This window comes from Pseudomonas sp. Pso3 (assembly GCF_055393275.1).
Window position 1 is genome coordinate 4,425,001 of sequence record NZ_AP043687.1, and the last position, 56,515, is coordinate 4,481,515.

General features: G+C 66.6%; 49 protein-coding genes and 1 pseudogene (2 of these 50 running past the window's edge). 23 read left to right on the forward strand and 27 right to left on the reverse strand.

All coding sequences use genetic code 11. The annotated features are described in order from the left end of the window. The 3 genes in view from ilvC to ACZ5R1_RS20785 are tightly spaced (at most 26 nt apart) and all read right to left on the reverse strand, a layout consistent with a single transcriptional unit that may run on beyond the window. Window positions 1–282, reverse strand: the 5' portion of a protein-coding gene (gene ilvC, locus ACZ5R1_RS20775; protein ID WP_007159689.1) for a ketol-acid reductoisomerase. 735 nt of this gene lie to the left of the window's left edge; only the first 282 of its 1,017 coding nucleotides appear in the window; the start codon lies at window positions 280–282; its stop codon lies beyond the left edge, outside the window. Between the two features lie 26 nt (window positions 283–308). After that, window positions 309–800, reverse strand: coding sequence for an acetolactate synthase small subunit (gene ilvN / locus ACZ5R1_RS20780; protein WP_007159690.1), 492 nt, complete (start codon window positions 798–800; stop codon window positions 309–311). A 2-nt stretch (window positions 801–802) separates the two neighbouring features. Continuing rightward, entirely contained in the window at window positions 803–2,527 is a 1,725-nt protein-coding gene (locus ACZ5R1_RS20785) for an acetolactate synthase 3 large subunit (RefSeq protein ID WP_027597553.1), read from the reverse strand. Window positions 2,528–2,925: 398 nt separating this feature from the next. On the opposite strand from ACZ5R1_RS20785, the gene ACZ5R1_RS20790 reads away from it, so the two are divergent. Then, on the forward strand, window positions 2,926–3,390 hold the full coding sequence (locus tag ACZ5R1_RS20790) for a DUF4124 domain-containing protein (RefSeq protein ID WP_007159692.1): 465 nt from the start codon (window positions 2,926–2,928) through the stop codon (window positions 3,388–3,390). 1 nt (window position 3,391) lies between these two features. On the opposite strand, the gene ACZ5R1_RS20795 is transcribed toward ACZ5R1_RS20790, so the two are convergent. The 3 genes from ACZ5R1_RS20795 to mrcB are packed head-to-tail and all read right to left on the reverse strand — an operon-like array spanning window position 3,392 to window position 6,848. Continuing rightward, window positions 3,392–3,718 carry a YqcC family protein gene (locus tag ACZ5R1_RS20795; protein ID WP_007159693.1) on the reverse strand — a complete coding sequence of 109 codons (327 nt, stop codon included), beginning with the start codon at window positions 3,716–3,718 and terminating at the stop codon, window positions 3,392–3,394. After that, complete coding sequence (locus ACZ5R1_RS20800) at window positions 3,718–4,470, reverse strand: hypothetical protein (RefSeq protein ID WP_044342214.1); 753 nt, start codon at window positions 4,468–4,470, stop codon at window positions 3,718–3,720. Before ACZ5R1_RS20800 ends, ACZ5R1_RS20795 begins: the two co-directional genes overlap by 1 nt. 35 nt (window positions 4,471–4,505) lie before the next feature. Beyond that, window positions 4,506–6,848, reverse strand: coding sequence for a penicillin-binding protein 1B (mrcB, locus tag ACZ5R1_RS20805; RefSeq protein ID WP_027600755.1), 2,343 nt, complete (start codon window positions 6,846–6,848; stop codon window positions 4,506–4,508). 153 nt (window positions 6,849–7,001) lie between these two features. Between mrcB and ACZ5R1_RS20810 the strand changes: the two genes are divergently transcribed. Both ACZ5R1_RS20810 and ACZ5R1_RS20815 read left to right on the forward strand, forming a co-directional pair. Further along, window positions 7,002–8,549, forward strand: a complete 1,548-nt coding sequence (locus ACZ5R1_RS20810) for a bifunctional aminoglycoside phosphotransferase/ATP-binding protein (RefSeq protein ID WP_027600754.1) — start codon at window positions 7,002–7,004, stop codon at window positions 8,547–8,549. Between the two features lie 130 nt (window positions 8,550–8,679). Further along, complete coding sequence (locus tag ACZ5R1_RS20815) at window positions 8,680–9,492, forward strand: cyclic nucleotide-binding domain-containing protein (RefSeq protein WP_278896830.1); 813 nt, start codon at window positions 8,680–8,682, stop codon at window positions 9,490–9,492. 179 nt (window positions 9,493–9,671) lie between these two features. Here ACZ5R1_RS20815 and deoA read toward each other — a convergent pair whose 3' ends face one another. From deoA to ACZ5R1_RS20845, 6 genes are all read right to left on the reverse strand, one after another. Beyond that, window positions 9,672–10,982: a thymidine phosphorylase gene (deoA, locus tag ACZ5R1_RS20820; RefSeq protein WP_464712657.1), complete on the reverse strand. Its 1,311-nt coding sequence runs from the start codon at window positions 10,980–10,982 to the stop codon at window positions 9,672–9,674. 11 nt (window positions 10,983–10,993) lie between these two features. Then, window positions 10,994–11,407 (reverse strand): cytidine deaminase, encoded by a 414-nt coding sequence (locus ACZ5R1_RS20825; protein ID WP_007159699.1) that lies wholly within the window; start codon window positions 11,405–11,407, stop codon window positions 10,994–10,996. Window positions 11,408–11,420: 13 nt separating this feature from the next. Further along, the gene (locus tag ACZ5R1_RS20830; RefSeq protein ID WP_042138292.1) at window positions 11,421–12,356 is read right to left on the reverse strand and encodes a nucleoside-specific channel-forming protein Tsx; all 936 of its coding nucleotides are present in this window, start codon (window positions 12,354–12,356) and stop codon (window positions 11,421–11,423) included. 151 nt (window positions 12,357–12,507) lie between these two features. Continuing rightward, a complete protein-coding gene (locus tag ACZ5R1_RS20835) occupies window positions 12,508–13,770 on the reverse strand; it encodes a NupC/NupG family nucleoside CNT transporter (protein WP_007159701.1) in 1,263 nt (420 codons plus the stop codon). Window positions 13,771–13,857: 87 nt separating this feature from the next. Then, window positions 13,858–14,583 carry a DNA/RNA nuclease SfsA gene (sfsA, locus tag ACZ5R1_RS20840; RefSeq protein WP_042138294.1) on the reverse strand — a complete coding sequence of 242 codons (726 nt, stop codon included), beginning with the start codon at window positions 14,581–14,583 and terminating at the stop codon, window positions 13,858–13,860. Then, the gene (locus ACZ5R1_RS20845; protein ID WP_042138296.1) at window positions 14,580–15,755 is read right to left on the reverse strand and encodes a pyridoxal phosphate-dependent aminotransferase; all 1,176 of its coding nucleotides are present in this window, start codon (window positions 15,753–15,755) and stop codon (window positions 14,580–14,582) included. Before ACZ5R1_RS20845 ends, sfsA begins: the two co-directional genes overlap by 4 nt. Window positions 15,756–16,046: 291 nt before the next feature. Here ACZ5R1_RS20845 and dksA point away from each other — a divergent pair, with 291 nt between their 5' ends. Together dksA and gluQRS are read left to right on the forward strand one after the other, a co-directional pair. Beyond that, complete coding sequence (gene dksA / locus ACZ5R1_RS20850) at window positions 16,047–16,490, forward strand: RNA polymerase-binding protein DksA (RefSeq protein WP_007159704.1); 444 nt, start codon at window positions 16,047–16,049, stop codon at window positions 16,488–16,490. A gap of 84 nt (window positions 16,491–16,574) precedes the next feature. After that, window positions 16,575–17,465 carry a tRNA glutamyl-Q(34) synthetase GluQRS gene (gene gluQRS / locus ACZ5R1_RS20855; protein WP_115946397.1) on the forward strand — a complete coding sequence of 297 codons (891 nt, stop codon included), beginning with the start codon at window positions 16,575–16,577 and terminating at the stop codon, window positions 17,463–17,465. Here gluQRS and ACZ5R1_RS20860 read toward each other — a convergent pair. Next, window positions 17,462–17,878 carry a VOC family protein gene (locus tag ACZ5R1_RS20860; protein ID WP_058792016.1) on the reverse strand — a complete coding sequence of 139 codons (417 nt, stop codon included), beginning with the start codon at window positions 17,876–17,878 and terminating at the stop codon, window positions 17,462–17,464. The genes gluQRS and ACZ5R1_RS20860 overlap by 4 nt on opposite strands. A gap of 104 nt (window positions 17,879–17,982) precedes the next feature. On the opposite strand from ACZ5R1_RS20860, the gene ACZ5R1_RS20865 reads away from it, so the two are divergent. From ACZ5R1_RS20865 to acs, 9 genes are all read left to right on the forward strand, one after another. Continuing rightward, window positions 17,983–18,159, forward strand: coding sequence for a hypothetical protein (locus ACZ5R1_RS20865; protein WP_007159707.1), 177 nt, complete (start codon window positions 17,983–17,985; stop codon window positions 18,157–18,159). Next, entirely contained in the window at window positions 18,143–21,091 is a 2,949-nt protein-coding gene (locus tag ACZ5R1_RS20870) for a sensor histidine kinase (RefSeq protein ID WP_464712658.1), read from the forward strand. Before ACZ5R1_RS20865 ends, ACZ5R1_RS20870 begins: the two co-directional genes overlap by 17 nt. A 115-nt stretch (window positions 21,092–21,206) precedes the next feature. Then, the gene (locus tag ACZ5R1_RS20875; protein WP_007159709.1) at window positions 21,207–22,625 is read left to right on the forward strand and encodes a sigma-54-dependent transcriptional regulator; all 1,419 of its coding nucleotides are present in this window, start codon (window positions 21,207–21,209) and stop codon (window positions 22,623–22,625) included. A gap of 698 nt (window positions 22,626–23,323) precedes the next feature. Continuing rightward, a complete protein-coding gene (locus ACZ5R1_RS20880) occupies window positions 23,324–24,715 on the forward strand; it encodes a polynucleotide adenylyltransferase PcnB (RefSeq protein ID WP_027597539.1) in 1,392 nt (463 codons plus the stop codon). After that, entirely contained in the window at window positions 24,712–25,215 is a 504-nt protein-coding gene (gene folK / locus ACZ5R1_RS20885; protein WP_371100301.1) for a 2-amino-4-hydroxy-6-hydroxymethyldihydropteridine diphosphokinase, read from the forward strand. The genes ACZ5R1_RS20880 and folK overlap by 4 nt, the downstream gene beginning before the upstream one ends. A gap of 129 nt (window positions 25,216–25,344) precedes the next feature. Then, window positions 25,345–26,145, forward strand: a complete 801-nt coding sequence (gene panB / locus ACZ5R1_RS20890; protein ID WP_007159712.1) for a 3-methyl-2-oxobutanoate hydroxymethyltransferase — start codon at window positions 25,345–25,347, stop codon at window positions 26,143–26,145. Next, complete coding sequence (panC, locus tag ACZ5R1_RS20895; protein ID WP_042138306.1) at window positions 26,142–26,999, forward strand: pantoate--beta-alanine ligase; 858 nt, start codon at window positions 26,142–26,144, stop codon at window positions 26,997–26,999. Before panB ends, panC begins: the two co-directional genes overlap by 4 nt. A 181-nt stretch (window positions 27,000–27,180) precedes the next feature. Then, a complete protein-coding gene (gene pgi, locus ACZ5R1_RS20900; RefSeq protein WP_042138308.1) occupies window positions 27,181–28,845 on the forward strand; it encodes a glucose-6-phosphate isomerase in 1,665 nt (554 codons plus the stop codon). A gap of 125 nt (window positions 28,846–28,970) precedes the next feature. After that, on the forward strand, window positions 28,971–30,914 hold the full coding sequence (acs, locus tag ACZ5R1_RS20905) for an acetate--CoA ligase (RefSeq protein WP_027600742.1): 1,944 nt from the start codon (window positions 28,971–28,973) through the stop codon (window positions 30,912–30,914). 54 nt (window positions 30,915–30,968) lie between these two features. Here acs and ACZ5R1_RS20910 read toward each other — a convergent pair whose 3' ends face one another. Further along, on the reverse strand, window positions 30,969–31,421 hold the full coding sequence (locus ACZ5R1_RS20910; RefSeq protein WP_464712659.1) for a PA2169 family four-helix-bundle protein: 453 nt from the start codon (window positions 31,419–31,421) through the stop codon (window positions 30,969–30,971). A gap of 78 nt (window positions 31,422–31,499) precedes the next feature. Then, window positions 31,500–31,859, reverse strand: a complete 360-nt coding sequence (locus ACZ5R1_RS20915; RefSeq protein ID WP_007159717.1) for a BON domain-containing protein — start codon at window positions 31,857–31,859, stop codon at window positions 31,500–31,502. 368 nt (window positions 31,860–32,227) lie between these two features. On the opposite strand from ACZ5R1_RS20915, the gene ACZ5R1_RS20920 reads away from it, so the two are divergent. From ACZ5R1_RS20920 to ACZ5R1_RS20930, 3 genes are all read left to right on the forward strand, one after another. Beyond that, window positions 32,228–35,734, forward strand: coding sequence for a bifunctional diguanylate cyclase/phosphodiesterase (locus ACZ5R1_RS20920; RefSeq protein WP_464712660.1), 3,507 nt, complete (start codon window positions 32,228–32,230; stop codon window positions 35,732–35,734). An 88-nt stretch (window positions 35,735–35,822) separates the two neighbouring features. Continuing rightward, entirely contained in the window at window positions 35,823–36,014 is a 192-nt protein-coding gene (locus ACZ5R1_RS20925; RefSeq protein ID WP_027597532.1) for a hypothetical protein, read from the forward strand. 202 nt (window positions 36,015–36,216) lie between these two features. Beyond that, entirely contained in the window at window positions 36,217–37,476 is a 1,260-nt protein-coding gene (locus ACZ5R1_RS20930; RefSeq protein ID WP_042138313.1) for a cation:proton antiporter, read from the forward strand. A gap of 55 nt (window positions 37,477–37,531) precedes the next feature. On the opposite strand, the gene speD is transcribed toward ACZ5R1_RS20930, so the two are convergent. Both speD and ACZ5R1_RS20940 read right to left on the reverse strand, forming a co-directional pair. Further along, window positions 37,532–38,326, reverse strand: a complete 795-nt coding sequence (gene speD, locus ACZ5R1_RS20935; protein WP_007159721.1) for an adenosylmethionine decarboxylase — start codon at window positions 38,324–38,326, stop codon at window positions 37,532–37,534. Window positions 38,327–38,590: 264 nt separating this feature from the next. Beyond that, window positions 38,591–39,013 carry an OsmC family protein gene (locus ACZ5R1_RS20940; RefSeq protein ID WP_007159722.1) on the reverse strand — a complete coding sequence of 141 codons (423 nt, stop codon included), beginning with the start codon at window positions 39,011–39,013 and terminating at the stop codon, window positions 38,591–38,593. A 209-nt stretch (window positions 39,014–39,222) separates the two neighbouring features. Between ACZ5R1_RS20940 and crp the strand changes: the two genes are divergently transcribed. Continuing rightward, window positions 39,223–39,867, forward strand: coding sequence for a cAMP-activated global transcriptional regulator CRP (crp, locus tag ACZ5R1_RS20945; protein WP_027597530.1), 645 nt, complete (start codon window positions 39,223–39,225; stop codon window positions 39,865–39,867). 58 nt (window positions 39,868–39,925) lie between these two features. Here crp and ACZ5R1_RS20950 read toward each other — a convergent pair whose 3' ends face one another. The 7 genes and pseudogenes from ACZ5R1_RS20950 to rpe all read right to left on the reverse strand — a co-directional run bounded on the left by ACZ5R1_RS20950 (window position 39,926) and on the right by rpe (window position 47,529). After that, window positions 39,926–41,707: a BCCT family transporter gene (locus tag ACZ5R1_RS20950; RefSeq protein ID WP_464712661.1), complete on the reverse strand. Its 1,782-nt coding sequence runs from the start codon at window positions 41,705–41,707 to the stop codon at window positions 39,926–39,928. Between the two features lie 269 nt (window positions 41,708–41,976). Continuing rightward, window positions 41,977–42,804, reverse strand: a complete 828-nt coding sequence (gene trpC / locus ACZ5R1_RS20955) for an indole-3-glycerol phosphate synthase TrpC (RefSeq protein WP_007159725.1) — start codon at window positions 42,802–42,804, stop codon at window positions 41,977–41,979. After that, window positions 42,801–43,850 carry an anthranilate phosphoribosyltransferase gene (gene trpD / locus ACZ5R1_RS20960; protein ID WP_027600737.1) on the reverse strand — a complete coding sequence of 350 codons (1,050 nt, stop codon included), beginning with the start codon at window positions 43,848–43,850 and terminating at the stop codon, window positions 42,801–42,803. Before trpD ends, trpC begins: the two co-directional genes overlap by 4 nt. Then, complete coding sequence (locus ACZ5R1_RS20965; RefSeq protein WP_027597527.1) at window positions 43,851–44,444, reverse strand: anthranilate synthase component II; 594 nt, start codon at window positions 44,442–44,444, stop codon at window positions 43,851–43,853. Window positions 44,445–44,454: 10 nt separating this feature from the next. Further along, window positions 44,455–45,933 carry an anthranilate synthase component I gene (gene trpE, locus ACZ5R1_RS20970; RefSeq protein WP_464712662.1) on the reverse strand — a complete coding sequence of 493 codons (1,479 nt, stop codon included), beginning with the start codon at window positions 45,931–45,933 and terminating at the stop codon, window positions 44,455–44,457. A 72-nt stretch (window positions 45,934–46,005) separates the two neighbouring features. Next, window positions 46,006–46,855: pseudogene (locus tag ACZ5R1_RS20975) on the reverse strand (phosphoglycolate phosphatase). Continuing rightward, window positions 46,852–47,529 carry a ribulose-phosphate 3-epimerase gene (gene rpe, locus ACZ5R1_RS20980; RefSeq protein ID WP_027600735.1) on the reverse strand — a complete coding sequence of 226 codons (678 nt, stop codon included), beginning with the start codon at window positions 47,527–47,529 and terminating at the stop codon, window positions 46,852–46,854. Before rpe ends, ACZ5R1_RS20975 begins: the two are co-directional and overlap by 4 nt. Window positions 47,530–47,667: 138 nt before the next feature. On the opposite strand from rpe, the gene ACZ5R1_RS20985 reads away from it, so the two are divergent. After that, complete coding sequence (locus ACZ5R1_RS20985; protein WP_042138317.1) at window positions 47,668–48,678, forward strand: DUF3530 family protein; 1,011 nt, start codon at window positions 47,668–47,670, stop codon at window positions 48,676–48,678. On the opposite strand, the gene ACZ5R1_RS20990 is transcribed toward ACZ5R1_RS20985, so the two are convergent. The 3 genes from ACZ5R1_RS20990 to ACZ5R1_RS21000 are packed head-to-tail and all read right to left on the reverse strand — an operon-like array spanning window position 48,653 to window position 51,098. Beyond that, a complete protein-coding gene (locus tag ACZ5R1_RS20990) occupies window positions 48,653–49,417 on the reverse strand; it encodes a DnaJ domain-containing protein (protein WP_027600733.1) in 765 nt (254 codons plus the stop codon). The genes ACZ5R1_RS20985 and ACZ5R1_RS20990 overlap by 26 nt on opposite strands. Continuing rightward, window positions 49,414–50,079: an N-acetylmuramate alpha-1-phosphate uridylyltransferase MurU gene (gene murU, locus ACZ5R1_RS20995; RefSeq protein WP_027600732.1), complete on the reverse strand. Its 666-nt coding sequence runs from the start codon at window positions 50,077–50,079 to the stop codon at window positions 49,414–49,416. Before murU ends, ACZ5R1_RS20990 begins: the two co-directional genes overlap by 4 nt. After that, window positions 50,076–51,098 (reverse strand): aminoglycoside phosphotransferase family protein, encoded by a 1,023-nt coding sequence (locus ACZ5R1_RS21000; RefSeq protein WP_042138318.1) that lies wholly within the window; start codon window positions 51,096–51,098, stop codon window positions 50,076–50,078. Before ACZ5R1_RS21000 ends, murU begins: the two co-directional genes overlap by 4 nt. Before the next feature lie 119 nt (window positions 51,099–51,217). Between ACZ5R1_RS21000 and ACZ5R1_RS21005 the strand changes: the two genes are divergently transcribed. The 4 genes from ACZ5R1_RS21005 to rsmA all read left to right on the forward strand — a co-directional run. After that, entirely contained in the window at window positions 51,218–54,022 is a 2,805-nt protein-coding gene (locus ACZ5R1_RS21005; protein ID WP_027597519.1) for an LPS-assembly protein LptD, read from the forward strand. Beyond that, a complete protein-coding gene (locus ACZ5R1_RS21010) occupies window positions 54,003–55,298 on the forward strand; it encodes a peptidylprolyl isomerase (protein WP_027597518.1) in 1,296 nt (431 codons plus the stop codon). The genes ACZ5R1_RS21005 and ACZ5R1_RS21010 overlap by 20 nt, the downstream gene beginning before the upstream one ends. A gap of 50 nt (window positions 55,299–55,348) precedes the next feature. Further along, window positions 55,349–56,344: a 4-hydroxythreonine-4-phosphate dehydrogenase PdxA gene (gene pdxA / locus ACZ5R1_RS21015; protein ID WP_027597517.1), complete on the forward strand. Its 996-nt coding sequence runs from the start codon at window positions 55,349–55,351 to the stop codon at window positions 56,342–56,344. Window positions 56,345–56,432: 88 nt separating this feature from the next. Next, window positions 56,433–56,515, forward strand: partial view of a 16S rRNA (adenine(1518)-N(6)/adenine(1519)-N(6))-dimethyltransferase RsmA gene (gene rsmA, locus ACZ5R1_RS21020; RefSeq protein WP_042138321.1) — the 5' portion only. The gene runs 709 nt beyond the window's last position; the window shows 83 of its 792 coding nt (coding positions 1–83); it begins with the start codon at window positions 56,433–56,435; its stop codon lies beyond the right edge, outside the window.

Below are 56,515 nucleotides of genomic sequence, written 5' to 3' on the forward strand. Positions count from 1 at the left end.
CTCGATCTCGTCCTTGTACAGCTTGGACTGGAATTCGTCGGGGGTCAGGATCATGACCACGTCGGCGGAGGCGACGGCGTCCTTGACCGGCTTGACGGTCAGGCCATGGGCTTCGGCCTTGGCCACGGTGGCCGAGCCACTGCGCAGACCGACGACGACGTCGACGCCGGAGTCCTTCAGGTTGCAGGCGTGGGCGTGGCCCTGGGAGCCGTAGCCGATGATGGCGACCTTCTTGCCCTGGATGATGGAAAGGTCACAGTCTTTGTCGTAGTAAACGCGCATTGCAGGTTCTCCTGGAAAAGGGGGTATCAGATGCTCAGGGCTTTGTCGCCACGGGAAATTCCGGTCACGCCGCTACGCACCACCTCGAGGATGGACGCGGCGCCGATCGCCTGGATGAAGCTGTCGATCTTCTCGCTGGTGCCCGCCAGCTGAATGGTATACACGCTGCTGCCGACATCGACGATCTGGCCGCGAAAGATATCGGTGGTGCGCTTGACCTCGGCGCGCTGGGCGCCGGTGGCCTTGACCTTGATCAGCAGGAGTTCGCGCTCGATGTGGGCACTCTCGGACAGGTTGACCAGTTTCACCACCTCGATGAGCTTGTTGAGGTTCTTGGTGATCTGCTCGACCGTCTCTTCCTGGCCGATGGTGGTCAGGGTCAGGCGCGACAGGGTCGGGTCCTCGGTCGCGGCGACCGTGAGGCTTTCGATGTTGTAGTTGCGCTGGGAAAACAGGCCGACCACGCGGGACAGGGCGCCGGGCTCGTTTTCCAGCAGCAGGGAGATGATGTGTCTCATGTTCAGGTCCGCTCCGTCTTGCTCAGCCACATGTCGCGCATCGCGCCATCCTTGATCTGCATCGGGTAGACGTGTTCGGTGTTGTCCACGGCGATGTCGAGGAAGACCAGGCGATTCTTCATGGCGAAGGCCTCGGCCATCATCGGCTTGAGGTCTTCCAGACGCTCGATGCGCATGCCGACGTGGCCATAGGCCTCGGCCAGCTTGACGAAGTCCGGCAGGGATTCCATGTAGGAGTGGGAGTAGCGGCTGCTGTACTGCATGTCCTGCCACTGGCGGACCATGCCCAGGGCACCATTGTTGAGGCAGACGATCTTCACCGGCAGGTCGTACTGCATGCAGGTGGAGAGCTCCTGGATGTTCATCTGCACGCTGCCTTCACCGGTGACGCAGGCGACGTCGGCGTCCGGGAAGTTGAGCTTGACGCCCATGGCCGCCGGGAAGCCGAAGCCCATGGTGCCGAGGCCGCCGGAGTTGATCCAGCGATTGGGCTTGTCGTAGCGGTAGTACTGGGCAGCGAACATCTGGTGCTGACCCACGTCGGAGGTGATGTAGGCATCGCCCGCGGTGACGTCGTACAGGGTCTCGATGACGGTCTGCGGCTTGATGATGCTGCCGTCGCCCTTGTCGTAGGGGAACATCTCGCGACCGCCGCGCCACTCCTCGATCTGCTTCCACCAGGCGGCCTGGTTTTCGGCACGGGGCTTCTCGCTCAGTTCGCGGACCACGGCGACCATCTCGGCGAGGACGCTGTCGACCGGACCGACGATGGGCACGTCGGCCTTGATGGTCTTGGAGATCGAGGCCGGGTCGATGTCGACGTGAATGATCTTGGCGTTCGGGCAGAAGCGCGTGGCACCGTTGATGACGCGGTCATCGAAGCGCGCACCCACGGCGAGGATGACGTCGCTGTGGTGCATGGCCAGGTTGGCCTGGTAGCTGCCGTGCATGCCGAGCATGCCGAGGAACTGGCGATCGCTGCCCGGGTAGGCGCCCAGACCCATCAGGGTATTGGTGACCGGCAGGTTGAGCAGGCGCGCCAGCTCGGTGAGGGCCGCGGAGGCACCGCCGAGGATGACGCCACCACCGGCATAGAGGATGGGGCGCTTGGCCGCCACCAGCATCTCGACGGCCTTGCGGATCTGCCCGGAATGACCGCGCTGCGCCGGATTGTAGGAGCGCAGCTTGATCTTCTTCGGATAGACGTATTCGTATTTCTTGGTCGGATCGCCCATGTCCTTGGGGATGTCGACCACCACCGGACCAGGACGCCCGGACTCGGCGAGGTAGAAGGCCTTCTTGAGGACTTCGGGGATCTCGGAGGGGTGCTTGATGATGAAGCTGTGCTTCACGATCGGCCGGGAGATGCCGACCATGTCGGTTTCCTGGAAGGCGTCGGTGCCCACCATGTTGCTCGGCACCTGGCCGGACAGGACCACCATGGGGATGGAGTCCATGTAGGCGGTGGCGATGCCGGTGATGGCATTGGTCGCGCCGGGGCCGGAGGTCACCAGGACCACGCCGGCCTTGCCGGTGGCGCGCGCATAGCCGTCGGCCATGTGGGTGGCGGCCTGCTCGTGACGAACCAGGATGTGGTTGAGCGCCGGTTCCTTGAACAGGGCGTCGTAGATGTGCAGCAGGGCACCGCCCGGGTACCCGTAGATGTGTTTCACGCCCTCGTCGCGCAAGAAGCGGACGACCATCTCAGCGCCAGTTAATAGCTCCACGTATCACCTCATTCCACGCATGGCGAGCGCCCATCGGTGGACGCTCAAGGTTCGGTTGACTGCAAGGCAGAGCATGGGCGACGGTGGTCACCGACGATTCAGCTGCCTAGAAAGCCTTGTTGGAAGATTCCGATGAATGCTGGAGCTTCCACCCGACGCGAGGTAACGCGGTGCAGGGTATTTGACTGTGGCGGCGCGGGTAGGCACCTCATGGTCTGCCGAGCAGTCAGCTTTGGGCCGACTCGCTACAGCGAACTTTGGATTGTTCGCATTCGACCCGTGCAAGTCAAGCCGAAAGGTGCAACCGGGCGCAATCGGTCGTCGGCGATCAGTCGTGATGAAAAGGTCGACGTCTCCTCTTATAGTGAAGTCCTGTCCTCTCCCCTTCCAGGATTCCCATGCGCTCGATCTTCTGGCTTTCCGCCCTGGCTTTCGCCTGCAGCCTGTCCGCCCAGGCCGCGCAGGTCTACAAGTGGACCGATGACAAGGGTGTCACCCACTTCAGTGCCCAGCCGCCCGAGGGCCAGAAGGCCAACGAGGTGGACGTGAAGACGGCGCCGCAGATCAATGGCAGTGGCACTGCACCCACCTACAAGATGCCCAACGGTGCCCAGCAGCCATCGGTGTCCAACGATGCCCAGCAGCAGGAACTGGATCGCCGGGTGAAGGCGCAGGTGCGCGAGGAGCAGAACAAGCTCAAGGAGCAGTGCGATCAGGCGCGCCAGAATCTGGCGCAGCTGCGCAACAATCCGCGCATCCTGGTGCAGTCCGGGCGGGGCGAGACGCGGCGGCTGAGCGAAGAGGAGCGTCAGCAGCGGCTGGCCGAGACCCAGCTGTCCATCGAGCAGAACTGCGGCAAGTAACTCAGGCGCTTTCGATGATGCGGTCGAATTCGGCCAGGGACGCGAGCAGGGGCAGGACCGGGTCGAGATTGCCTTGGTAGACCATCTCGGCCATCGGCCGGATGCCCGAGCGCGCCGGCAGGACCGCATCGCTCTCGATGATCAGCTTCATCCGCGGCACGAAGATCCATTGCAGCCACTGGGCGAAGCTCAGGGTATCGACGCAGAAGGGCTCCTGGCTGGCCAGGGCTTCGGCGCTGGGCGCCTGCGCCGACCACCAGCCGAGCAGGCGCAATTCACGCTCGATCTGCAGCAGCTGATCGGCCAGGGCGGGCAGGCGCTCGTCCATCAGGTACCCACCTGCGCCTTCTGCCGGGCCAGGGCGGCGCCGGAGGCATCGCCCTGGGCCTCGCGGGCCTGGGCGATCAGTTGCCAGAGACTGGCCTGCAGGGCCGGACGGCCATTGGCGTAGGTCAGGGCGCGCCGGGCCAGTTGCTCGCCCTGGGCCGGATCGTTCTGCGCCAGGCGCACCTGGGCCAGGCGATAGAGCACCTGGGGCTCGCGCGGGGCGATGCGCTGGGCGCGTTCCAGGCTCGAGGAGGCGCCGTTGAGATCGCCACCACTCTGTTGCTGCTGGGCGGTGGTCAACAGGGCCAGCACCGGACCGTCGAGTTGTTCGTCGGCAGCCAGGCCGCCACCACTGGAATTGCCGGTGGAGGGAATGCCGGTCGGCGCCGTACTGGCGGCCGCGGAGCCACTCGGGGTGGCGGGCGGATAGACCGGCTGCGAATAGCTCGGCTGCACCGGCGCCTGGGCAGGCGGTGCGCTGGGGCTGGACGAGGTGATCAGCGGCGCCGAGGCCGCCGGTGCGGCATAGGTTTCCAGGGGCGCGGAGCTACCGCCCGGCACCATGACGGTCACCCCGGAATCGGCCGGCGCGCTGGGCGCGGCGGACACGGGGGCCTGACGTTGCGCCGGAAGAGGCCTGTTGTTGCCCTGGCGATAGAGCTCGCCGTTGGACACCGGACCGCCGGAATCGACCACGGGGATGGCGCCACGCTGCGGCGCGGCGCAACCGGCGAGGAGAACACCGGCGATCATCACCGGCCAGACTGCTTTCGTCACCTTGGGACCTCTCAATTCAACCAACCCTTGACCCAATCCATGACCGGATTGCCGCCGTTGCCGTTGCCGCCGGCAGCGGGTGCGGCCGGCGCGCCACAGGAGGCGCCCGGTGGCGGCTCACTGCCGCGAATATAAGGCATCTGCACGGCGTTGGGACACGAGGGATCCGTGCCGCGCCCGGTGGTGGCATCGACCCAGGCCTGGGTGATGTTGTCCGGCACCGGCATGTCCAGGGAGACCGGATCGGCGCGACGCATGAAGTTGCTCCAGACCTGCAGGGCGCCGGTGGCACCGGTCAGGGGCGTCTTGCCGTTGTCGTCGCGACCCAGCCAGACCACCGCCAGCAGATCCTGGCTGAAGCCGGAGAACCAGCTGTCGCGGGAATCGTTGGTGGTGCCGGTCTTGCCCGCCAGGTTCACGCTGGTGGGGATCTGGTTGTAGACCGAGCGCCCGGTGCCTTCGCGCATGACGCGCTGCATGGCGTACTGCACCAGGTAGATGGCGCCGGTATCGAAGCGCTGCTCGATCTGGAAGGGATAGCGCTTGAGCGGCTCGCCATTGGCGTCGAGCACGCTGCGGATGCTGCGCAGCGGCGTGTTGAAGCCACCGTTGGCCAGCGTCTGGTACATGGTCGCCACTTCCATGGGCGTCAGGGCACCGGCGCCGAGCAGGGTCGCCGGATAGGGCGGCAGGGCGCGACTCACGCCCAGGCGCGCGACGGTCTTGAGCACCTCGGGGACCCCGAGATCCAGGCCCAGGCGCGCGGTGGACAAGTTGTAGGAATGCGCCAGCCCCTGATAGAGGAAGATGGTGCCGTGCGCCTTGTGCTCGTAGTTCTGCGGCCGCCAGACCTGGCCATCGGCGCCCTTCACCGAGAAGGGCTCATCCTGGATCAGGGTGGTCAGGGTGTACTTGCTGGGGCGCTCGAGGGCGGTGAGATAGACCGCCGGCTTGATCAGCGAGCCGACCTGGCGCACCGCGTCGAGGGCGCGGTTGTAGCCGGCGAAGCGTGGATCGCGGCCACCCAGCAGCGCCTGGACCTCACCGGTTTCCGGATTGGTCACCACCATGGCCGACTCGACGTTTTCCGCACCCTTGCGGCCGTCGATGCGCTTCATGGTCTCGCCCATGGCGGCTTCGGCCTTGGTCTGCAGGATGGGGTCGAAGCTGGTGAAGATGCGCAGCCCTTCTTCGGTGAGGTCTTCGTCGCGGTAGTCCTGCTTGAGCTGGCGCTTGACCAGGTCGACGAAGGCCGGGAAGGAACTGTTGGTCAGGCTGCCGGCCTTGGTGATGCCCAGCGGCCGAGCCTTGGCCGCTTCCGCCTCGGTGGCGCTGACCACGCCCTGCTCGGCCATGAGGTCGAGCACCAGGTTGCGGCGGGTCATGGCGCGCTCGGGATAACGGCGCGGGTTGTAGTAGGACGGGCCCTTCACCAGACCGACCAGCAGGGCGACCTGGTGCAGTTTCAGCTCGCTGAAGGGCTGGCCGAAGAAGTACTGGGCGGCCAGACCGAAGCCGTGGATGGCGCGCGAGCCGTCCTGACCGAGGAACACCTCGTTGAGGTAGGCCTCGAGGATCTCCTGCTTGCTGTAGTGCAGCTCCAGCAGCAGCGCCATCAGGGCTTCGGTGCCCTTGCGGGTGATGCTGCGCTCGTTGGTGAGGTAGAAGTTCTTGACCAGCTGCTGGGTCAGGGTGCTGCCACCCTGGCGCACCTGGCCGCTGGTGGCGTTGACCCAGACCGCCCGGGCGATGGACTTGGGCGAGACGCCGTGGTGATGCCAGAACTCGCGGTCCTCGACGGCCACCAGGCCATCGACCAGGTGCGGCGGCGCCTGGTCGAGCTTGATGAGGATGCGATCCTCGTTATGTGCCGGATAGATGCCGCCGATCATCAGCGGTTCCAGGCGGGCCACGGCCAGATTGCTGCCATCCAGGGCGCTGACGCCGGAGACGGTGCCGCCGGCGAAGCGCACGCGGATCGCCCGCGCCGGCTCGACGCCTTCGTAGAACTGGAAGCCGCGGGTGTTCAGCTCGACCGTGGAGGCGCCCACGGAGACGCTGCCGGGGCCGTCCACGGTTTTCTCGCGGCGATAGCCGAGGGCATCGAGTTCGGTGAGGAAGTCGTCACGGCTGAGCTTGACGCCATTGAACAATTCCAGCGGCCGGGCATAGACCTTGGCCGGAATGGTCCAGCGCTTGCCGGAGAATTTTTCCTGGACCACGGCATCCAGATAGATGCATAGGCCAGCCAGGGCTACCAGCGCGACCAGACCAAGCTTGACTGCCCAGCCGGACAGGCGGCGCCAGTCAAAGGTCTTGCGCTTGCGGGAACGAGAGGATCGGGGTCGCTTCATGGCGGCGCATTATACGCACTTGCCCGGTGGCCGACAGCGGCCTGCCAGCGCTTCGTCAGCTGGGGTTCAAGGACGCCCCTTCCCGGTGTCGCGGCTTGCGTGGACCGCCCTGGCAGCGATAATGCCGCCATCCATTCCCTACAAGGACCGCCCGTGAGCCAGCTCCTGATTTCCGCCCTGCAGAACCCGGCGCTCTATCCCCATCCCACCTCGGCGTTCCGGGTCATCGAAACCCATATTTCCTGGGTCGTGCTGACTGGCGAGGTCGCCTACAAGATCAAGAAGCCGGTGAATTTCGGTTTCCTCGACTTCACCGACCTGGAAGCCCGTGGCCACTTCTGCCGCGAGGAGCTGCGCCTCAACCAGCGCCTGACCCGCGATCTCTACCAGGACGTGGTGGCCATCACCGGCAGCGAAAGCGCTCCCGAGCTGGGCGGCAGCGGTCCGGTGATCGAATACGCCCTGCGCATGCGCGAATTCCCCCAGAGCCAGCTGCTCAGCGAGGTGCAGCAGCGCGGCGAGCTGACCGAGGCGCACATCGACGCCCTGGCTGCACAGATCGCCCGCTTCCACCTGGCCGCACCCCAGGTAGGGACCGAGCATCCGCTGTGCACCCCGGACGCTGCCATGGCGCCGGTGCGGCAGAATTTCGAGCAGATCCGCGCCATGCTCGGCGAAGCGGCCGATCTCCGGCAGCTCGACCAGCTGGAAGCCTGGGCCGAAGCCAGCTACGCGCGCCTGCTGCCGCTGTTCGAGGCGCGTTGCCGTGACGGCTTCATCCGCGAATGCCATGGCGACATCCACCTGGCCAACGCCACCCTGCTCGACGGCGAGGTGGTGCTGTTCGACTGCATCGAATTCAACGAGCCCTTCCGCCTGACCGACACCATGGGCGATGCCGGCTTCCTGGCCATGGACCTGGAAGATCGCGGCCTCAAGGCCCTGAGCAACAGATTCGTCAATGCCTACTTTGAGGCGACCGGCGACTACAGCGGCCTCGCCCTGCTCGACTTCTACAAGGCCTATCGCGCCATGGTGCGCGCCAAGATCGCCCTCTTCCGCCTCGGCCAGGCCGAGGAGCCGGCGCTGCGGGCCGAGATCCTTGCCAGCTATCGCAGCTACACGGCCCTGGCCGAAGGCTATACCCAGGTGCCCCAGCCCTTCGCGGCGGTGATGCACGGGGTGTCGGGGATCGGCAAGAGCACCGTGGCCCTGGCCCTGGTCGAGGCGCTCGGCGCCATTCGCCTGAGATCCGATGTCGAGCGCCAGCGCCTCTATGCCGACAGCGACGAGGCCACCCGCTACAGCGCCGCAGCCGGCGAAGCCACCTATGCGCGCCTGCACGAGATCGGCGCCCAGGTGCTGGCGGCCGGTTATCCGCTGGTGCTCGACGCCACCTACCTCAAGCAGGCCCAGCGCGCCGCGGCCCAGGCCCTGGCCGAAGCCCAGGCCGCCCCCCTGCTGATCATCGACTGCCAGGCGGACGACGAACTCATCGCCCGCTGGCTGCAGGAGCGCCAGGCCGAGGGGACCGATCCTTCCGAGGCCACCCTCGCGGTGGTGGCAGCCCAGCGCCAGGCCCAGGATCCGCTCGAACCCGCCGAGCAGGATCGGGCGCTGGTGGTGGAGCTGGGTCGCGCCGGACAGCTGGAGGCCCTGCCGGCTCGCCTGCTGCGTCGCCTGGGTCGCGCCCCGGCCTGACCACGACCTCCTGGGGGGCAGAACAAGCGTTCCGTCACAGCTCGTGGAGTTGTGGATTTACGGTCGCCGACGAGCGGCTTATCGTGCGACCCACGTCACAACCTCTGCGTAACAAGAAGGAATTGGCACCATGTACCTCATCGGCGATCAGCCTCCCTATGTCGATCAGTTGCGTCAGGCGCTGCAGGCCATTCCGGCGCGACTGGTCAGTGGTGTGGCGCCGAGTCGGCAGCCCCTGCAGCTGAGTCCCGCTGCCCTGCTGCAGGACTGGATGCGCAATGACGAGGTCTATCTGATCCAGCGTGGCCCGCTGCGGGTGGTCCTGGATCAGCGGGCGCTGTTCCAGCTCGGCGAGGGCGACCTGATCGGCCTGGGGCGCACTCTGGATCTGCCGACTCTCAACTACGAGAGCGAGGCCGACGTGCGGGTGCTGCCCTACGACCGCGAGACCTTTCTCGCGGCGGCCACCGCCACGCCGGTCCAGCGCGATGCCCTGCTGAGGTACATGCTGGGTCAACAATCGCTGCTGGCCCAGGCGCTGATCCGGCTCAAGCCGCCGGTCACCCAGCCGGCCACCGGCTTTCGTCGCTATGCCGCCGGCGAGGTCATCATCCGTCAGGGCGATTCCGCCGAGCATGTCTTCGTCATCACCGAAGGCCATGCCGAGGCCTGGGTCGATGGCTGCAAGGTCGGCGAGGTCTGCCAGGACGAGATCGTCGGCGCCCTGGCGGTGTTCACCCATACGCCTCGTACCGCCAGCGTCATCGCCAAGACCGTCTGCACCGTGCTGGTGATCCCCCAGGATCAGTTCGTTTCCCTGATGGAGACCACCCCGCGCATCGCCCACAGCCTGATCGAGAACATGGCGCGCCATATCGACACCCTGAACAAGGAGGTCACCCGCCTGCGCGGTGCCCCGGAGCGACCTGCCAGCGGTAATTAAGAAATATTCTCGAATACGCTTGACGATGGAATGAGAATTGTTATTATTCAACTCAGCCGGTCGCGAGACCGGTCGATAACTGAAGGTCCAGCAGTTGGTCTTTCGGGTTATCTCCTCATCAGGCTAATCACGGTTTTGGACCCGGCTCTGCCGGGTCTTTTTTTGTCTGGAATCCGGCGCTAGCGCCGATCCAGCACGACGGGCACGGCATCGGCCGGCCGCTCCTCCCCCAGGCCATAGGCCAGCTGCAGGTGTTGGGCAGCCCGCGCGGCGCTCTGGGCGTCGCCGGCATGGATCACCCCCAGGGGCCGGTGCGCGTCGACCCACTCGCCGGGCAGTGCCAGGCCGGCCAGACCCACCGCCGGATCCACTTCATCCTCCGGACGTTGCCGCCCGCCGCCCAGTTCGACCACCAGCAGACCGAGGGCGCGGGTATCCACCTGCCGCACCCAGCCCGGGCGGGCCGGATGGACGGCGCGCACCACCGGAGCCCGGGGCAGATGCTGCCAGGGCCGCTCGGTCAGGTCGGACGGCCCCCCCAGAGCCAGGTTCATCGCCGCGAAACGCGCCAGGGCGGCGCCGCTCTGCCAGGCCTCCAGCACTAGGCGCTCGGAGGTGGCGGCGTCCCTGGCCAGTCCGGCCAGTTGCAGCGTTTCCTCGGCCAGCGCCCGGATCACCTGCCACAGGCGCTCGCTGCGTACCTCGCCCGCCAGCAGGGCGATGGCCTCCTCCACTTCCAGGGCGTTGCCGGCGCTGCGCGCCAGGGGCTGGCCCATGTCGGTGACCAGGGCGCGGGTCCGGACCCCGGCGGCTTCGGCGACCTCGACGATGCTGTCGGCCAGGTGCAGAGCCGCGTCGCGCTCGGCCATGAAGGCGCCGCCGCCGGTCTTGACGTCCATGACCAGCACGTCCAGGCCGGCGGCCAGTTTCTTGGCCAGGATGGAGGCGGTGATCAGGTCCACCGATTCCACCGTGGCGGTGACATCGCGGATGGCATAGAGGCGGCGGTCGGCCGGGGCCAGATCGGCGTCCGGACCGACGATGGCGCAACCCACCTCGGCCACCACCTGGCGAAAGCGCGCCAGGCCAGGCCGGATGCGATAGCCAGGGATGCTCTCCAGCTTGTCGAGGGTGCCGCCGGTGTGGCCCAGGCCGCGCCCGGAGATCATCGGCACGTGGCAGCCACAGGCGGCGAGCAGCGGCGCCAGCACCAGGCTGGTGAGATCGCCCACGCCGCCGGTGGAATGCTTGTCCACCACCGGCCCGGGCAGCTCCCAGTGCAGCACCTGGCCGCTGTCGCGCATGGCCAGGGTCAGGGCGGTGCGCTCGGCGGCGGTCATGCCGCGCAGCAGGGTGGCCATGGCGAAGGCGGCGATCTGGCCTTCGCTAAGGCTGTCGTCGACGATGCCGCGGACCAGTCGCTGGAGATCCGCAGCCGTGAGTTCCAGGCCATCGCGCTTCTGGCGGATCACCTCCTGGGCAAGCCACATGGGCGGACTCCTTAGAAGTCGTCGAAGGCGCCGGGCAGCAGCTCGGCCAGGGTCCAGGTGCGGGTACGGCCGGGTTCGCTGCCGCTGCAGACGATGGTCGCGTCGGGCGCCATCAGCTCCAGCAGCACCTGGCGACAGGCACCACAGGGACTGATCAGGGGAACGCCCGGCGCATGGATGGCCATGGCGGTGAAGCTGCGCGGCGGCAGGCCCCGGCTGATGGCGGCGAACAGGGCGCTGCGCTCGGCGCAGTTGGTCAGGCCATAGGAGATGTTTTCCACGTTGCAGCCATGGATGACTTCGCCCTCGGCGGTCAGCAGGGCGGCGCCCACGGGAAATTCCGAATGCGGACAGTAGGCGCGCTCGGCCGCAGCGACCGCTTGCGGAAGCAGTGCGGCCAGGTGCGCAGGCAGGTTGGTGCTCATGACAGTCTCCAGATCAGAATTGATAACCCACCCCCGCATAGTAGCCCCAGCCGTTGGAGCGGCCCTCGAAATCGCCCTCGCCAAAGTTCAGCTCGGTGCCGTCGCGCCAGTTGCCGCCATTGTGGAAATGCCGCGCAGCGAACATGAAGCGCAGGTGGGTGAAGGCATAGAGCAGCACGTTGGTGGACACGGTGGCATTGGCCGTACGTCCCGGCTCGTCGCCCAGCTTCGAGCCGAAATCGAAGTTGGTGAAGCCGACATAGGTCAGGGAAGCGCCGTTGTCGAACTTGGCCAGCGGCCAGATGTACTTGAGCTGGGCCCGATAGCCGTCCCAGGAATTCTCGTTGGCGGCGCCATAGTTTTCCCACTGGCGGCGGCCGTAGAGGTTGGCGGACAGCAGCACCGGGGTATGGGTCTCGATATCGGTACCGAAGCCGGCGTAGAGGGTGTTCTGTCGACTGGCCCGGCTGCTGCCGTGGTCATAGATCCAGTCGAAGGCCAGGTACCACTCCTTGAACGGCCCGAAGGCCAGCGAGCGACCACTGAGCTGATCGATGGAGATACGCGGTTCGTGCTCCATGAACAGGGGCGAGCCGCGGTCCCAGACGCCGGAGTCATGGCTGTTGCCGATGCCCAGTACCCTGGGCACGTCGATGTAGCCATAGAGTTCGAAGGGCCCCTTGCGGCCGAAGTACTCGTACTCCAGATAGACGTCGTCCACGGGCTGCGGGCCGAAGCTGATGTCCTTGCTGCCGATCAGGGTCAGATCCTGGTTGTACCAGGACGACAGATAGGGCGAGCGACTGTCCGTCTGTTGCGCGGCGGGACTGGCGGTCTCGCCCTGGGCGCTGTCAGTGGCGACGGCGGGAGCGGCCAACAGCTGGGCGCTGCAGCAGAACAGGAGCGGTAGCGCGCCGAAGCGCACGCGACGGAGGCGGGAAAACGTCATGAGGAGGGTTCCTGAGCGAAAGCCTTGAGAAGCCGCGGACAACCCGTGGCGGCGAAGCAGGCGCACGCCACGGTCATCCGCTGTTACGTTTTGGCGCACCCAGGCCAGCGGTGCACCATAAAGTGGACCGGATGGTCCAATCGACATCGAGCTAGAGGCCGATGAAGAAGCCGGCCAGGGCCGCGCTCATCAGGTTGGCCAGGGTGCCGCCGAGCATGGCGCGCAGGCCCAGCTGAGCCAGTTCGTGACGCCGCTGGGGCGCGATGCCGCCCAGGCCGCCGAGCTGGATGGCGATGGAAGAGAGATTGGCGAAGCCGCAGAGGGCGAAGGTGACGATGACCTGGGTATGCGCCGAGAGCGGCTGGACGCCCGCCGCTGCCGACTTGACCGGGTCCAGATAGGTCGAGAGGTCGGCATAGGCGACGAATTCGTTGAGCACCAGCTTCTGACCGATGAAGCCACCGGCCTGTACCGCCTCGTTCCAGGGCACCCCGATAAGGAAGGCCACCGGCGCCAGCAGATAGCCCAGCACCAGCTGCATGCTCAGTTGCGGCACGCCGAACCAGGCGCCGCACCAGCCGAGGATGCCGTTGAGCAGGGCGATCAGGGCGATGAAGGCCAGCAGCATGGCACCGACCGCCAGGGCGATGCGCAGCCCGACCTGGGCGCCTTCGGCGGCTGCGTCTATGACGTTGGCCGGGCGCTCCTCCCCTTCCCCCAGGGTCTTCATGGCCTGGTCGCGCGGCTGTTCGGTCTCCGGCTCCATCAGCTTGGCCATCAGCAGTCCGCCCGGAGCGGCCATGAAGCTGGCGGCGATCAGGTACTTGAGTTCCACGCCCATGCCGGCGTAGCCCAGCAGCACCGAACCGGCCACCGCGGCGAAACCGCCAACCATGATGGCGAACAGCTCAGAGCGGGTGAGATCGGCGATGAAGGGCCGCACCACCAGCGGCATTTCCGACTGGCCGAGAAACAGGGTCGCGGTGACCGTGGTGGATTCCACCCGACTGGTGCCGAGCAGGGCGTGCAGCGCGCCGCCCACCAGGCGGATGATCCAGCCCATGATGCCCAGGTAGTAGAGCACCGCGATCAGGCTGCCGAAGAAGACGATCAGGGGCAGCACCCGCACGGCGAAGACGAAGCCACCGTTACCGAAGTACTCGAACATCTTCGGTCCGGCGAGACCGCCGAAGAGAAACTCGATGCCCTTGTCGGCATAGAGCTGCAGCGAAGAGACGGCGCCGGAGACGCTGCCAAGCACCTGCTGGCCCCAGGGAATGTAGAGGACGAACAGGCCGAGCCCCGCCTGCAACAGAAAGGCCGCGAGCACGGTACGCACGCGAATGGCGCGCCGCTGGCGGGAAAAGAGGATGGCGATGGCCACCAGCAACAGCATGCCCAACACAGAGATCATCAAGAGACTCCTGACAGGATCGCCCGATAGCGGCGATCGATGGGCGATATCCGTAAGCAAGGCGCCTGCCAGATCCTGTCCGGGCGATCAGCTTTTTGTGACTGCCTGGTCAGCGAGGCGCAGCGGTCGGTCCAGCTGCAGGCCCGCGGGCGAGAGCCGTGCCCCATAAGCCAGCACCTGCACACCCTGGCGACGGGCTTCGCCCAGGGCCAGGGCATAGGCGGCATCGATTTCCGCGGCCGGGCGTACCGCCTCGATGCCGTCGAGCAAGACGCAATAGAGCAGCACGGCCCGCTCACCGGCCGCGGCCAGGGCCGCCAGCTCGCGCAGATGACGGGCCCCACGGGTGGTCACGGCGTCGGGAAAGGCAGCGATCGCGGTGTCGGCAAAGCCCAGGGTGACGCTCTTGACCTCCAGGTACAGCGGCCCCGCGGGATACTCCAGGCGGAAATCGGCGCGACTGTTCTCCAGCCCGTACGCCACCTCCCGGCGCAGGGCGGTGAAGCCGGCCAGCTCGGGAATGCCACCGGCCAGCAAGGCCTCCTCCACCAGGCGATTGGCACGGGCGGTATTGATGCAGGCCAGCCGGCCGTGATCCGTCTCGACCAACTCCCAGGTGCCGGGCAGCTTGCGCTTGGGACCATTGGCGCGGCTGAACCAGACGCGGGCGCCCGCCGGCTGGCAGTGGAGCATGGAGCCGGTATTGGGGCAGTGCAGGGTCAGCACCTCGCCGCTGGCGGTCTCGATGTCGGCGAGAAATCGCTTGTAGCGGCGCAGCAGGCGACCCTCTTCCAAGGGCGGCTCGAATCTCACCGGGCGCTCCAGCGCTGCAATCCCTGGGCGATGCGGGCGACGGCCTCTTCCAGGCGCGGCAGCGACTGGGTGTAGGCGAAGCGCACATGGGTGTCGGCGCGGTGGCGCCCGAAATCCAGGCCGGGGGTGATGGCGACGTGCTCGGTCTCCAGCAGGAACTGGCAGAAGGCATAGGCGTCGCCGCCAAAGGCGGCGATGTCGGCATAGAGGTAGAAGGCGCCCTGGGGCTCGACGGCGATCTCAAAGCCCAGGTTGCGCAACGCCGGCAACAGGTAGTCGCGACGGCGGGCGAATTCGGCGCGACGCTCCTCGAAGATGGCCATGGCCTCGGGGGTGAAACAGGCCAGGGCCGCCTGCTGGGCCACGGTGGAGGCACTGATGTAGAGATTCTGCGCCAGCTTCTCCAGCTCCGGCACCGCGGCGCGCGGCGCCACCAGCCAGCCGAGGCGCCAGCCGGTCATGCCGAAATACTTGGAGAAGCTGTTGAGCACGAAGGCCGAGTCGTCCACCTCCAGCACGCTGGGGGCGTCCAGGCCGTAGGTCAGGCCGTGGTAGATCTCGTCCACCACCAGGTGACCACCGCGCGCCCTTAGGGCGGCCGACAGCCCGGCGAGTTCGTCGCGATCCAGCAGGGTGCCGGTCGGATTGGCCGGCGAGGCCACCAGGGCGCCGACGCTGTCCGCCTGCCAGTGCCGCGCGACCAGCTCGGGGGTGAGCTGGTAGCGGGTCTCGGCGCCGACCGGGATCAGCTGGGCCGCGCCTTCCACCAGGCGCAGGAAGTGTCTATTGCAGGGATAGCCGGGATCGGCCAGCAACCAGTGACGCCCGGGATCCACCAGCAGGGCGCTGGCCAGCAGCAGGGCACCCGAACCGCCGGGGGTGATCAGCACCCGTTCCGGATCCAGGTCGACGCCGTAGCGCTCGCCATAGAAGGCGGCGATGGCGCGGCGCAACTCCGGCAGGCCGCGGGCCGCGGTGTAGCGGGTCTGACCGGCCGCCAGCGCGGCCTGGCCGGCCGCGACCACCGGGGCGGCGGTGGTGAAATCGGGCTCGCCGATCTCCAGGTGGATGACGTCATGCCCGGCGGCCTGGAGCTGGTTGGCGCGCTCCAGCAGGGCCATCACATGGAAGGGCTCGATGGCCTGGCTGCGCGCGCTGTAGGAATTGGACATGGAGGGGGTCCGAACTTGTGGCGAAGGCGGGATTCTAACCAAGGCTTCGCAGACCGGCATCCGCCGCGTCGGCAAGGAGCGGGAGGCCAGTAGTAGCGCCCCCTGGAAGCTTCTGGTAAGTTCGCCGGCTTGCATCCGCAGGGCGACTGGCCAGTCGAGAACATATTCAGCCTGGCGTCGGCATTGCGCGGGACGCCATCGGCAGCCACAGACCCCGGGCGTTCCAACATGGAGAGGCCTGGAAACGCATCCAGCCTGTGGACAGGATCAGCGAAAGTGAGAGGGTCAATCATGCCCAGCGAAGCAAATCAGCAGAACAATCATCTGGCCCGTGGCTACGAACCCTACCAGCCTGCCAAGGGTGAGGAATACATGAGTGAGCGCATGCGCGCCCACTTCACCGGCATTCTGAACAAGTGGAAGCAGGAACTGCGCGAAGAAGTCGATCGCACCGTGCACCACATGAAGGAAGAAGCGGCCAACTTCGCCGACCCGGCCGACCGCGCGACCCAGGAAGAGGAATTCAGCCTGGAACTGCGTGCCCGCGACCGCGAGCGCAAGCTGATTAAGAAGATCGACGAGACGCTGCAGCTGATCGAAGACAACGAATACGGCTGGTGCGACTCCTGCGGCGTGGAAATCGGTATCCGTCGCCTGGAAGCCCGTCCGACCGCCAGCCTGTGCATCGACTGCAAGACCCTGGCCGAGATCCGCGAGAAGCAGACCGGGACCTGAGTCCTGCTGCCTCACCGACGAGGGCGCTACGGCGCCCTTTGTTCTTTCCAGACTTCGGATTTTCCGGCATTCACAGGATGAGCTATGTCCAGGCGCCCCTATGTCGGCCGTTTCGCCCCCACGCCCAGCGGCTATCTGCACTTCGGCTCGCTGGTTGCCGCCCTCGCCTCCTACCTGGATGCCCGCGCCGCGGGCGGGCAGTGGCTGGTGCGCATGGAAGACCTGGACCCCCCGCGCGAGGTCCCCGGCGCCCAGGCGGCCATCCTCACCACTCTGGAGGCCTACGGCTTCGAATGGGACGGCCCGGTGCTGCGCCAGAGCGAGCGCCTGGACGCCTACCGCGCGGTCATCGCGCAGTGGCTGGCCAGCGGCCTGGCCTATGCCTGCGACTGCTCGCGCAAGCAGCTCGAAGGCAGTGGCGGCCTCTACCCCGGATACTGCCGCAATCGCGGCCTGCCGGCGACGGACGCCGCCATCCGCATCCGTGTCCCTGAGCTGGACTACCGCTTCGTCGACCGGGTGCAGGGCGAGTTCCGCCAGCACCTGGGCCGCGAGGTGGGCGACTTCGTCATCCAGCGCCGCGACGGCCTGATCGCCTACCAGTTGGCGGTGGTGATGGACGATGCCCTGCAGGGCATGACCGACGTGGTGCGGGGCGCCGACCTGCTGGACTCGACGCCCCGCCAGCTCTATCTGCAGGAATTGCTCGGTCATCCGGCGCCGCGCTATCTGCACGTGCCGCTGCTGATCCAGCCCGATGGCCACAAGCTGGGCAAGAGCTACCGCTCGCCGCCATTGCCACCCGAGCAGGCCGGCGCCCTGCTGGTGCGCGCCCTGCGCACCCTGGGCCAGCCGACGCATGCGGAGCTGGCCCGGGAAACCCCGGCCAGGGTGCTGGCCTGGGGCGTCGCCCACTGGGATGCCGCGCTGATCCCGCGGGTGCCGCACCTGGCCGAAGCCCGGCTGCCGGACTAGTAGTTGGGCCAGAGGCCGGGCGTGGCCAGTTCCAGCAGATGTCCGTCCGGATCGCGGAAATACAGGCTGATCGCGCCACGCGGCCAGCGGGTGCGTTCTTCGATGGCGACCCCGGCAGCCACCAGCTGTGCGGCCCAGGCTTCCAGTTCATCCGCTGCGACGGCCAGGGCCAGGTGCTGAAAGCCCTGGGCGCCATGGGGCGGAATGCAGCCGCCCGGCAGCCTGACGGGCTGTTCGGTAGTGCCCCGCTGGAACAGCAACAGGACGCTGGCGCCCACCGCATAGGCGGCCAGGCGCTCGTCGGCGAACATCGGCGTGAGCCCCAGCAGCTCTTCATAGAAGCGCCGGGCCCGGGGCAGATCGGCGACATAGAGCGCGGTTTCCAGCACGGCGGCGAGACGGGGCCTGGTCATCGACGAACTCCGGCGGGGAAAGAAGCCTTCACGGTAGAGGCCTCCCTCTCCGGGGTACAGCGCTTTTGCATTACCATGGCGCCATCGCCGTTCGGGAACCGCGCATGTACATCTACCGGCTGGTCCTGCTCCTCGTGGTAGGCATCTATCTGTTCTCCCCCGCCATCATGGATTGGTGGATCGCTCCCAGCGGCGCCTGGTATCGCCCCTACCTGCTGTGGCTCATCCTCATCGTGGTGACCTTTATCCTGCAGAGCCAGCGCGATGCCGACGAGCTTTAGTCTGTCCCAACTGGTGCTGATCAGCGCCGGTTACCTGCTGATCTTCTTTGGCGTCGCCTGGATGACCGAGAAGGGCTGGGTGCCGCGCCGGCTGGTGCGCCATCCGCTGATCTACACCCTGTCGCTGGGCGTCTACGCCAGCGCCTGGGCCTTCTATGGCACCGTGGGCCTGGCCTACGACTACGGATACGGCTTTCTCGCCTACTACCTGGGCCTGTGCGGCGCCTTCCTGCTGGCGCCGGTGCTGCTCTATCCCATCCTGCGCCTGACCCGTGCCTACCAGCTGGCGTCCCTGGCCGATCTTTTCGCCTTCCGTTTCCGCAGCACCTGGGCCGGCGCCCTCACCAGCCTGGGCATGCTGATCGCCGTGCTGCCGCTGCTGGCGCTGCAGATCCAGGCGGTGGCCACCAGCACCGGCATCCTGGTGCAGGCCCGCGCCCAGGACGCCCCGGCGCTGGGCTTCTGCCTGCTGATCACCCTGTTCGCCATGCTCTTCGGCGCACGCCAGATCAATTCCAAGGAGCGCCATGAAGGCCTGGTGGTGGCCATCGCCTTCGAGTCCCTGGTCAAGTTGCTGGCCCTGGGCATCGTCGGCGGCGTCACCCTCTATACCGTGTTCGGCGGACCCAACGGCCTGGAGACCTGGCTGCAGCAGAACCAGAGCGCCCTCTCCACCCTGCACACCCCGCTGCAGGAAGGTCCCTGGCGGATCCTGCTGCTGGTGTTCTTTGCCGCGGCCATCGTCACCCCGCACATGTACCACATGGCCTTCACCGAGAATCTCAGTCCCCAGGCGCTGGTCAGTGCCAGCTGGGGCCTGCCGCTGTTCCTGCTGCTGATCAGCCTGGCGGTGCCGCCGATTCTCTGGGGTGGCCTGGCGCTGGGTTCGCCGACGCCGCCGGAGTACTTCACCCTGGGCGTGGGCCTGGCGCTGGACAATCCGCTGCTGGCGCTGGTGGCCTTCGTCGGCGGGCTGTCGGCGGCCAGCGGCCTGATCATCGTGGTGACCATGGCGCTGTCGGGCATGCTGCTCAACCACATCGTGCTGCCGCTCTACCAGCCGCCCACCGACGGCAACATCTATCGCTGGCTGCGCATGACCCGGCGCATGCTGATCGCCGCCATCATCCTCGGCAGCTATGGCTTCTATCGCCTGCTGCAGGGCCATGGCGATCTCTCCAGCCTGGGCATCGTCTCCTTTGTCGCCACCGTGCAATTCCTGCCCGGCGCGCTGTCGGTGCTCTACTGGCAGACGGCCAATCGCAAGGGCTTCATCGCCGGCCTGCTGTGCGGCCTGGGCCTGTGGTTCCTGAGCATGCTCATGCCGCTGGTGGCCGACATCAATCCGCTGCACATCGGCGTCTTCAGCTATCGCATCAGCGCCAGCAACTGGCACCTCGCCGCCGTGGCCTCGCTGACCGTCAACGTGCTGGTGTTCGCCCTGGTCTCGCTCTTCACCGAGGCCAGCGAAGAAGAGAAGAGCGCCGCCGAGGCCTGCGCCGTGGACAACGTCCGCCGTCCGCAGCGCCGCGAACTGGCGGCCAGCTCGCCCCAGGACTTCGCCGCCCAGCTGGCCAAGCCGCTGGGCGCCAAGACCGCGCAGAAGGAAGTCGAGCGCGCCCTGGCCGATCTGCTGCTGCCCTATGACGAACGCCGCCCCTATGCCCTGCGCCGGTTGCGCGATCGCATCGAGGCCAACCTCTCCGGCCTGATGGGTCCGCGGGTCGCCCAGGACATCGTCGAGACCTTTCTGCCGTTCAAGGCGGAAAGCGAGGCCTATGCCACCGAAGACATCCACTTCATCGAGAATCGCCTGGAAGACTACCAGTCGCGCCTGACCGGCCTGGCCGCCGAGCTGGACGCCCTGCGCCGCTATCACCGCCAGACCCTGCAGGAGTTGCCCATGGGCGTCTGCTCCCTGGCGCGTGACCGCGAGATCCTCATGTGGAACCGCGCCATGGAAGAACTCACCGGCATCGACGGCGCCCGGGTGGTGGGTTCGCGCCTGAGCGCCTTGCCCGATCCCTGGCAGGACCTGTTCGAGCGCTTTCTCGCCGAACCGGCGCAACAGCACCTCTACAAGCAGCGGCTGCCCCAGGAACACGAGCAGCGCTGGCTCAACCTGCACAAGGCGACCATCGACGAACCCTTGGCGGTGGGCAGCAACGGCACGGTGCTGGTGGTGGAAGACATCAGCGAGACCCAGCTGCTGGAAGACCGCCTGATCCACTCCGAGCGCCTGGCCTCCATCGGCCGGCTGGCCGCGGGCGTCGCCCACGAGATCGGCAATCCGGTCACCGGCATCGCCTGCCTGGCGCAGAACCTGCGCGAGGAGCGCGAGGCGGACGAAGAGATCGACGAGATCAGCAGCCAGATCGTCGAGCAGACCCGGCGCATCACCCGCATCGTCCAGTCGCTGATGAGTTTCGCCCATGCCGGCGGTCGCCAGCAGGCCCACGAACCGGTGTGCGTGGCCGAGGCGGCCCAGGAGGCCATCGCCCTGCTCTCCCTCAACCGCCAGAGCGTGGACGTCGACTTCTTCAATCTCTGCGATCCCGAACACCTGGTGCAGGGCGATCCCCAGCGGCTGGTGCAGGTGATGATCAACCTGCTGTCCAACGCCCGGGACGCCTCGCCACCCGGTGCGCCGATCCGGGTGCGCAGCGAGGCCCAGGGCCAGACCGTGACCCTGAGCGTCGAGGACGAGGGCAGCGGCATTCCCAAGGCCATCGTCAGCCGGCTGTTCGAACCCTTCTTCACCACCAAGGATCCGGGCAAGGGGACGGGGCTTGGCTTGGCGCTGGTCTATTCCATCGTAGAAGAGCATTATGGTCAGATAATGATCGATAGTCCTACCGACCCCGTGACCGGCCAGGGCACCCGCATCCGGGTACTGCTGCCGCGCTATCTCGGGTTGCCGGAGGCGCCGTGACGGACCCATCCGCCTGCTGGATGGATCTGCTAAAGCATTCGGAAGTCCAGACGACCGCGACAAGACACGCTGCCTGGCGTGGGTCGTCTTGCCTTCCCGTAAGAGAGCGCACTTGATGGCCCATATCCTGATTGTCGAAGACGAGAAGATCATCCGTTCGGCGCTGCGCCGTCTGCTGGAGCGCAACCAGTTCCGCGTCAGCGAAGCCGGCTCCGTGCAGGAAGCCCAGGATCTCTACGATGTCTCGAGCTTCGATCTCGTCATCAGCGATCTGCGTCTGCCCGGCGCCCCCGGTACCGAGATGATCGATCTCGCCAAGGGCAAGCCGGTGCTGATCATGACCAGCTACGCCAGCCTGAGATCGGCGGTCGATTCCATGAAGCAGGGCGCGGTGGACTACATCGCCAAGCCCTTCGATCACGACGAGATGCTGCAGGCCGTGGCGCGCATCCTGGTCGAGCGTGAACAGCGCCAGCCGGCTGCCGCCGTCGAGGAAAGCGTCGCGCCGCCGCCGGCCACCGGCGAGATCGGCATCATCGGCAACTGCGCCCCAATGCAGGACCTCTTCGGCAAGATCCGCAAGGTCGCCCCCACCGACTCAACCGTGCTGATCCAGGGCGAGTCGGGCACCGGCAAGGAACTGGTGGCGCGGGCGCTGCACAACCTGTCGCGCCGGGCCAAGGCACCGCTGATCTCGGTCAACTGCGCGGCCATTCCCGAAACCCTGATCGAATCCGAACTCTTCGGCCACGAGAAGGGCGCCTTCACCGGCGCCAGCGCCAGCCGTACCGGCCTGGTGGAAGCGGCCGACGGCGGCACCCTGTTTCTCGACGAGATCGGCGAATTGCCGCTGGAAGCCCAGGCGCGCCTCTTGCGCGTGCTGCAGGAAGGCGAGATCCGCCGGGTCGGCTCGGTGCAGTCGCAAAAGGTCGATGTGCGCCTGATCGCCGCGACCCACCGGGATCTCAAGGGCCTGGCCAAGATCGGTCAGTTCCGCGAAGACCTCTTCTATCGCCTCAACGTCATCTCCCTGCGCCTGCCGGCCCTGCGCGAGCGCGGTGGCGACGTCATGGAGATCGCCCGGGTATTTCTCGCCCGTCAGTCCGCGCGCATGAGTCGCCCGGGGCTCAAGTTCGGCGCTGAAGCCGAGGCCGCCATCCGCCACTACAGCTGGCCGGGTAACGTGCGCGAGCTGGAGAACGCCATCGAGCGCTCGGTGATCCTCAGCGAAGGCCAGGAGATCAATGCCGACCAGCTGGGCATCGACGTCGAGCTCGGCGAGCTGGAGCTGGCCGACAGCTACCTGGATCCGCTGCCCAGCGCGGGCCTGGGGAACGGCAACGGCGCCCACGAGCCCACCGAGGACCTCTCGCTGGAGGACTACTTCCAGCACTTCGTGCTCGAGCACCAGGATCACATGACCGAGACCGAACTGGCGCGCAAGCTCGGCGTCAGCCGCAAGTGCCTGTGGGAACGTCGCCAGCGCCTGGGCATTCCGCGACGCAAGGCCAGCGCCAGCAGCGACGCCAGCTGATCCACGCCGGGACGCGGCAGCCCTGCACGTCCCGCGGTAACACCCTCCCGCCTCGCCTCCCCATCCTTTGCAATGTGTTACCGCCGTAACAGGAGGCGGGTTCAGCGGTAACGAAAATCTCCCTGTAGCCACCAGGCAAAAAGGCTACATTTTTCTTAAGCCACTGAAATAAAAGGATTTTTCAAAACTGGCACGGCATCTGCTTTATGTTCTGGCACAAGAACAATAAAAACGTACCCCCTCCATAACAAAAACAAGACGTAGCGACTCCAGCACAACAAGAACAAGCAGGCGGAGGCGTAGCTAACTGATCATTTTGGAGAAGAGTCGTCTTGCGGGATGGTCCCGCGATGTCAGGCCAGAGAACAATAAAACTGCCCCGAGGCAGCACCCGTACCAGGCAGAGCAGGAATGATCCTGACGACATCAGCTTCCAAAGTAATCCGTTTGCTCTTGGCTCTAGACTTCAGAGCCTTTCCGGCGGCCGGTAACCGCACGGGACAGACCACACAAGAAAAACAAGAGGTCTGGATAGACAATAAAAACAAAGCACGTACCACTTTGGGGGGGAGCTTCGGCTCCCCCAGTGCCTTTGACAGCCTCCCCTCCCTCGTTCAAGATCCCCTCCTTATCTATTGCGCAACGGCTCCCGCTGTGGTCCAGATTGCGTATAGCCGTCTCTCCGAACAGAAACTCGCATGCTGAAGAAGCTGATCCAGACTCTGCGCTCGCCCCTGCGGCGTACTCCGCCCGCGCCTGCCTTGCCCATCGAACTGCCCCGCAGTCAGCATGCTCTGGAACGAGAGCGCATCAGTCGCTACGCCCTGAGTGTCGTCGACCGGCTGGAAAAGGCGGGTTATCAGGCCTACCTGGTGGGCGGTTGCGTCCGGGACCTGCTGCTGGGCTTCGAGCCCAAGGACTTCGACGTCGCCACCAGCGCCACGCCCGAGCAGGTGCGGGCCGAATTCCGCAATGCGCGGGTCATCGGGCGGCGCTTCAAGCTGGTCCATGTGCATTTCGGCCGCGAGATCATCGAGGTCGCGACCTTCCGCGCCAATCACCCCACCGGGGATGCCGAGGACGAGACCCAGGGCTCGCGCCATGAAAGCGGCCGGATCCTGCGCGACAACATCTATGGCAACCAGGAACAGGATGCCCAGCGGCGCGACTTCACCATCAACGCGCTCTACTACGACGCCAGCGGCGAACGCATCCTCGACTACGCCAACGGCACCCAGGACATTCGCCTGCGGCAGATCCGGCTGATCGGCGATCCGGAGCAGCGCTACCTGGAAGATCCAGTGCGGATGCTGCGCGCCGTGCGCTTCGCCGCCAAGCTGGATTTCGAGATCGAGGCCGCCACCGCCGAACCCATCAGCCGCCTGGCGCCGCTGCTGCGGGACATTCCGGCACCGCGGCTGTTCGACGAGGTCATCAAGCTGCTGCTGGGTGGCAAGGCCGAGCGCACCTTCGAGCTGCTCTGCCAGTACGGGCTGTTCGCCCCGCTGTTTCCGGCCAGTGGCGAAGCCCTGGAACGCGATCCCGACTACGCCGGCAGCCTGATCCGCCAGGCCCTGGCCAACACCGATGCCCGCATCCGCGAAGGCAAGCCGGTCACCCCGGCCTTCCTCTTCGCCGCCCTGCTCTGGCCGGCCTTGCCCGAGCGCGTCCGTCATCATCAGGACCTCGGCCTGCCGCCGATTCCGGCCATGCAGGAAGCCGCCCACGACCTCACCCAGCAGCAGTGCCAGCGCACCGCCGTCCCCAAGCGTTTCACCATGCCCATGCGCGAGATCTGGGACATGCAGGAACGCCTGCCACGCCGCCAGGGCAAGCGCGCCGATCAGTTGCTGGAGAATCCGCGCTTTCGCGCCGGCTACGACTTCCTGCTGCTGCGCGAGAGCGCCGGCGAGGAAACCGGTGGCCTGGGCGACTGGTGGACCCGCTACCAGGAGGTCGGCGACAGCCAGCGGCGCGAGATGATCAAGAACCTCAGCCGCGACGAAGGCGCACCGGCCAAGCGGCGCCGCCGCGGCGGCAGCAATCGCAAGCGGCGCACCTCGGATGCGCCCACCGCCGGCGACGAATGATGGAAAGGGTCTATCTCGGCCTGGGCAGTAACCTGGCCGAGCCGCGGCGCCAGCTGGACGCGGCCCTCGAGGCCCTGGCCCAGCTGCCCCACAGTGAGCTGGTGGCGGTCTCCGCCTTCTATGCCAGCGATCCCCTGGGACCACCCGATCAGCCGCGCTACGTCAACGCCGTCGCCGCCCTGGACACCGGGCTCGAGCCCCTGGCGCTGCTCGACGCCACCCAGGCCATAGAGCAGCAGCAGGGCCGCGTGCGCAAGGATGAACGCTGGGGTCCGCGGACCCTGGACATCGACATCCTGCTATTCGGCGAACGACTGATCGACGAGCCACGCCTGCAGGTGCCGCACTACCACCTCCAGGCCCGTGCCTTCGTCCTCTATCCGCTGGCCGATCTCGCCCCCGCGCTGCACCTGCCCGATGGCCGCCGCTTGCCGGACCTGCTGTCCGCCTGCCCTTTCGAAGGCCTGGAGCGGCTGCTACCGTCGTCATCCACGCGGTAACACAGCCGTAACACCGAGCATTGACTTGTGCCGGATGCGCCGGGACTATAGCAGCCGTTTGCGCGCGGCCACCCCGCGCCCGCGGCGCCCAGACAATAACCATAGCGCCGTCCCACGAGGACCCCTTGCATGCCTGATATCAGCCTCACGACCCTTCAGGGGCTCAAGCAGCGCGGCGAAAAGATCGCCATGCTGACCGCCTACGATGCCACTTTCGCCCAGGCCGCCAGTCAGGCCGGCGTCGAGATGCTGCTCATCGGCGATTCCCTCGGCATGGTGCTGCAGGGTCACGACAGCACCCTGCCGGTGACCCTCGACGACATGGTCTACCACACCGCCTGCGTCAAGCGCGGCCACGCGGGTGCCTTCATCGTCGCCGACCTGTCGTTCATGACCTATGCCACCCTGGAGCAGACCCTGACCAGCGCCGGTCGCCTGATGCAGGCGGGCGCGCAGATGGTCAAGCTTGAGGGCGATGCCTGGCTGGCCGAACCCATTCGCCGCCTGGCCGCCAATGGCGTGCCGGTCTGCGCCCACCTGGGCCTGACGCCCCAGTCGGTCAACGTCTTCGGCGGCTTCAAGGTACAGGGGCGCGATCCGGCCCGGGCGCAGCAGTTGCGCGAGGCGGCGCGTGAGCTGGAGGAAGCCGGCGCGGCCATGCTGCTGCTGGAATGCGTGCCTTCGGCGCTGGCCGAGGAAATCACCCGGGCCGCCCGGGTGCCGGTGATCGGCATCGGCGCCGGGGCTGCCACCGATGGCCAGGTACTGGTGCTGCACGACATGCTCGGCCTGGCCCTGCGCGGGCGCACGCCGAAATTCGTGCGCAACTTCATGGCCGGTCAGGACAGCATCCAGGCTGCCCTGGCGGCCTATGTCGCTGCCGTCAAGGACGGCAGCTTTCCCGCTCCCGAACACGGATTCTCCGCATGAAAACGGTCCATAGCGTCCGCGAACTGCGCGCCGCCGTCGCCGCCGCGCGCCGCCAGGGCCTGCGCATCGGCCTGGTGCCCACCATGGGCAATCTGCACGCCGGGCATATCGCCCTGGTCGACACCGCGCGGCGTCACGCCGACTTCGTGGTGGCGAGCATCTTCGTCAATCCGCTGCAATTCGGTCCCACCGAGGATCTGGACACCTATCCGCGCACCCTGGCGGAAGACAGTCGCCAGCTGAACGAGGCCCACTGCGACCTGCTGTTCGCGCCGGCGGTGGCCGAGATGTATCCCAATGGCATGGACGGCCTGACCCGGGTGAATGTCCCCGTGGTGTCCGAAGGCCTGTGCGGTGCGCGCCGGCCCGGGCATTTCGAAGGCGTGGCGACGGTGGTCACCAAGCTGTTCCAGATGGCGCAACCGGACGTGGCGGTGTTTGGCGAAAAGGACTATCAGCAGCTGGCGGTGATCCGCAAGCTGGTCCAGGACCTGGACATGCCCATCGAGATCGTCGCCCAGCCCACGGTACGGGCCACCGACGGCCTGGCGCTGTCGTCGCGCAATGGCTATCTCGATGACCACCAGCGGGCCAGTGCGCCTTGCCTGTACAGCCTGCTCAGGCGCCTCGCCGATCAGCTCGCCGCCGGCGCCGCGGTCGAGCCGACCCTCGCCGCCGGTGTCGCCGAATTGCACGCTCAGGGGCTCAAGGTCGACTATCTGGAATTGCGCGAGCAGCTGAGTCTGCAACCGGCCGGGCCGGACACCACCGCGCTGGTCCTGCTGGTGGCGGCCTACCTCGGCCAGACCCGCCTGATCGACAATCTGAGCTTTCGCCGCAGGGCCCGAGTGTGACGCAACCGAAGGTTAGCTCACCCGACCCTGCCTGAACCCTGGAAGCCCGGAACATACCGGGCTTTTTCATGCTCGAAGCGCGGCGCCACGACCGGCGTCTCGCGGTCACCGACTTTCTCTTGCAAGCCAGCGGCTTGTGGGGCACAACAGCAAACAAGAGCCACCAAGGAAAAGCCTAGCCATGGAGTACTATCAACACCCCCTCGACGTGACCCAGCTCGCCTCCTGGAAAGCCCTGCAGGAACACCGCAAGGCCATGCAGAACTTCCGCATGCGCGATGCCTTCGCCGCCGATCCGCAGCGCTTCTCGCAGTTCTCCCTGAGCAGCAGTGGTCTGTTCCTCGACTACTCCAAGAACCTCATCACCGAGCAGACCCGTGACCTGCTGGTGAATCTGGCCCGGGAAGCGGGGCTGGAAGGGGCCATCCGCACCCTGTTCGATGGCGCCTACGTCAACTCCTCCGAACACCGCCCCGCCCTGCACACCGCGCTGCGCCGCCCGGTGGGCGACAGCGTCCGGATCGATGGCCAGGACATCATGCCCGAGGTGCACCGGGTCCTGAACCAGATGACCCAGCTGGTCACCCGCATCCACAACGGCCTCTGGCGCGGCTACACCGAGAAGCCGATCACCGACGTGGTCAACATCGGCATCGGTGGCTCCTTCCTCGGTCCGCAGCTGGTCTCCGAGGCGCTGGTGCCCTTCACCCAGCGCGGCGTGCGCTGCCACTACCTGGCCAACATCGACGGCAGCGAATTCCGCGAGGTGACCTCCAAGCTCGCCGCCGACACCACCCTGTTCATCGTCTCCTCCAAGTCCTTCGGCACCCTGGAGACCCTGAAGAACGCCCAGGCCGCCCGTGCCTGGTGCCTGGCCCAGGGCTGCCCGGAGCCGGAGCTGCACAAGCACTTCATCGCCGTCTCCAGCAACGTCAAGGTGGCGGTGGAATTCGGCATCGCCGAAGAGAACATCTTCCCGATGTGGGACTGGGTCGGCGGTCGCTATTCGCTGTGGTCGGCCATCGGCCTGCCCATCGCCCTGGCCATCGGCATGTCCAACTTCAAGGACCTGCTGGCCGGTGCCTATGCCATGGACCAGCACTTCACCAGCGCTCCCTTCGAAGAGAACATGCCGGTGCTGCTGGGCCTGCTCGGGGTCTGGTACGGCAACTTCTGGGGCGCGACCAGTCATGCCATCCTGCCCTACGACCACCACCTGCGTAACTTCGTGAAGCACCTGCAGCAGCTGGACATGGAGTCCAATGGCAAGAGCGTGCGTCAGGACGGCTCGCCGGTGAGCCTGGAGACCGGCCCGGTGATCTGGGGCGGCGTCGGCTGCAACGGTCAGCACGCCTACCACCAGCTGCTGCACCAGGGCACCCAGCTGATCCCCGGCGACTTCATCGTGCCGGTGGTGAGCCACAACCCGGTGGCCGATCACCAGCAGTGGCTGTATGCCAACTGCCTGTCGCAGAGCCAGGCACTGATGCTGGGCAAGACCCGCGAAGAAGCCGAGGCCGAGCTGCGCGAGAAGGGCCTGGGCGAAGCCGAGATCGCCAAGTTGGCGCCGCACAAGGTGATCCCGGGCAACCGCCCGAGCAACACCCTGGTGCTGGAGCGCATCTCGCCGCGGCGCCTGGGTGCGCTGGTGGCCCTGTACGAGCACAAGGTGTTCGTGCAGAGCGTCATCTGGGGCATCAACTGCTTCGACCAGTGGGGCGTCGAGCTGGGCAAGGAGCTGGGCAAGGACGTCTACCAGCACATCATCGGCCGCAGCGAAGGCAAGGCCGACGACGGTTCCACCCAGGGCCTGATCGACTACTTCCGCGGTCGTCATCGCGGCTGATCGTCTCCGGTCCGTTCCGAAAGGCGCCGCTCTGCGGCGCTTTTTCGTTTTGTCGCCTCGCTGAACCCCGGCAGGGCATCCGCGGCCTAAACTGGGAGCACAACAACACCAAGAAGGAGCCGGCCATGAGCCAACGCTACCCCGTGCCCGAGAGCCTGAGTGCCCGTACCCACCTCGACGAAGCCCGCTATCGCGAGCTCTACCAGCGCTCGGTGGAGCAGCCGGAACGCTTCTGGAGCGAACAGGCCAGCGCCCTGCTCGACTGGTCGCGCACCTGGGACGAAGTCCATAGCGGCGATATGCGCAAGGGCCAGACCCGCTGGTTCAGCGGCGGCCAGCTCAACGTCGCCTACAACTGCATCGATCGCCACCTGGGGGCCCGGGCCGAGCGGACCGCCATCCTCTGGGAAGGCGACGATCCCGCCGACAGCCAGGCCATCAGCTATCGCCAGCTGCACGAGCACGTCAGCCGCCTGGCCAACGTGCTCAAGGAGCGTGGGGTCAGGAAGGGCGACCGCGTCTGCCTCTACATGCCGATGATCCCCGAGGCGGCCTACGCCATGCTCGCCTGCGCCCGCATCGGCGCGGTGCATTCGGTGGTGTTCGGCGGCTTCTCGCCCGAGGCGCTGCGCGACCGCATCCTCGATTCCGACTGCCGGGTGGTGATCACCGCCGACGAAGGCGTGCGCGGTGGCAAGCGCGTCCCGCTCAAGGCCAATGTCGACAAGGCCCTGGCCAAGTGCCCGGAGGTCCATACCGTGGTCATGGTCGAGCGCACCGGCACCGCCGTGGCCCGCCAGGAGGGGCGCGACCTGCCCTATGCCCAGGCGGTGGCCGCGGCTTCGCCCGACTGCCCGCCGGAGCCCATGGACGCCGAGGATCCGCTGTTCATCCTCTACACCTCCGGCTCCACCGGCAAACCCAAGGGCGTGCTGCACACCACCGGCGGCTACCTGCTGGGGGCCACCCTGAGCTTCAAGTACCTGTTCGACTATCACGAGGGTCAGGTCTTCTGGTGCACCGCCGATGTCGGCTGGGTCACCGGCCACAGCTACATCGTCTACGGCCCCCTGGCCAATGGCGCCACCACCCTGATGTTCGAAGGGGTACCGAGCTATCCCGATGCCAGTCGCTTCTGGCAGGTGGTGGACAAGCACCAGGTCAACATCTTCTATACCGCCCCCACCGCCCTGCGCGCCCTGATGCGCGAAGGCGACGGCCCGGTACAGCGCACTTCGCGCAAGAGTCTGCAGCTGCTGGGCAGCGTCGGCGAGCCGATCAATCCCGAGGCCTGGGAGTGGTATCACCGGGTGGTGGGCGAAGGGCGCTGCCCCATCGTCGACACCTGGTGGCAGACCGAGACCGGCAGCATCCTCATCGCCCCGCCACCCGGCGCCCTGGCGCTGAAGCCGGGTTCGGCCACCCTGCCCTTCTTTGGCGTCCAGCCGGTGCTGCTGGACGAGCAGGGCCAGGAAATCGACGGACCCGGCAGTGGCGTGCTGGCGATCAAATCCAGCTGGCCAAGCCAGATCCGCACCGTCTATGGCGATCACCAGCGCCTGATCGACACCTATTTCAGCGCCTACCCGGGTTACTACTTCACCGGTGACGGGGCGCGCCGGGACGAAGACGGCTATTACTGGATCACCGGGCGGGTGGATGACGTGCTCAACGTCTCCGGCCACCGCATCGGTACCGCCGAGGTGGAAAGCGTGCTCACCGAGCATGCGGACGTGGCCGAGGCGGCGGTGGTGGGCTGCCCCCACGAGGTCAAGGGCCAAGCGGTCTATGCCTTCGTCACCACCAAGGGCGGGGTGACGCCGAGCGACGAACTCAAGGCGCAACTGCGCCAGCAGGTGGCCGACCAGATCGGCAGCTTCGCCAAGCCGGAATTCCTGCAATGGGCGCCGGCGCTGCCCAAGACCCGCTCCGGCAAGATCATGAGACGCATCCTGCGCAAGATCGCCTGCGACGAGCTGGACAGCCTGGGCGATACCTCGACCCTCGCCGATCCGTCGGTGGTCGACAGCCTGATCGACGCCCGCCTCAATCGCGCCCCGCACGGCTAGCCGGGGACCCAAAGAAAAGCCCCGCCTAGGCGGGGCTTTTTGCTGCTGCCGACCTTAGTGGGCGGCTTGCATGCGGTGCTTCAGGTCACGCATGCGATCGTGGGTCGCACGGGCCTTTTCCAGCTGGCTGCGCAGGTTGGCCTGGGCATCCGGCGTGGCGTGTTCGTTGACGGCACGCTCCAGCGCGTGCAGCAGGCGGTCTTCCTGCTCTTCCAGTTCGCTGACGTAGGTGACCTCTTCCTGTTCCTTGCTGGCAAAGGAGGTTTTGACGTCGGTGTAGTACTTGCGGAAGCTGCCGGCAAAGGTGCCTTGCTCGGCGGGCTTCTCACCGGCAGCCGACACCTGGCTGCTCAGGGCGCTGATGATCTCGGCCTTGCTCTGGGCGATCTCGGTGAACAGGGCCTTCAATTCGGGGTTCTTCACTTCGGTGAGGGCGTGCTCGTAGAAATTCTTGCCGTCACGGGCGATCTCGATCAGATCGTTGAGGGTTTCGGTCGTGCTGGTCATGGCAGTTCTCCGGGGCGAAGGGCAAGGCGTGATGGCGGCGTCGGGCGCCGCCATCGTGCCGGGTATTAGCGGGCGTCGTTACTGAGCCGCTTTCAGGGCGTCAGCCGATACGGCCTTCACGCCCTTGATGGCCTTGGCTTCTTTGATCGCCAGGTCGCGCTGGGCTTCGGTCGCCACGGTGCCGGACAGGGACACGACGCCCTTGTTGGTCTCGACCTTGATGGCGGTGCCCTTGATGTGTTCGTCGGCCAGGAAGGACGCCTTCACCTTGCTGGTGATCCAGGTGTCGGACGCGGCTTCTTCGGTCTTGTCCACGGTGTTGTTGGCGGCCAGGGTCATGTTCTGGCTGGTGGCAGCAAAGGCACCGCCGGCCAGCGGCAGGCTCAGTACGGAAGCGGTGACGGCAGCGAGGGCAAAGGTACCGAAAGTCTTTTTCATGAGATGACTCCTGTTTTCCTTGGTTGTACTGCGCCCAGGTCCTGGCAGCAGCGACCTAGATGTAGAGCGCAACGGCTGCGCCGAATTCCAAGACTTGTTAAAGACTTTAAAAATCAATGACTTATATAAATTCGACGCGAGTGAAGGGCGGGCAAAATGCAACTTCCTGGCGAATAGCCCTGGTAATTTGCACGAGGTCAGACGACTCTTGAGCCCGAGCCTGGACGCGTTTTCGTCCAGGGTGCCAAAGCCGATAAAGGCGGACGAAAGAAGTAGGTTTCCAGGTGACCCGACCCGAACTGCCGTACCTTTATCCGGTCAATGCTGAATTGAACCCGACACCTGCGATCGGGCCTTGAGGATCCGGGATGCGGCCTCTTTCTCCCGCGCGCATTGCCCTGGTTTATCTGTTGCTGAGCGCCGTCTGGGTGATCGGCAGCGATGGGCTGCTGTATCTGCTGCTCAGCGATCGGGACAATGCCTATCTGTGGCACACCCTGAAGGGCCTGGCCTTCATGAGCCTGCTGTCGCTAGTGCTCTATGGCCTGCTGCGGCGCGAGGCCAGCTATCGCGAAGGCTTCATCGGCGAGCTGCAGAACCAGCGCGCCACCCAGGATTTCGTCCAGCGGCTGACCAATACCGGTGACTGGCAGCTGCTGGACGATGGCCGTCTGCTCTGCTCCGAACGCACCCTGGTGATGCTGCACCAGCCCAAGGGCAGCGATCCGCTGGATTTCGCCACCATCGCCGCCTGCGCTCGCGTCGACGACCGTGACCATGTGCGCAGCATGCTGGAGCGTCTGCAGCACATGCAGGGCCCGCTGAATTTTTCCGCGCACTTCGACGACGGCCAGGGCAGCTGGCGCTGGCTCAACTGGCAGAGCGACTTCGACGAAGCCGGCATCACTCGTGGCGCCCTGGTCGACATCACCAGCTACAAGCTGGCCGAACAGGCACTGCAGGACAGCCAGCGACGCTATCGCGAGCTGGTCCAGCACCTGCCACTGGTGGTGTTCGCCAGCGACCACCGTGGTCGCTGGCAATTTCTCAATCCGGCCTGGGAAGCCCTGACCGGCCAACCCGCCACCCAACCCCTAAACCATCCCTTGGATCAGGCCTTCCATCCCCAGGACGGCGCCCGACTGCGCCAGCTGGTGGCGGAATTCGCCGCGGGTCAGCGCCTGCACTGGAACGGCGTGGTGCGGTTGCGGCTGTCGGTGGAGAGTCATCGCTGGATGCAGATGGAGCTACGCGCCGGCCTCGATGGCGAGATCCAGGGTACCCTGACCGACATCCACCACGACTACCAGGCGCAGCAACTGCAGCAGGCCCGCAGCGATGTCCTCGACGACCTGCTCACCGGCCTGCCGCTGGCGGAAATCCAGCAGGGCATCGCCCTGCGGCTGGAGCGTATCTACCCGGAGATGCGCGTCGCCCTGCTGCTGGACGACCAAGGCGAGCATCTGCGGGTCGCCGCGGCGCCCAGTCTGCCCCCCGCCTTCCAGGCAGCGCTGGAAAGCGTGACGCGCAGTCGCCACGACCAGGGCTGCTGCAGCGCCGTCGCCGCGAATGCCCCGGTGTTCACCATCGATGTCGAACTGGATCCGGCCTGGCAGCCGCTGTTGCCGGTCGCCCAGGCAGCCGGCATTCGCGGCGCCTGGGCCCTGCCGCTGCAGGACGAGCAGCAGCGCGCCGTGGGCGCCCTGGGCATCTACTACGGCGAGGCGCGACTGCCCGAAGCGGAGACCCAGGCGCTGATCACCGAATTCACCCGCCTGGCGGTGCTGGCCATCCGGCAACAGCGCGTGGTCCAGGCGCAACGCGCCAGCGAGGCGCGCTACCGCGGCATCTTCGAGCAGGCCTATACCGGCATCATGCTCAGCGATCTGGAGGGCCGCTGGCTGAGCGTCAACCACCACTTCTGCCAGATGCTCGGCTACTCGCAACCGGAGTTGCTGCAGAAGGACACCGCCTCGGTGACGCATCCGGAAGAGCGGGCCCTGGGCGCCGCCCTGCGCAAGCAGCTGGTCGACACCGGCCAGGACCGCTACACCCTGGAAAAACGCTATCTGCACCGCAACGGCACGCCAGTGTGGACCAACGTCACCACCCGCCTGATCCGCGACGATCAAGGAGTGCCCCAGTACTTCATCAGCACCGCCCAGAACATCACCCTGCGCAAGCAGCAGGAGTCAAGCCTGCGCCAGGCCGCGGCCATGTTCCAGAACAGTCGCGACGGCCTGCTGCTGCTCGACGAGCGCCGCTGGATCCTGGCGGTGAATCCGGCCTTCGCCCGCCTGCTGGGCACCCAGGAAGGCATCCTGCTCGGCCAGCGCCTGGGACTGCCCGGTGGCGGTCGCCAGGACCAGCGCTTTTATCGCGATCTCTGGCGCACCGTGCGCCGCGAGGGCCGCTGGGAAGGCGAATTGCTCTGGCCGCGCCTCGACGGCAGCACCTTTCCGGCCTGGACCGCCATCGACACCCTCTACCCCCGGGAGACCCGGCAGTACACGGTCACCGTCAGCGACACCACCCGCCTGCGCGAGAGCGAGGCGCGCCTGAGTCATCTGGCGCATCATGATCCGCTGACCGACCTGCCCAATCGCCTGCTGGCGCGCACCCACCTGGAACACGCCCTGGCCCTGGCCGAGCCCCAGGAATACCTGGTCGCCGTGCTGATCCTCGACTTCGATTACTTCCGCACGGTCAACGAAAGCCATGGCCATGCCTTGGGCGATGAACTGCTGGTGGAATTCGCCGCCCGGCTACGCGCCCTGCTCAGCGAGGACATCACCCTGGCGCGCATCGGTGGCGACGAGTACCTGGTCATCATCGAGCGGCTGGATCGACCCGAATTCGCCGCCCAGATCGCCCAAGCCATGCTCGGCAAGCTGGAACAGCCCTTCCACCTCGGCGAACACGACATCTATCTCAACGCCAGCATCGGCATCAGCCTCTTTCCCGACGATGGCGCCACCGCCGATGACCTCATCCGCAATGCCGACACGGCCATGCACCAGGCCAAGGATCAGGGCCGCGACACCTTCCGCTTCTATACCCAGGCCCTTACCGAGCAGTCGCGCCGGCGGCTGAATCTGGAGTCGCGGCTGCGTACGGCGCTCAAGCGCGGCGACTTCGTCCTCTACTACCAGCCGCTGATGAGCGTCAGCACCGCCCAGACCATTGGCGTGGAAGCCCTGGTGCGCTGGCGGGATCCGGAGCTGGGTCTCATCCCGCCCACCGAATTCATTCCGCTGGCCGAGGAAACCGGGCTCATCGTGCCCCTGGGCGACTGGATCATCGAGAGCGCCTGCCAGCAGATGCACAGCTGGCTGGCCCAGGGACTGGAACTGGAAACCCTGGCCATCAACATCTCGCCCCGGCAATTCGCCAAGCGCGACCTGGCCAGCACCATTTCCCGCGCCCTGGCGCGCAGTCGCCTGCCGGCCGAGCACTTGGAACTGGAGATCACCGAAGGCACCCTGATGGGCAATGTCGAGGAGGCGCTGCTGTCCCTGGCGACCCTCAAGACCCTGGGGGTGCGCATCGCCGTGGACGACTTCGGCACCGGCTATTCCTCGCTGGCCTATCTGCGCCGCTTTCCGCTGGACAAGCTCAAGATCGACCAGAGCTTCATGCACGAATTGCGCAGTGACAGCGGTACCCACAGCAGCCAGGCCATCGCCGCGGCCATCGTCGCCCTGGGCCAGGGTCTGGACCTGGACGTCCTGGCCGAAGGGGTGGAGACCACCGAACAGTGGGACATCCTGCGCAAGCTGGGCTGTCAGCAATGCCAGGGCTTCCTGTTCAGCCCACCGCTGCCGCCGGAGGAGTTCGAGGTCTGGTACGCCGAACGGCAGAAGGCGCGCGCCTAGCGCCCTGACCGACGAATGTCACTGCACTGTAATCAAAACCGCTCTAGACTCGGGCTTCCACTTTTCGTCTGTCCCCGAGGGTATCAGCATGAAGATCGTGGTTCGTCCCCTGCGCAAGTCCACCACCAGTGCCTGGCAGGTCTGCATCGACAAGCAGGCCATCACCTTTCTCAGCGAAGCCGATGCCCGCAGCTATGTCGCGACACTGGAGGCGCGCATCGCCGCACCCCATCCGTTGCCCCTGCGCGAAGCGGCGACAGGCCTGGCCGCGCCGCTCTAGGCCTCACCCCGCCCTGACCGCTGGTCTTGCGGATCATCCTGGCACCGCCCGTTCAGCGGCGGGCCAGGGCGATTCACGGCGCCGCTTGCGCGAACGATTGGCTAGGCAGCTATCGAACATGTAACTTTTGCGGCGTCCGCCCCATCCTACCTCTAGGCCCTGCGTTCGCAGGGACTCGCTGTCTGATGGATCTGGAACGCCCATGCTTGAACTCGCTGCTGCCTTCATCTGCTTCACCTCCCTGCTCACCTACCTCAATTACCGCTTCATCGGCCTGCCGCCGACCATCGGCGTCATGGTCATCGCCCTGATCTTTTCGGTCGGTCTGCAGAGTCTGTCCTGGCTGGGCTTTCCCGGTCTGGAACACCGCATCGGCGAACTCCTCGGGCAGATCGACTTCAACGATCTGCTGATGAACTGGATGCTCGGCTTCCTGCTGTTCGCTGGCGCCCTGCACGTCAATCTCAAGGACCTGCGCGACTACAAATGGGCCATCGGCGGTCTGGCCACCCTCGGGGTGATCATCTCGACGGTGCTGATCGGCTATCTCAGCCACTGGATCTTCGGCTGGCTGGGCTGGCACGTCGACCTTCTCTACTGCCTGATCTTCGGCGCCCTGATCTCACCGACCGATCCCATCGCCGTACTCGGCATCCTGCGCTCGGCCGGGGCGCCCAAGTCGCTGGAGACCACCATCGTCGGCGAGGCGCTGTTCAATGACGGCGTGGCCGTGGTGGTCTATTCGGTGCTGCTGGGGGTGATCCAGCTGGGCGAGACGCCTACGGTCAACGCGGCGCTCTGGCTGTTTGTCGAGGAAGCCGGCGGCGGCATCCTGTTCGGCCTGCTGATCGGCTTCGTCTGCTACTGGCTGATGCTGAGCATCGAGCAGCACCAAATCGAGGTGATGCTATCCCTGGCCCTGGTGATCGGCGGCTCGACCCTGGCCAGCCACCTGCACGTCTCGGGTCCCATCGCCATGGTGGTGGCCGGTCTGATCATCGGCAACCTGGGCCGGACCAAGGCCATGAACGACTTCACCCGGCGCTACCTGGACGGCTTCTGGGAGTTGATCGACGAGATCCTCAACGCCCTGCTGTTCGCCCTGATCGGCATGGAGCTGCTGGTGTTGCCCTTCAGCTGGACCCACCTGGGCGCGGCGCTGCTGGTGACCCTGGCGATCCTCTTCGCCCGCTGGATCAGCGTGGCGCCGGTGGTGCTGCTCAGCCCGCACTGGCGCAACATGACCCGGGGCACGGCGCGCATCCTCACCTGGGGCGCGCTGCGTGGCGGTGTCTCGGTGGCCCTGGCGCTGAGTCTGCCGGCCGGTCCGGAGCGGGATCTGATCCTGGCTCTCACCTACATCGTGGTGCTGGTCTCCATCCTCGGCCAGGGCCTGACCATCGGCCGGGTGGTCAAGAGCGTCACCGGCGGCGCCCCGGTCGCGCGCGACGAACACCACTGACCCCAAAACGAAAGAACCCCGCCGTGGCGGGGTTCTCTGCGCAACAGCCGAGCGATCAGCGCGGCAGGTTGCGGCCGGAGAAGATCTCGCGCATCTCGTGCTTGAGACGCTGGGTGATCTGCTGACGCTGCTCGGACGAGAGGCTGCGGGAGGCGTCGCCGAACAGATAGTTGTCCAGTTCGAATTCCTTGAGCAGCATCTTGGTGTGGAACAGGTTGTCCTGGTACACGTTCACGTCGGTCATCTGGTAGGCCGCGCGGGTGTCTTCGGACAGGTAGTTCTGGATCGAATTGATCTCGTGGTCGATGAAGTGCTTGCGCCCTTCGATGTCGCGGGTGAAGCCGCGCACCCGGTAGTCCACGGTGACGATGTCCGAGTCGAACTGGTGGATCAGGTAATTCAGGGCCTTGAGCGGAGAGATCACGCCACAGGTGGAGACGTCGATATCGACGCGGAAGGTGGCGATGCCGTCGTCCGGATGGATCTCCGGATAGGTGTGCACCGTGATGTGGCTCTTGTCCAGGTGGCCGAGAATGGTCTCGCGCAGCGGACCGGGCGACTCCTCGATCTGGCTCTCGGTCGGCTCGACCGGTTGCTCGGAGATCAGGATGGTCACGCTGGCACCCTGGGGATCGTAATCCTGGCGGGCGATGTTGAGGATGTTGGCCCCGATGATGTCGACCACGTCGGTCAGGATCTGGGTCAGACGCTCGGCGTCGTATTCCTCGTCGATGTACTGGACATAGGCCTGTTGATCTTCCGACGTCTCGGCGTAGCAGATGTCGTAGATGTTGAAGCTCAAGGTCTTGGTCAGGTTATTGAAACCATGGAGCCTGAGTTTGCTTTTCACGGTGGTAAAGCTCCCGTCGTGCGGTCTCTGACCGCGGTCCTGAATGCCCGTCAGTTGCGGATTGCGCAAGCTGCGTAGGGCGGCGAACACCTCTTCGCGATGGCGATTGGCTGTGCTTTCGGGGCCCTTGCCCCTTAAGAGCGGCGCATTATGCAGATCGGCAGCGGTTGGGGCCAGAGTCTGCCGGGCCCAGGTGATGAATTGATGTCGGCGGGAGGGAGACGAGGCGGACAGCGACGCCCGGGCGGGCGTCGCGGGCGGGGGTCAGGCGAGGTCGACGAGTTCGTAGCTGTGGCTGATCTCGACGCCGGCGCGGCCGAGCATTATGGAGGCCGAGCAGTACTTTTCCGCCGACAGCTCGATGGCGCGCTTGACCTGGGCTTCCTTGAGGCCGCGGCCCTTGACCACGAACTTCAGGTGGATGCGGGTGAACACCTTGGGCTCGGTGTCGGCGCGGTCGGCTTCGAGAAAGGCCTCGCAGCTCTCCACCGGTTGCCGCGCCTTGCGCAGGATGCTGACCACGTCGTAGCTGGCGCAACCGCCCAGGCCGATCAGCACGGTTTCCATCGGCCGTACGCCGAGGTTGCGCCCGCCGCTTTCCGGCGGGCCATCCATGACCACCACATGGCCGCTGCCGGATTCACCGAGGAACATGGCCTCGCCTGCCCACTGGATGCGCGCTTTCATCGCTTTCGTCCTACTTATATATACAAATGGTGATCAGCTTAACATGCTGGATGGCGTAAACTGGTAAGCAGTGAAGGGTTATTCAGCTCGCATTTAAGCTGCGCATGTTCTTATCCGGTCTTTGAATTGGAACCGGCGCAGCCTGTGCATGCACCGGTTCGGACATCGGTGCCCCCGACTCAGGTTAGCTTTCAACCTCAGGAATCAGCATGGCCGCTATCATCCCACCCGCGAAGTTACAGCACATCGACAAGCTGCTAGCGCATTGCTCGCGTCGCCGTTACACGGCAAAAACCACCATCATCTACGCTGGCGACAACAGCGAAAGCCTGTTCTTCATCCTCAAGGGTTCGGTGACCATCCTCATCGAAGACGATGAAGGCCGCGAAATGATCATCGCCTATCTCAACGCCGGAGACTTCTTCGGCGAGATGGGGCTGTTCTCCAAGGAAGGCAGCGAGCCCGAGCGCAGCGCCTGGGTCCGCGCCCGCACCGAGTGCGAAGTCGCCGAGATCAGCTACAGCCAGTTCCGCGAACTGAGTCAGCAGGATCCGGACATGCTGTTCTCCCTGGGTCGCCAGATGGCCGAGCGCCTGCGCCAGACCACCCGCAAGGTCGGCGACCTGGCCTTCCTCGACGTCACCGGTCGCGTGGCCCGCACTCTGCTCGACCTGTGCAAGCAGCCCGATGCCATGACCCACCCGGACGGCATGCAGATCAAGATCACCCGCCAGGAGATCGGCCGCATCGTCGGTTGCTCCCGCGAGATGGTCGGTCGGGTCCTTAAGTCCCTCGAAGAACAGGGTCTGGTCCACGTCAAGGGCAAGACCATGGTGGTGTTCGGCACCCGCTGAGCCCGTCCGCTAGCCCCTGCCTGCAGGCGGGGGCCACGGCCCCCGCCCGTCCAGAGCGTCAGCTCTCGACCTTGCGCGACACCTTTTCCACCCGCACCGTGGCCTTCCCGTCGACGGTCTTCTCTTCGCTCCCCTTGGCCTTGGGCTCACCCACGACGAAATGGAATTCTTCGCCGTGCTTGACCGCGCCATAGAGCACCGCCTTCTCGATCAGCTCGGTACCGCGCAGATGCCGCAGCATCAGCGGATCGCTGCGCAGATCGCGATAGAGCGCCAGGCACAGCAGCGCCATCACCACCACGAAGGGCAGCGAGACCACAATAGTCAGATTCTGCAGGCCGTTGAGCGCCGCGCCCGGATTGCCCGGGTCGCCGATGGCCAGCATGATCGCCGCCACCGCGCCGGTGAGGGCGCCCCAGAAGATCACCGTGCGCCGCGAGGGCTCGGTGGTACCGCGCTCGGACAGGGTCCCCATCACCAGGGAGGCGGCGTCGGCGCCGGAGACGAAGAAGATCGCCACCAGCACCATGACCAGCACCGAGGTCACCGAGACCCAGGGATAGCTGGCCAGCAGGTCATAGAGGGCGAAGTTGCTGTTCACCGCGCCGTCGACCAGGGTGAAGGCGCCCTGGCGCATGGCATCGATGGCCGCGCCGCCAAAGATGACGAACCAGACCACGCTGACCAGACTCGGCACCAGCAGGACCCCGGTGACGAACTGGCGGATGGTGCGGCCGCGACTGATGCGGGCGATGAACATGCCGACGAAGGGTGTCCAGGAGATCCACCAGGCCCAGTAGAACACCGTCCAGCTGGACAGCCAGTTGCCCATGGCCTCGCCTCCGCTGGCACTGGTGCGCGCCATCATCTCCGGCAGCAGGTCGATGTAGTCGCCGATGGCGGTGGGCAGCAGGTTGAGCATCAGCAGGGTCGGACCGACGACGAAGACGAACACGGCCAGGGCCACCGCCAGCACCATGTTGGTGTTGGACAGCCACTGGATGCCCTTCTCGACCCCGGATACGGCGGAGATGACGAAGGCCACCGTCAGAACCGTGATGATGCTGATGTAGAGCATCTTTCCCGGTTGATCGATCCAGCCGTTGTGCTCCAGGCCGCCGGCGATCTGCAGGGCGCCCAGGCCCAGGGAGGCGGCCGAGCCGAACAGGGTGGCGAAGATCGCCATCATGTCGATGACGCGGCCGAGGGGGCCGTTGGCGTGCTCGCCGATCAGCGGGCGGAAGGCCACCGAGATCAGCTGGCAGCGGCCGCGGCGATAGGTGCCATAGGCGATGGCCAGGCCGACCACGGCGTAGATGGCCCAGGGGTGCAGGGTCCAGTGGAACAGCGTGGTCGCCATGGCCACCTGCAGGGCGGCGCTGCTCTGTCCCGCGGCGCCGCCGGGCGGCGGATTGAGATAGTGCGACAGCGGCTCGGCGACGCCAAAGAACATCAGGCCGATGCCCATGCCGGCGCTGAACATCATCGCCACCCAGGAGAGGGTGCGGAATTCCGGTTGCTCGTCGTCGCGCCCCAGGGGGATCCGCCCATAGCGACTGGCGGCCAGCCAGATGACGAAGACCACGAAGCCGGTGGAGGTGAGCACGAACAGCCAGCCGAAATGGGTGATCACCCAGCCCTGGGCGGTCGAGGCGCTGCTGGCCAGACTGGCCTGGCTGACGAAGCCCCAGATCACGAAGGCCAGCGCGGCGATGCTGGTGACGCCGAAGACCACCCAGTCGGTGGTGCCGGCGAGTCGCCGATCCCGTCGCGCCTCCTCGGTCCGGGAGGGATCGGTGACGCTGATATCGAGTGTTTCGCTTTTTTCTTCCGTTGCCATGGTTCTCGCATGCCCTGGTTATGGATGGCCTGGTGCGGCGGAGTCCTGGCTCGTCCTGCGACGGCCAGCCGCCTCCGCGACTCGCCACGGTGCAACGAGTCGGAGGCCATTAACCGGGTTTATCCCTACAGAAACAAAGCCCTGCGTCGGCAGCGGGCACACGGAGGTCGTTCCCGCCGCCCGGGGTGGGCGCGAGTCGACCTGGATCACCCTGTGGAAAGAAAAAGGCCCCGGGGTGGTCCCGGGGCCTCGTGCGGACGACCTTGGTCTCAGGCGTCTCTGAGCGGGAAGCGGCGATCCGGGAAGAACAGACGCTGCAGCTCCTGGCCTGGTTCGTCGGCGCGCATGAAGGCTTCGCCGACCAGGAAGGCGCGCACCTCGTTGGTTTCCATCAGCTCCACGTCGGCGCGATTGAGAATGCCGCTCTCGGTGATCACCAGGCGATCCTGGGGGATGCGCGGCAAGAGATCGAGGGTGGCTTCCAGGCTGACCTCGAAGGTGTGCAGGTTGCGGTTGTTGACCCCCACCAGCGGGGTGTCCAGCACCGTCAGGGCGCGTTCCAGCTCGGCGCCGTCATGCACCTCGACCAGCACGTCCAGACCGACGTCCTTGGCCGTGGCGGCCAGCTCGCCCATCAGGCCGTCGTCCAGCGCGGCGACGATCAGCAGGATGCAGTCGGCGCCGATGGCCCGGGCTTCCACCACCTGGATGGGATCGACGAGGAAGTCCTTGCGGATCACCGGCAGCTGGCAGGCGGCGCGCGCCTGCTGCAGATAGGCGTTGCCACCCTGGAAGAAGTCCACGTCGGTGAGCACGCTCAGGCAGGTGGCCCCGCCCAGGGCATAGCTGTGGGCGATCTCGGCCGGCACGAAGTGTTCACGGATCACGCCCTTGCTCGGCGAGGCCTTCTTCACCTCGGCGATGATCGCCGCCTCCTTGCGCGCCACCTGGGCCTGCAGGGCGCGGGCGAAGCCGCGCGGGGCGTCGGCGGCACGGGCCTGGGCCTCGAGTTCGGCCAGGCTGGTCCGGGCCTTGAGCTGGGCGATTTCCTCGGCCTTGCGGGCCAGGATCTTCTGCAACACGGTTGGCACACTCACGGGCGACCCTCCTCGCGATAGACGGATGTGAAATGGGCGAGCTCGTCCAGCTTTTCCCGGGCCAGGCCGCTGTAGAGCGCGTCGTGGGCCAAGAGTACCCCTTCATGCAGGCTATGGGCGAGATCCGCGGCGTAGAGCGCCGCGCCGGCGTTGAGCACGATCATGTCGGCGGCCTTTTGCCCGGCTTCGGTCTTGCGTCGGCCGAGGGCGTCGCGGATCAGCGCCAGGGAGGCCTCGGGGCCGTCCACCGTCAGGCCGACCAGGGTCTGGCTCTTGATGCCCAGATCCTCCGGCAGCACCTGGTATTCGCTGATGCTGCCGTCCTTGAGTTCGGCCACCTGGGTCGCCGCGGCCAGGCTGAATTCGTCCAGGCCGTCGCGGGAGTGCACCACCAGCACGTGGTGGCTGCCCAGGCGCTGCAGCACCTCGGCCAGCGGCCGGCACAGCGCGGCGCTGAACACCCCGACCACCTGGTGGCGCACGCCGGCCGGGTTGGTCAGAGGGCCGAGCATGTTGAACAGGGTGCGCAGCCCCAGGGAGCGACGCGGCCCGGCGGCATGGCGCATGGCGCTGTGGTGTGACTGGGCGAACATGAAGCCGACGCCCACCTGCTCGACGCAGCGAGCGATCTGCTCGGGCGTCAGCTCCAGGTAGATGCCCGCGGCCTCCAGCAGATCGGCGCTGCCGCTCTTGCCGGACACCGCGCGATTGCCGTGCTTGGCCACCTTGCCGCCGGCCGCCGCGACCACGAACACCGAGGCCGAGGAGACGTTGAAGATGTTGGCGCCATCGCCACCGGTGCCCACCACGTCGACCACGTGATCGAGGCTCGGCAGCACCACAGGGGTGGCCAGTTCGCGCATCACGCTGACCGCGCCACAGATCTCGTCGATGGTCTCGCTCTTGATGCGCATGCCCATGAGGAAGGCACCGATCTGCGCCTCGTCGGCGCCACCGGTCATGATCTGGCGCATCACCGCCTGCATTTCCGCCACATTGAGGTCGAGTTGTCCGCTGATGCGGTTCAGGGCCTGCTTGATGTCCATCTAGCGCCGTCCTCCCTGCTGCTGGAGAAAGTTGGCCAGCAGGTCGTGCCCATGCTCGGTGAGGATGGACTCGGGGTGGAACTGCACCCCCTCGATCATGAACTCGCGGTGCCGCAGGCCCATGATCTCGTCCATGCTGCCGTCCGGATGCTGGGTCCAGGCGGTGATCTCCAGGCACTCGGGCAGGGTCTCGCGCTTGACCACCAGCGAGTGGTAGCGGGTCACGGTGAAGGGATTGGGCAGGCCGGCGAAGACGCCTTCGCCGTTGTGGTAGACCGGGCTGGTCTTGCCGTGCATCGGCTCGCGCGCCCGCACCACCTCGCCGCCAAAGGCCTGGCCCAGGCTCTGATGGCCCAGGCAGACGCCCAGCACCGGCAGCTTGCCGGCGAAGCGCTCCAGGGTGGCCAGGGAGATGCCCGCCTCGTTGGGCGTGCAGGGACCGGGGGAGACGACGATGCGCTCCGGCGCCAGGTCGTCCAGCGCCTCGACCGGCACCTCGTCGTTGCGCACCACCTTGACCTCGGCGCCCAGCTCGCCCAGGTACTGCACCAGGTTGTAGGTAAAGGAATCGTAGTTATCGAGCATCAGCAGCATGGTGGATTCCTCAGACGGACTGTTCGGCAAGGGTGACGGCGCGGAACATCGCGCGACGCTTGTTGAGGGTCTCTTCCCACTCCGCCGCCGGCTGGGAGTCGGCGACGATGCCGCCGCCCGCCTGCACGTGCAGTTCGCCGTCCTTGATCACCGCGGTGCGGATGGCGATGGCGGTGTCCATGTTGCCGTTCCAGGCCAGGTAACCCACGGCGCCGCCGTAGATGCCGCGCTTGACCGGTTCCAGTTCGTCGATGATCTCCATGGCGCGGATCTTCGGCGCCCCGGAAAGGGTGCCGGCCGGCAGGATGGCGCGCAGGGCGTCCATGGCGGAGAGCTCGGGCTTGAGCCGGCCGGTGACGTTGCTGACGATGTGCATCACGTTGGAATAACGCTCGATGACCATCTTCTCGGTCAGGGTCACGCTGCCGGTGGTGGAGACCCGGCCCACGTCGTTGCGGCCCAGGTCGATCAGCATCAGGTGCTCGGCCAGCTCCTTGGCATCGGCCAGCAGGTCGCGCTCGAGCGCCAGATCGGCTTCTTCGGTGGCACCACGTGGACGGGTCCCGGCGATGGGGCGCACGGTGATCTCGCCGTCTTCCACCCGCACCAGAACCTCGGGCGAACTGCCCACCACATGGAAGTCGCCGAAGTTGAAGAAATACATGTAGGGCGTGGGGTTGAAGCAGCGCAGCGCCCGATAGAGGTCGATGGGCGCAGCCTGGAAATCGATGGTCATGCGCTGCGAGGGCACCACCTGCATGCAGTCGCCGGCCAGGATGTAGTCCTTGATCCGCTCTACGGCGTTTTCATAGTCGGCACGGCTGTAGCTGGAGCGGAAGGCCGGTTCGCTGCCGCTGCCTACCGCGGCGAAGTCCAGGCCCAGGCGCGGGGCGATGGGCTGGCGAATGCGCCCGCGCAGCGCCGCGAGTCGGGCCTGGCCCTGCTCATAGGCGTTCGGCTGGCTCGGATCGACGAGCACGATGCAGTGCAGCTTGCCGGCCAGGTTGTCGAAGACCACAACTTCGTCCGAGACCATCAGCAGGATGTCCGGGGTGCCCAGCGGATCGGGATTGGGACTGGCGCCCAGGCGCTTCTCGACATAGCGCACGCAGTCATAGCCGAAGTAGCCCACCAAGCCGCCATCGAACTTGGGCAGATTGGGCACCACCGGCACGCGATAGCGGGCCTTGAAGGCCTCGACGAAGGCCAGCGGATCCTCGACGGTGGCCGCCTCGAGCTCTCGCTCGCCCTCGTGCACCGTGACCTCGTACCCGCGGGCACGCAGCAGGGTCCGGCAGGGCAAGCCGATGATCGAATAGCGGCCCCATTTCTCACCGCCCTGCACCGACTCCAGCAGATAGGAGTTGGGCGCATCGGCCAGCTTGAGATAGAGGGACAGCGGGGTGTCAAAGTCGGCCAGGGTTTCGAAGGCCAGGGGAATGCGGTTATAGCCTTGAGCGGCCAGGCGCAGGAAGTCGTCGCGGGTCATGATCAGCCTCGTGGCGAGGAAAACGAAAGGTCGGGTGCACAGCGTGCCGGTCTGATACCGGCAGGGACGAAATCAGGCGCGCCAGCGCCAACGGGCCAGGGCCTTGATGACTTTCATCCATGCTCGCGAGGAGCCTGTGCGGGTGACCACCACGATGCGATCTCTTGCTCTTGGGGCGGGGGTTGAAGGGCCACGTTAGCCTAGCCGGCGCGGCATGGCAACCGGCCGGCCACTTCGGCGGCTAGATGAACAGTTCGCGCAGATCGTCGACGACCAGATCCGGCTGCTCGCTGGCGATGGGCTCGCCATGGTTGTAGCCGTAGCTCAGGGCCACGCAGCGCACCCCGGCGGCCCGGGCGGCGCGGATGTCGTTGCGCGAATCGCCGATGAACAGGGCCTGGCCGGCCGCTACCCCCGCCTGCTGCATGACCCACAGCAGGCCCGCCGGATCGGGCTTCTGCTGCGGCAGGGTATCGCCGCCGACGATCCAGTCGAAGTCGCCCAGCCCCATGTCGGCCAAGAGCGGCGCGACGAAGCGTTCCGGCTTGTTGGTGATCACCGCCAGGCGCACGCCCAGGGTGCGCAGCAGCGCCAGGCTGTCCAGCACGCCGGGATAGACGCGGGTCAGGGCGTGACTGCCGCCATAGAGCGCCATGAACAGCGCCAGGGCCTCGTCGGCGGCGGCATCGTCCACCGCGTCATGCCGCATGTCATCCGCCAGTGCCCGGCGTACCAGTACCCGGGCGCCATTGCCGATCCACAGCCGCACCTTGTCCAGTCCCGCCGGCGCGCGGCCCAGGCGTTCAAGCATGGCATCCACCGCGGCGGCCAGGTCCGGCGCCGAATCCAGCAGGGTGCCGTCGAGGTCGAACATCACCAGGGCGGGCGGATGCCCGCCACCGAGGCGTACCAGGGCGCTCATACCGAGCGGGCCTTGGCCAGTTCGGCGCGCATCGCCTGGATCACCGCGGCATAGTCGGGCTGGCCGAAGATGGCCGAGCCGGCGACGAAGGTATCGGCCCCGGCACGGGCGATCTCGCCGATGTTCTTGACGTTGACCCCGCCATCGATCTCCAGGCGGATCGGCCGGCCCGAGGCGTCGATCAGGGCGCGTGCCTCGCGCAGCTTGTCGAGGGTGCCGGGAATGAATTTCTGGCCGCCGAAGCCGGGGTTGACGCTCATCAGCAGCACCATGTCGATCTTGTCCATGACGTACTTCAGGGCATCCAGCGAGGTGGCCGGATTGAACACCAGGCCGGCCCGGCAACCGCCGTCCTTGATCAGCTGCAGCGAGCGATCGATGTGCTCGGAGGCCTCGGGGTGGAAGGTGATGTCGGTGGCGCCGGCCTCGATGAAATCGCCGATGATGCGATCCACCGGCTTGACCATCAGGTGCACGTCGATGGGCGCGGTCACCCCGTAGTTGCGCAGCGCCTTGCAGACCATGGGGCCGATGGTGAGATTGGGCACATAGTGGTTGTCCATCACGTCGAAATGGACCATGTCGGCACCGGCGGCGAGGACCTTGTCGACCTCCTCGCCCAGGCGGGCGAAATCGGCGGACAGGATCGAGGGAGCGATGGCGAAGGGTTGCATGGGATAGCCTCGGCGAAGGTTAAGTGGCGGCATTGTAACGGAGATCCGTCTGCGGCTCGGGCGTTCCCGCTGCCCCGACGGGGCGAACGGCGGTAGGCTCGCCAGGGTCAACCGTCCCCCTGTCGAGGATTCCCGTCGATGTCGTCGCCCGCCCTGCTGCCGCTCTGCCTCCTCCTGCTCGGCCTTGCCGCCCCGGTGCCTGCCGAAGAGGCGCCCACCCCGGCACCGGAAACGCCGGCGGCGCCGGCCGCCGTGGCCCCGGCGTTGGAGCGCAGCCAGGAGCAGCAGCAGGCGCTGATGCGGCAACTGCCCGCCGAGCAGCAGAAGACCCTGCAGGCTGGCGACGAATCCTTTCTCACCCTGCTAGTGCCCGCCGCCCGGGCCAAGGCCGCCGGAACGGTGGTGCTGGTGCCGGGCGATGGCGAATCGGCCGACTGGCCCAATGTGGTGGCGCCCGTGCGCCAGCAGTTGCCCACCTTCGGCTGGCAGACCATCAGCCTGAGCCTGCCCGATCCCTATGACCCCGTGGTGGCGATCGAGCGGGACACCGCGCCGGCGGACACCGACGCCCAGGCCAACAGCGAGCAGGCAGCACCGCCGGTGACCGGCGGCAGCGGTACGGCGCCCGCCGCCCCGACCCAGGCCGAAGCCGGCAGCGGCGAACCGGCCCAGGCGGCGGTCGCACCGGTGGATCCCGAAGCCGCGGCCAATGCCCAGGCCACCCGGGTACTGGCGCGCATCGCCGCCGGCATCGACCTGGCGCTGCAACAGGGCGCCAGCCCCATCGTGCTGGTCGGTCACGGCACCGGCGCCTACTGGGCGGCGCGCTATCTGGCGGAAAAGGAACCGGCCGAGGTCAAGCAACTGGTGCTCATCGACGCCCGCGAACCCCAGGGCATGCCGCCGCGGCTGGACGCCACCATGGGCAAGACCGACCTGCAGATCGCCGACCTGGTGCACGCCCCCGGAGCGGCCGCCCAGCGGCGCAAGGAACGCGCGGCGCAAAAGGCCAACAAGGGCTATCGGCAGATCGATCTGCCGGTGATTCCCGGCGACCGGGCCGCCGAGCAGGAACAGACCGTCCGCCGCCTGCGCGCCTGGCTGGATCGGCTGCCACCGGCCGCTAGCGGAAGCCCCGCCGCGTCTTGATCACCTGGTAGGCGGCATGCAGCTCGGCGGTGCGCTGGGCAGCGGCATAGACCGCCGACTGGCCGGCCCCGGCGCCGGCCTTCTTGTCGGGGTGATGGCGCGAGAGCAGCCGCCGATAGGCCTGCTTGACCGTAGCGGCGTCGGCGTCATCGGTGACGCCGAGCAACTGCAGCGCCTTGCGATACTTCTCTTCATTGCTGGGCTGGCGTGGCGCCGTCTGTACCGGCGGCTGCAAGGCAAGCACCTGGGCTTCGGCCAGGCCCATCGCCTGGCCCCAGCCGAGGATCTCGTCGCGATCGCCGGGGCGCACGCTGCCGCTGATCCAGACCATGCGCCAGCAGGCGCGCAGGATGCCTTCGCTGCGCTCGCTGAGGCGCTGCAGATCGGCCGTCGACGGCAGGGTGCCACCCTTGCCCTGCTCGAAGGCGGCGATGGCCTTCTTGCGGTCGTCGGCGCCCAGCCCCAGACGTTCGATCTCGCCTTCGGCCTGGCGGATGTGGGCGGTCAGCACCCGCCCGCCGCGCTTGGCCAGCCGGCCGAGCATCTGGAATTGCGCCTGGTGCTCGAAGCGCCCGGGGCGCCCCTGCCAGCGCGCCTTCCAGCCCGCCAGGGAGGTCAGCCCCAGTTGCCGCTCGCCGGCATGAGCGAGCAGCGCCACCAGCAGCGCACCGGGAATGCTGGCCACCGCCCAGCCGGCCAGGAAACCCAGCAGCGTCAGCGGCCAGAACCAGATCTTCAAGAAGCCGCCTCGAACAGCCGCTCCGCTTCCGCCAGCCGCTCGAGGGTACCGACGTCCACCCAGCGACCGTCCAGTCGCTGGCCCGAGACCTGCCCGGCGGCAATGGCCGGCCGCAGCACGTCCACCAGCTTGAAGGCTCCGGCCGTGCAACTGGCGAACAGGTGCGGATGAAGCACGGCGATGCCGCTGTAGGTGAGCTTCTCCGGGGCGTCCAGGGTGATCCGCCCGTCCACCAGGCCGAAGTCGCCGCTCGGGTGATGCAGCGGATTGTCGACCAGCACCAGATGCGCCAGGCAACCGGCCGGCAGGGTCAGGCTGCCAAAGACGAAGTCGGTACGGATGTCGCCGTTGACCAGCACGAAGGGCGCGCTGCCCAACAGCGGTAACGCACGGAAGATGCCGCCTCCGGTCTCCAGCGGCTCACCCTCGGGGGAGAAGCGGATGGCGACCCCCAGCGGACTGCCATCGCCCAGGGCGGCTTCCAGCTGGGCGCCCAGCCAGGCGTGATTGATCACCAGCTCGGTGATGCCCGCCGCCGCCAGGGCCCGGATGTGGTGCTCGATCAGCGGCCGGCCGTTCACCTCGATCAGCGGCTTGGGCAGGCTCAGCGTCAGGGGTCGCATCCGCTCGCCCTTGCCCGCCGCCAGGATCATGGCCTTCATGCCTCGGCCCGCTCGGCATGCAGCTCGTCGAGCAAGGCGCCGAGGCCGGCCAGCTCGGGGCGGCGTGCCACCACGGTACGGATATAGGCGATAAAGCGCGGGGTGTCGGCGACATAGCGCGGCTTGCCGTCGCGGTGCCAGATGCGGGCGAAGATGCCCATTACCTTGAGATGGCGCTGCACGCCCATCAGGTCCGAGGCCCGCTGGAAATCGGCGAACTCGGCCTGCACCGGAATGCCGGCGGCGCGGGCCTGCTCCCAGTAGCCCAGCAGCCAGCGCTGCACCAGCGGCTCCGGCCAGCTGAGGAAGGCGTCCTTGAACAGGCTGGTGATGTCATAGGTCACCGGGCCGATGACCGCATCCTGGAAGTCCAGCACCCCCGGATTGGGCGTGCTGAGCATCAGGTTGCGCGGCATGAAGTCCCGATGGACTAGCACCTGGGGTTGCGCCAGGGCGTTGTCGATCAGCACCTCGCAGATGGCCTGCCAGCGATCGAGCTGGCTGGCGCTCAAGGTCGTGTCCAGCTCGCGGCCCACGTACCACTCCGGAAACAGACTCAACTCGCGGGCGAGCAGAGCCCTGTCGTAGAGCGGCAGGCTGCCGTTCGTCGGCTGCCTGCCCTGAAAAGCCAGCAAGGCGTCGATGGCCGCCTGGAAATAATCGTCGGCATTGGCCGCATTGATCACCTCCAAGTAGGTCAGGGTGCCGAGGTCGCTCAGCAGCAGGAATCCCCGCTCCAGATCCTCGGCCAGGATGCGCGGCACATGGACCCCGGCGGCGGCCAGCAGCGCGGCCACCTGGATGAACGGACGGCAGTCCTCCTGTGGCGGCGGCGCATCCATCACGATCAAGCTGCGGCCCTCGCCCGCCCAGCGGAAATAACGGCGAAAGCTGGCATCGCTGCTGGCCGCGGTCAGGCTGCCCACGGGCACCTCACCCCAGGCCTGCTCCCGGAAAATTTCCGGTAGAACGGTGGTCAGCCAGTCTTCTATCTGGTTTAAGCGAACATCTTCAGTCATTTACAGCGGATCCCCCGGCCCTAGCCGATGCGCAGGTCATGTTTTATTATCCGCTATCTTTTTGAGCCCATCGAGAGGCCGCGGCCCCTTAATGGCCGGCGTGCAGGACGACTTTAAGGATGGCCGTGAAAACCCCCGCGTTTCGCAGAAAATTCCCCCTCTTGGTAACCGGCAGCCTGCTCGCCATGCAGCCCGTCACCGCCCTTATCGCCGCACCCGCCGAGCAGTTCAGCTGCAGTGCCGGCGCCGGTGGTGGCTGGTCGTGCAACACCCAGGCACCGACCGCGGCCATCCCGCCCCGTCCCAGCAAGGGCGAGACCCAGGGCGTCGCCGCCGAGCCGGCCGCACGCAAGGGCGACGATGCCGTGCTGGTGACCGAGAGCAAGGGTCGTGCCCTCAAGTCCCGCAGCGCCGACTACAGCCACCTGGACTGGGTCCCGCGCGATCAGCTGACCCCGGCCCAGCTGGCCGAGACCGGCCCCTACTGCAGTGGCGCCTATGTCGAGCCGCAGCGCCCGGGCATGTACGACGACACCCCGACGTCCAAGGCCCCGACCTACGTCTCGGCCAAGGCCTCGCGCTACGAGCAGGAGCAGCAGGTCGCCACCCTGGCCGGCGACGTGGTACTGCGGCAGGGCGGCATGCAGGTGGAATCCCAGGAAGCCAACCTGCACCAGCTGGAGAATCGCGGCGAGCTCAAGGGCAACGTCAAATTCCGCGACAATGGCCTGCTGATGGTCGGCGACAAGGCCGATCTGCAGCTGGACAACGGCCAGGTCCAGGTCGACAACGCCGAATTCGTCATGCACCAGAGCCGCGCCCGCGGCAGCGCGCTCTATGCCAAGCGTGGCGACGACGCCATCATCCGCCTCAAGGATGGCACCTACACCACCTGCGAACCGGGCAGCAACGCCTGGCAGGTCAAGGGCAACACCGTGACCCTGAACCCGGCCACCGGCCTGGGTTATGCGACCAACGCGACGCTGCGGGTCAAGGACATTCCGGTCCTCTATACGCCCTTCATCTACTTCCCGATCGACGACCGTCGGCAGTCCGGTTTCCTGGCGCCCTCGATCAGCACCTCCAGCGACACCGGCTTCGCGATCACCACGCCCTACTACTTCAACCTGGCGCCCAACTATGACGCCACCCTCTATCCGCGCTACATGGCCAAGCATGGCCTGCAGACCGAGGGTGACTTCCGCTACCTGACCCGCAGCAGCGAAGGCGAGGTCTACGGTTCCTACCTCAAGGACACCGATCCGGAGCACGAGGGCGAACCGGAAGCCACCGACAACCGCTGGCTGTACGGCTGGAAGAACCGCAGCGGCCTGGATTCGCGCCTGATGGCCGAGGTCGACTACACCCGCATCAGCGATCCCTACTACTTCCAGGACCTGGACACCGACCTCGGCATCAACAAGCCGACCTACGTCAACCAGCAGGGCCGCCTGACCTACCGTGGCGACACCTTTGTCGCCGGCCTCAACGCCCAGGCCTACCAGCTGGCCACGGTCTCCGACGTGACGCCCTACAACCGCCTGCCGCAGCTGACCCTGACCGGCGCCCTGCCCTACAACCCGGGCGGCCTGGACTTCACCTACGACACCGAGGCGGTGCGCTTCACCCGCAGCTTCGACGACAACACCTACTTCGACCTGGACGACAACGGCAATCGCACCAACGTGCGCAACCGCCCGGACGTCAATCTCTTCGGCCTGACCCGCGCCGAAGGCAATCGCTACCATGTCGAGCCGGGCATCGCCCGCCCGATGACCGCGTCCTGGGGCTTCCTGACGCCGTCGGTGCGCTATGCCTACACGCGCTACGACCTCGACCTGGACAGCACCGGTCAGAACGACCTGAATTCGCCGCTGGTCGGCGGTGGTCGTCGCGCCTCGGCCGGTTCCAGCGTGACCAGCTTCAACGACAGCCCGACCCGTTCGGTGCCGATCTTCAGTCTCGACAGCGGCCTCTACTTCGACCGCACCTCGAATCTGTTCGGCGAAGGCGGCAAGCAGACCCTGGAACCCCGCGCCAAGTACCTCTATGTACCCTATCGCGACCAAGACGATCTGCCAGTGTTCGATACCGGCGAATACACCTTCAGCTACAGCTCGCTGTGGCGCGACAACCGCTTCACCGGTCGCGACCGCATCGGCGACGCCAACCAGCTGGCCCTGGGTGCCACCAGCCGCTTCATCGAGCCCAACGGCTTCGAGCGCGCCAACGTCAGCTTCGGCCAGCTGTTCTACTTCCGTGACCGCGATGTCCAGCTGCCCGGCCTGACCAAGGACGACCTGGCCTATGCCCGCAGCCTGGGTCAGAACATCGACAATCCCCAGGCCACCACCTCGCGTTCGCCCTATGCCCTGGCTGGCATGTATCGCTTCAACCGCGACTGGCGCGTGAACGGCGAGTTCAACTGGGATCCGACCCTGCACCAGACCGACTCCGGCAGCGTCATGTTCCACTACCAGCCGGAAGCCGAGCCGGGCAAGATCCTCAACGTCGGCTATCGCTATCGTGACAACGTCCGGGTGTTCGATCCGAACTTCGGCCGCTTCACCTACAACAGCGACGACTACAAGGTCGACCAGCACGACATCTCCTTCATCTGGCCGATCGTGCCCCAGTGGTCCGCCATCGCCCGCTGGCAGTTCGACTACAACAAGAGCCGTACCCTGGAAGCCTTCGGTGGCTTCGAGTACGACAACTGCTGCTGGAAGCTGCGCCTGATCAGCCGCTACTGGCTCAAGAGCGAAGACGACGTCTTCTACACCGCCCAGAGCTCCGAAGCCGATCGCGGGATCTTCCTGCAGATCGTGCTCAAGGGACTCGGCAACGTCTTCGGCGGCAAGACCGAAGGCTTCCTGGACAGAGGCATTCAAGGCTATCGTGAACGTGAAGACCAAGCTATGTAACGCCCTGCGCCCGCTCGCCCTGGGCGCGGCGCTCGCCCTCACCCCCCTGGCTCAGGCTGCCGTGGTACCGCTGGACAAGGTCGTGGCCATCGTCGACAACGACGTGGTCATGCAGAGCCAGCTCGATCAGCGACTCAACGAGGTCAAGCAGAACATCACCCGCCGCGGCGCCGCGGCGCCGCCGGAAAGCGAATTGCGCCAGCAGGTGCTCGAGCGGCTGATCCTGGAAGACATCCAGATGCAGCTGGCCGGCCGCATGGGCGTGAAGATCTCCGACGAGGAACTCAATCAGGCCGTCGCCACCATCGCCCAGCGCAATGGCCTGAGCGTGGCCGAATTCCGTCAGGCCCTGGCCCGCGACGGTCTCTCCTACGATGCCGCGCGCGAGCAGGTCCGTCGCGAGATGATGATCAGCCGGGTGCGCCAGCGCCAGGTCGGTCAGCGCGTGCAGGTCACCCAGCAGGAGGTGCAGAACTTCCTCGCCTCGGACCTGGGCAAGCTGCAGCTGTCCGAAGAATACCGGCTGGCCAACATCCTGATCCCGGTGGCCGACAACGCCGGCAATGCCGGTCTCGACGCCGCCGCGCGCCAGGCCCAGGACACCTACAACCAGCTGCGTCAGGGCGCCGACTTCAACCAGCTGGCCATCGCCCGCTCGGCCGGGGACAACGCCCTCGACGGCGGCGAGATCGGCTGGCGCAAGGCTGCCCAACTGCCCCCGCCCTTCGACCGCCTGATCGGCAGTGTCGGCGTCGGTGGCATCACCCAGCCCGTGCGCGTACCTGGCGGCTTCGTGATCCTCAAGGTGGAAGAGAAGCGCGGAGGCGAGGCCAGCATCGTCGACGAGGTGCACGTCCGGCACATCCTGCTCAAGCCCAATGCCGTGCGCAGCGATGCCGAGACCCAGCGTCTGGCCGCGCGCCTGCGCGAGCGCATCCAGAACGGCGAGAGCTTCGCCACCCTGGCCAAGAGCTTCTCGGAAGATCCGGGCTCGGCGCTCAATGGCGGCGACCTGGGCTGGATCAATCCGGAATCCCTGGTCCCGGAATTCCGCGAGGTCATGAACAACTCGCCGGTCAACCAGCTGTCGCAGCCGTTCCGCACCGCCTTCGGCTGGCACATCCTGGAAGTCCTGGGTCGTCGGGCCACCGACAATACCCAGCAGGCCCGCGAGCAGCAGGCGTTGAATCTCCTGCGTAGCCGCAAGTACGACCAGGAGCTGCAGACCTGGTTGCGGCAGATCCGCGACGAAGCCTACGTCGAGATCAAGCAGTAACCCCGAGGCCGCAGGCACCCCCTGCGGCCTTCTTGTTTCCGGAGCCCGCCATGGCCCTGCGCTTCGCCCTGACCCCCGGTGAGCCCGCCGGTATCGGTCCCGACCTTTGTCTGCTGCTGGCCCGCGTGGCCCAGCCCCACGCCCTGATCGCCATCGCCAGCCGCGACCTCCTGGCCGCCCGCGCGCTCGAACTGGGACTCGCCATCGAGCTCATCAAGGTCGCCCCCGCGGCCTGGCCCGACCGCCCGGCACCCGCCGGTGCCCTCTATGTCTGGGACACCCCGCTGGGTGCGCCGGTGGTGACCGGCCAGCTCGACACCGCCAACGCCGCCTATGTCCTGGACACCCTGACGCGCGCCGGCCAGGGCTGCCTCGACGGCACCTTCGCCGGCATGATCACCGCGCCCGTGCACAAGGGCGTGATCAACGACGGGGGCGTGGCCTTTTCCGGCCATACCGAATTCCTCGCCGAACTGACCCACACCCCGCAGGTGGTGATGCTGCTGGCGACCGCCGGCCTGAGAGTGGCCCTGGTCACCACCCACCTGCCGCTGCGCGAAGTGGCCGATGCCATCGACCACCAGACGCTGCTGGACGTGACCCGCATCCTGCATGGCGATCTGCAGCGCTATTTCGGCGTGGCCCGGCCGCGCATCCTGGTCTGCGGTCTCAATCCCCATGCCGGCGAGGGCGGTCATCTGGGCCGGGAAGAGATCGAGATCATCGAGCCGGCGCTGGACAGCCTGCGCGCCGAAGGCCTTGATCTCGTCGGACCGCTGCCCGCCGACACCCTCTTCACCCCCAAGCACCTCGAGCACTGCGATGCCGTCCTGGCCATGTACCACGACCAGGGCCTGCCGGTGCTCAAGCACAAGGGTTTCGGCGCGGCGGTCAACGTGACCCTGGGCCTGCCGATCATCCGCACCTCGGTCGACCATGGCACCGCCCTCGATCTGGCCGGCAGCGGACGCATCGACACCGGCAGTCTGAAGGTGGCCCTGGAGACCGCCTACAGCATGGCGGCCCATCGCCGTTCGGTGACCTGAGCGCTCCGGTGACGGCCAAGGGTCTGCTAAACTGGTGGGTCTTTGCCGTCTTGAAATCGCAGGCCCGCTGCCTGCGCCGGAGCACCTGATGACCGAGCTCTACCAACACCGCGCCCGCAAGAGGTTCGGCCAGAATTTCCTGCACGACGCCGGGGTGATCCATCGCATCCT

What these genes read in the sequence shown, in the direction of transcription:
- ACZ5R1_RS20865 (WP_007159707.1), top strand. Translation starts at nt 17,983, where the DNA reads ATGTACATCTACCGGCTGGTCCTGCTCCTCGTGGTAGGCATCTATCTG.
- crp (WP_027597530.1), top strand. Translation starts at nt 39,223, where the DNA reads ATGGCCGCTATCATCCCACCCGCGAAGTTACAGCACATCGACAAGCTG.
- panB (WP_007159712.1), top strand. Translation starts at nt 25,345, where the DNA reads ATGCCTGATATCAGCCTCACGACCCTTCAGGGGCTCAAGCAGCGCGGC.
- ACZ5R1_RS21005 (WP_027597519.1), top strand. Translation starts at nt 51,218, where the DNA reads ATGGCCGTGAAAACCCCCGCGTTTCGCAGAAAATTCCCCCTCTTGGTA.
- ACZ5R1_RS20870 (WP_464712658.1), top strand. Translation starts at nt 18,143, where the DNA reads ATGCCGACGAGCTTTAGTCTGTCCCAACTGGTGCTGATCAGCGCCGGT.
- ACZ5R1_RS20950 (WP_464712661.1), bottom strand. Translation starts at nt 41,707, where the DNA reads ATGGCAACGGAAGAAAAAAGCGAAACACTCGATATCAGCGTCACCGAT.
- ACZ5R1_RS20910 (WP_464712659.1), bottom strand. Translation starts at nt 31,421, where the DNA reads ATGACCAGCACGACCGAAACCCTCAACGATCTGATCGAGATCGCCCGT.
- ACZ5R1_RS20845 (WP_042138296.1), bottom strand. Translation starts at nt 15,755, where the DNA reads ATGTCCAATTCCTACAGCGCGCGCAGCCAGGCCATCGAGCCCTTCCAT.
- deoA (WP_464712657.1), bottom strand. Translation starts at nt 10,982, where the DNA reads ATGTGGCTTGCCCAGGAGGTGATCCGCCAGAAGCGCGATGGCCTGGAA.
- panC (WP_042138306.1), top strand. Translation starts at nt 26,142, where the DNA reads ATGAAAACGGTCCATAGCGTCCGCGAACTGCGCGCCGCCGTCGCCGCC.
- dksA (WP_007159704.1), top strand. Translation starts at nt 16,047, where the DNA reads ATGCCCAGCGAAGCAAATCAGCAGAACAATCATCTGGCCCGTGGCTAC.
- acs (WP_027600742.1), top strand. Translation starts at nt 28,971, where the DNA reads ATGAGCCAACGCTACCCCGTGCCCGAGAGCCTGAGTGCCCGTACCCAC.
- ACZ5R1_RS20925 (WP_027597532.1), top strand. Translation starts at nt 35,823, where the DNA reads ATGAAGATCGTGGTTCGTCCCCTGCGCAAGTCCACCACCAGTGCCTGG.
- trpE (WP_464712662.1), bottom strand. Translation starts at nt 45,933, where the DNA reads ATGACCCGCGACGACTTCCTGCGCCTGGCCGCTCAAGGCTATAACCGC.
- ACZ5R1_RS20790 (WP_007159692.1), top strand. Translation starts at nt 2,926, where the DNA reads ATGCGCTCGATCTTCTGGCTTTCCGCCCTGGCTTTCGCCTGCAGCCTG.
- rpe (WP_027600735.1), bottom strand. Translation starts at nt 47,529, where the DNA reads ATGCAACCCTTCGCCATCGCTCCCTCGATCCTGTCCGCCGATTTCGCC.
- ACZ5R1_RS20835 (WP_007159701.1), bottom strand. Translation starts at nt 13,770, where the DNA reads ATGATCTCTGTGTTGGGCATGCTGTTGCTGGTGGCCATCGCCATCCTC.
- ACZ5R1_RS20825 (WP_007159699.1), bottom strand. Translation starts at nt 11,407, where the DNA reads ATGAGCACCAACCTGCCTGCGCACCTGGCCGCACTGCTTCCGCAAGCG.
- ACZ5R1_RS20830 (WP_042138292.1), bottom strand. Translation starts at nt 12,356, where the DNA reads ATGACGTTTTCCCGCCTCCGTCGCGTGCGCTTCGGCGCGCTACCGCTC.
- ACZ5R1_RS20815 (WP_278896830.1), top strand. Translation starts at nt 8,680, where the DNA reads ATGTACCTCATCGGCGATCAGCCTCCCTATGTCGATCAGTTGCGTCAG.
- pdxA (WP_027597517.1), top strand. Translation starts at nt 55,349, where the DNA reads ATGGCCCTGCGCTTCGCCCTGACCCCCGGTGAGCCCGCCGGTATCGGT.
- mrcB (WP_027600755.1), bottom strand. Translation starts at nt 6,848, where the DNA reads ATGAAGCGACCCCGATCCTCTCGTTCCCGCAAGCGCAAGACCTTTGAC.
- ACZ5R1_RS20880 (WP_027597539.1), top strand. Translation starts at nt 23,324, where the DNA reads ATGCTGAAGAAGCTGATCCAGACTCTGCGCTCGCCCCTGCGGCGTACT.
- gluQRS (WP_115946397.1), top strand. Translation starts at nt 16,575, where the DNA reads ATGTCCAGGCGCCCCTATGTCGGCCGTTTCGCCCCCACGCCCAGCGGC.
- ACZ5R1_RS21000 (WP_042138318.1), bottom strand. Translation starts at nt 51,098, where the DNA reads ATGACTGAAGATGTTCGCTTAAACCAGATAGAAGACTGGCTGACCACC.
- ACZ5R1_RS20800 (WP_044342214.1), bottom strand. Translation starts at nt 4,470, where the DNA reads ATGATCGCCGGTGTTCTCCTCGCCGGTTGCGCCGCGCCGCAGCGTGGC.
- pgi (WP_042138308.1), top strand. Translation starts at nt 27,181, where the DNA reads ATGGAGTACTATCAACACCCCCTCGACGTGACCCAGCTCGCCTCCTGG.
- ACZ5R1_RS20985 (WP_042138317.1), top strand. Translation starts at nt 47,668, where the DNA reads ATGTCGTCGCCCGCCCTGCTGCCGCTCTGCCTCCTCCTGCTCGGCCTT.
- ACZ5R1_RS20965 (WP_027597527.1), bottom strand. Translation starts at nt 44,444, where the DNA reads ATGCTGCTGATGCTCGATAACTACGATTCCTTTACCTACAACCTGGTG.
- ACZ5R1_RS20915 (WP_007159717.1), bottom strand. Translation starts at nt 31,859, where the DNA reads ATGAAAAAGACTTTCGGTACCTTTGCCCTCGCTGCCGTCACCGCTTCC.
- folK (WP_371100301.1), top strand. Translation starts at nt 24,712, where the DNA reads ATGATGGAAAGGGTCTATCTCGGCCTGGGCAGTAACCTGGCCGAGCCG.
- trpD (WP_027600737.1), bottom strand. Translation starts at nt 43,850, where the DNA reads ATGGACATCAAGCAGGCCCTGAACCGCATCAGCGGACAACTCGACCTC.
- ACZ5R1_RS20860 (WP_058792016.1), bottom strand. Translation starts at nt 17,878, where the DNA reads ATGACCAGGCCCCGTCTCGCCGCCGTGCTGGAAACCGCGCTCTATGTC.
- ACZ5R1_RS20940 (WP_007159722.1), bottom strand. Translation starts at nt 39,013, where the DNA reads ATGAAAGCGCGCATCCAGTGGGCAGGCGAGGCCATGTTCCTCGGTGAA.
- ACZ5R1_RS20930 (WP_042138313.1), top strand. Translation starts at nt 36,217, where the DNA reads ATGCTTGAACTCGCTGCTGCCTTCATCTGCTTCACCTCCCTGCTCACC.
- ACZ5R1_RS20920 (WP_464712660.1), top strand. Translation starts at nt 32,228, where the DNA reads ATGCGGCCTCTTTCTCCCGCGCGCATTGCCCTGGTTTATCTGTTGCTG.
- ilvN (WP_007159690.1), bottom strand. Translation starts at nt 800, where the DNA reads ATGAGACACATCATCTCCCTGCTGCTGGAAAACGAGCCCGGCGCCCTG.
- murU (WP_027600732.1), bottom strand. Translation starts at nt 50,079, where the DNA reads ATGAAGGCCATGATCCTGGCGGCGGGCAAGGGCGAGCGGATGCGACCC.
- ACZ5R1_RS20795 (WP_007159693.1), bottom strand. Translation starts at nt 3,718, where the DNA reads ATGGACGAGCGCCTGCCCGCCCTGGCCGATCAGCTGCTGCAGATCGAG.
- ACZ5R1_RS20875 (WP_007159709.1), top strand. Translation starts at nt 21,207, where the DNA reads ATGGCCCATATCCTGATTGTCGAAGACGAGAAGATCATCCGTTCGGCG.